Below are 55,154 nucleotides of genomic sequence, written 5' to 3' on the forward strand. Positions count from 1 at the left end.
TCGCGGCTGTTCCGCTCATGATCGTCCTCGCCTTCGCGCTCTCGTTCGTCCTGCTGCTGATCACCACGCTGCATGTCTATTGGGGCATAGGGGGCATCTGGCCGGGCAGGGACGCTGCCTCCTGCGCCCGCGCGGTGGTCGGCTTTCGCGGCGTCGACGAAATGCCGGCGCCCTTCGCCAGCTTCGCCGTCGCCGCCTGCCTCGGCCTGGCGACACTGTGGCCGCTGGCGCTCGAAGGCGTGTTTGCCACGCCCTTTCCCAAGGCCGGGCTTGCCGCGACAGCGCTGCTCATCGCGCTGGTCTTCCTGGGGCGCGGCATTGCCGGCTTCACGCCGTGGTGGCGTCGGCTGGCGCCCGAACAGCCTTTCGCGCGGCTCGATGTCAGCTATTATTCGCCGCTCTGCCTCGTTGTCGGGCTCGGCTTTGCAGTGCTAGCCATCATGGAGTTCCCTGGATGACACAAGCCAATGGTCCCCTTCGCGTCGGCATCGGCGGCCCTGTCGGCTCCGGCAAGACGACGCTCACCGAAAAGCTCTGCAAGGCGCTGCGCGACGAGTTTTCGATCGCCGTCGTCACCAACGACATCTACACCAAGGAAGACGCCATGATGCTGGCCCGGCTTCAGGCGCTGCCCGAGGATCGCATCATCGGCGTCGAGACCGGCGGCTGCCCGCACACCGCCATCCGCGAGGATGCCTCGATCAATCTGCAGGCGATCGCCGAGATGACCAGGAAATTCCCGGATCTCGACATCGTCTTCATCGAATCGGGCGGCGACAACCTCGCCGCCACGTTTTCCCCGGACCTCGCCGATCTGACGCTCTACGTCATCTCGGTCTGCCAGGGCGAAGAAATCCCGCGCAAGGGCGGCCCGGCGATCACCCGGTCGGATTTCCTGGTCATCAACAAGAGCGATCTCGCCCCCTATGTGAACGTCAATCTCGATGTCATGGAGCGCGACGCCGCCCGCATGCGCGGCAAGCGGCCGTTCGGATTTACCGATCTGTCGCGCGGCAAGGGCCTGCAGCAGGTGATCGATTTTGTCGTCGAGCATGGCGGGCTGCGCATCGACGCCGCCAGAAGCACTGCGGCGTAAGCCAAAGCGCTCGCCTGCACCAAACGAAACCGGTTGCGCGCATCGGCGGCGCACGGCATCCTTGCTTCTTTCACGGAGGTTTTCGATGAGCATCGCCCGCCTGCAGAAGGAAATGCTGACCAACCTGCCCTTCTACGAGGAACGCGTCGATCTGGCTTGCGCCTTCCGCTGGACGGCGCGGCTCAACATGCATGAAGCGGTGGCCAATCATTTCTCGCTGGCCGTCAACGATGACGGCTCGCAATTCCTGATGAATCCCAACCAGGTGCATTTCTCGCGCATCAAGGCGAGCGACCTGCTGCTGATCGACGCCAACGATCCCGATACGCTCTCCGGCCCGAATGCGCCCGACCTGACGGCGTGGGGGCTGCACGGCGCCATCCATCGCAATGTGCGCCATGCGCGCTGCGTCATGCATGTGCACTCGATCCACGCCACGGTGCTCGCTTCGCTCGCCGACTCGACGCTGCCGCCGATCGACCAGAACGCGGCGATCTTCTTCAACCGCCACGTCGTCGACAGCCATTATGGCGGGCTCGCCTTCGAGGAAGAAGGCGAACGCTGCTCGCAGCTGCTCACCGATCCGAAGGTCAAGGTGATGGTCATGGGCAACCATGGCGTGCTGGTCATCGGCGATACCGTCGCCGACACCTTCAACCGCATGTTCTATTTCGAACGCGCCGCCGAGACCTACATCAAGGCGCTGTGGACCGGCCGCCCGCTGCGGGTCCTGTCGAATGAAATCGCCGAGAAGGCAGCAGCGGAGCAGGAAGATTATCCCGGCCAGGCCGAGCGGCACCTGTCCGAATTGAAGGCGATCCTCGACGAGCAGGAGCCGGTTTACCGGAACTGAGAGCCTCCTTCTCCCCGTATAGTGACGGGGAGAAGGGCGCTCTGATCGCCGGTTTCCCCAATCTTAAAGCCCGAGTTCAGCCCGCAATTCGTCGGCGCTGTTGATGACGATCGCGCCGGGCGGCCCTGCCATGGGCGCTTCCGGCCAGAAGATCGTCCTGATCCCCGCCGCCAGCCCTGCCGTGGCGCCGGTCACGCTGTCCTCGACGGCCATGGCATCGGCTGGATCGACACCGGCCAGCCAAGCGGCGCGCAAAAAAGGTTCGGCGTGCGGCTTGCCTTCGCGCACGTCGTTGCGGCTGATCGTCTTCATGCCGGGATAGAAAAGACCGACCATGCGCAGATTGGCGTCGACGACCAGCCGGTCGGAATTGGACACCACCGCTTGCGCCACGCCAAGCGCGCGCAGCTCGTTGTAGATCTCGATGGCGCCGGGGCGCGGCTTCAGCGTCTCGGCCATCGGCAGATAGTGGTCGTATTTGCGCACGATCCAGTCGTCGAAGGCCAGGCCGAGGCTGAACTCGTCGCGCAGCATCTCGTAGACCGGCCATGCGGCGATGCCGAGCACGCGCTCATGCAGGTTGGCCGGCGCCGCGATGCCGACGCTGTGCAGCGCCGCTATCAGCGCCGCCTCGTGCAACGGCTCGCTGTCGACCAGCGTGCCGTCCATGTCCCAGAAAACCGCTTTCGGCGTCATGCAAGGCTCCTTTGCCCGAATCCCTTAAAGGGTTTGCCTCGGGAGATAAACCGCCGCGCCGGCTGCACCAACATTGTGGGATCTGCTTGGATATTACCACCCACTCGAAACACCGCAGGCACATCGGGAGCTTTACCTAGGCAATTGCTCTGGCAACAGGCAATTGCTTACAAGCGCATTCCCCGGTAGAACTAAATGCGCTCCCGCTCGGTGCTCGGGGGCAGGGAGGCAGCAAGTTGAATTCCCGGCAGGACAGCGGCAGCAACAGGCTGGACGACGCGGCGCGCGCCGGCTGGCTCTATTATGTCGCCGGCAACACGCAGGACCAGATCGCCTCGACGCTCGGCATCTCACGGCAGACGGCGCAGCGGCTGGTATCGCTGGCTGTCTCGGAAGGGCTGATCAAGGTGCGTGTCGACCACCCGATCGCCAATTGCCTCGACCTCGCGGCCCGGCTGAAATCGCGCTTCGCGCTCGATCTGGTCGAGGTGGTTCCAAGCGATCCCGCTTCCTCCTCCACCATTGGCGTCGCCGTGGCGGCGGCCGCCGAGATCGAGAAACGGCTGCGCTCGCCGACGCCGATCGTCATGGCGATCGGCACCGGCCGCACGCTGAAGGCGGCAATCGAGCAGCTGCCGCCGATGGAATGCCCGCAGCACAAGGTGGTGTCGCTGACCGGCAACATCTCGCCCGACGGTTCGGCCGCCTTCTACAACGTCATCTTCACCATGGCCGACAGGGTCAAGGCTCGCTCCTTCCCGATGCCGCTGCCGGTCATCGCCTCCTCGCCACAGGAGCGCGAGATGCTGCTCAGCCAGCCGATGATCCAACCGACGCTGGCGCTTGCCGCGGAAGCCGACGTCACCTTCGTCGGCATCGGCGATCTCGGCCCCAAGGCGCCGCTTTACGAGGACGGCTTCATTTCGGAGAGTGAATTGAAAGCGCTGCAAAAGGCCGGCGGCGTCGCCGAGATCGTCGGCTGGGTGTTCGATCGCGAAGGCCGGATGATCGAGGGCATCACCAATGACAGGGTGTCGTCGGCATCGTTGCCGTCGCGCGAAAAATCGCTGGTGATCGCGCTCGCCATGGGCGAGCGGAAGCTGCCGGGCATCCTCGCGGCTGTGAATCGGCGGCTGGTCAACGGCCTCATCACCGACGAGCGGACCGCCGCCGCCTTGCTGGCCGCCAGCTGATTTGCGATAAATCCAGCAGAGCTATTTGCGACGGCCGTAAGGATCGTTGCCGTCGAGAAAACCCACGTCGCGCTGCAGATGCGGCGGTAATTCCCTGATGTCGAGATAAGCCCGTTTCCTGGCTCCGTGCCGTGCCAATCCCCGCGCCAGCCGCAAAAACCAGCCTTGGCCCGGCGTCAGAAATAGCTTTTCCTGTACAATGGTCATGATCGTCAGCCTTTGTTATGTCTGGCGCATGACCCCGAAAATCGATATCGATTTTCGGAAAGGATCATGCGCAAAATCAAAAGGGCTACAGCGTCCTTTGCGCGTCCAAAAGGACGCGCGGCGCTGTAGACGAGAGTGATCGTCGACCTCAAATATCGGCCGGATCGGCCCTTGCTGCCAATCAAACGTCAATCACGACCCATAAGGAGGACTTATGCCTGAACTCAAGTCACGGCAGGTCTCCCAACTCCCTCCGCTTCAGGCGATCCGGGTGTTCGAGGCGGTGGCGCGGCATCTTTCCTTCACCAAGGCCGCCGGCGAGCTTGGCATGACGCAGGCGGCGGCGAGCTATCAGATCAAGCTTCTGGAAGAGCGCGTCGGGGCGCCTTTGTTCCTGCGCCGGCCAAGGCAGATCGTGCTGACCGAGGCGGGGCAGCGCCTGGCGCCTGCGGTCAGCGAGGCGTTCGCCTTGTTGGGTGGAGCCTATGCCGCGGCGCGCAGCGGCGCCGACGGCGTACTTTGTGTCTCGACGCTGCTGACCTTTGCCTCGAACTGGCTGGCGCAGCATCTCGGTTCGTTCCAGGTCGCGCATCCGTTGCTGGCGGTGCGTCTCGATACATCGAACCGCCTCGTCGACTTCGCCCGCGAGGACATCGACATCGCCATCCGTTCCGGCGGCGGAAACTGGCCGGGCGTGGAGGTGCACAAGCTTTTCAATGCGGACTTCACGCCGATGCTGAGCCCGAAACTCGCGGCAAGCATCGGCGGGGTGAAGGAGCCGGCCGATCTGTTGCGCCTGCCGATCCTCGACCCCGGCGACATCTGGTGGCGGGACTGGTTTATCGCCGCCGGCCTGCCGGTCGAGGAACTGGCCAAGCGCCCCGGCTCCAGCATGGGGGCGCAGGCCTATGAGGCCAACGCCGCGATCGCCGGGCAGGGCGTGGCGATCGTAACGGCCGCTCTTTTCAAGGCCGAGCTTGCCGATGGCCGCCTGATCCAGCCTTTCGATCTGGTCGGCGACGACGGCCACGCCTATTGGCTGGTCTATCCCCAGGCGCGGCGCAACGTGCCGAAGATCCGCGCTTTTCGCGAATGGATCCTGGCTGAGATTGCCGGCCAATAGTCGATAATCCACCCGGTCAAGCGGGCACCGACATCCGGCCTGTTCGCGCGCAAGAATCCTCCGGAGCAAGATCCGCACGAGGCTGCGTGCTGCGCTGCAGCAACGAATCCGGCTTGACATAAATCACGCGAGGTGAGTAATTGCTCACAGCCAAAGCAAATGCTCAGCTTGGTCCATGGGAGGAATTTTGATGAAACTTCGCACGCTCACCCTGGGTCTGTTGTCGGCCAGCACCCTCGCGTTCGCCGCGCATGCCGAATCCATCACCATCGCCACCGTCAACAATGGCGATATGGTCCGCATGCAGACGCTGACCGACGATTTCACCGCCAAGAACCCCGATATCCAGCTGCAGTGGGTCACGCTCGAGGAGAACGTGCTGCGCGAGCGCGTCACCACCGACATCGCCACCAAGGGCGGCCAGTACGACGTGATGACCATCGGCACTTACGAAGTTCCGATCTGGGCCAAGCAGAGCTGGCTGCTGCCGCTCGACAAGCTCGGCGACGACTATGACGTCAAGGACATCATCCCGGCCATTGCCGGTGGCCTGTCGGTCGATGGCACGCTTTATGCAGCACCGTTCTATGGCGAGAGCTCGTTCGTCATGTACCGCAAGGACCTGATGGAGAAGGCCGGGCTGACCATGCCCGACGCGCCGACCTGGGACTTCGTCAAGCAGGCCGCCGAGAAGATGACCGATCGCGCCAATGGCGTGAACGGCGTCTGCCTGCGCGGCAAGGCCGGCTGGGGCGAGAACATGGCCTTCCTGACCGCCATGTCAAATTCCTTCGGCGCACGCTGGTTCGATGAGAGCTGGAAGCCGCAGTTCGACCAGCCCGAGTGGAAGAACACGCTGCAGTTCTATGTCGACCTGATGAAGGCCAATGGCCCGGAGGGCGCATCTTCGAACGGCTTCAACGAAAACCTGGCGCTGTTCCAGCAGGGCAAGTGCGGCATGTGGATCGACGCCACCGTCGCCGCCTCCTTCGTCTCCGACCCGAAGAACTCAACTGTCGCCGACAAGGTCGGTTATGCGCTGGCGCCCGACAATGGCCTGGGCAAGCGCGGCAACTGGCTGTGGGCGTGGTCGCTGGCCATTCCCGCCGGCACGCAAAAGGCTGACGCCGCCCAAAAATTCGTATCCTGGGCAACCAGCAAGGCCTATCTCGAGCTCGTCGCATCGAAGGAAGGCTGGGCCAATGTTCCGCCGGGAACACGCACCTCGCTCTACGCCAACCCCGAATACCAGAAGGCGGCGCCGTTCGCCAAGATGACGCTGGACTCGATCAACGCCGCCGATCCGACGCATCCGACCGTCAAGCCGGTGCCCTATGTCGGTGTCCAGTTCGTCGCCATCCCCGAGTTCCAGGGCCTTGGCACCACCGTCGGCCAGCTGTTTTCGGCGGCACTCGCCGGCCAGACCAGCGTCGACGACGCTTTGAAGCAGGCCCAGGACGCCGCCACCGCGACGATGACCGAGGGCGGTTATATCCAGTAGGCTCCTCCCGGTGCCGAAAGCCGGTTGCCCATCTTAACCGGCAGGGGCCGCCCGAATCCCAGTTCGGGCGGCCACCTTCACAACACTGAAAAATTTGGCTGACCTTTGAAGGGTGACCGTCATGGCTACTCAGCAGACCCGTTCGCTTGCCCGCTTCATGATGGCGCCATCCGTGGTGCTGCTATTCGTCTGGATGATCGTGCCGCTGGCATTCACCCTGTGGTTCTCCTTCCAGCAGTACAATCCGCTCAACCCGATCCGCGACGGCTTCGTCGGCTTCTCGAATTACGCGCTTTTCTATTCCAATCCGGCATTCCTGCAGTCGATCCTCAACACGCTAATCCTCGTGGCCAGCGTGCTTTTGATCACGGTGATCGGCGGCATCCTGCTGGCGCTGCTGATCGATCAGCCGATGTGGGGACAGGGCATCGTCCGCATCCTCGTCATCTCGCCGTTCTTCGTCATGCCGCCGGTCGCCGCGCTGGTCTGGAAGAACATGATCATGCATCCGCAATACGGCGTCTTTGCCGACATTGCGCGCTTCTTCGGCGGGCAGCCGATCGACTGGTTTGGCCAATACCCGATGCTGGCGATCATCATCATCGTCGCCTGGCAATGGCTGCCGTTTGCGACATTGATCCTGTTGACGTCCCTGCAGTCACTCGACGGCGAGCAGAAGGAAGCCGCCGAGATGGACGGCGCCGGTTTTGTCAGCCGCTTCATCTATCTGACGCTGCCGCATATGTCGCGCGCCATCACCGTCGTCATCCTGATCCAGACGATCTTCCTTCTGTCGGTCTATGCCGAGATCCTCGTCACCACCAATGGCGGCCCGGGTTACGCCTCCACCAACCTGCCCTTCCTCGTCTACCAGAAGGCGTTGCTGGAGTTCAAAATCGGCCAGGCCTCCGCCGGCGGAATCATTGCCGTCATTTTAGCCAACATCGTCGCCTTCTTCGCCATGCGCGCGGTCGGCAAGAACCTGGACAGATAAGGGAGGAAACGATGGCACGTGCAGTCAGCACCCAGCACAAGACGATCGCGACCGCGGCCGCCTGGATCGTCGCCCTGCTGATCTTCTTCCCGATCCTCTACACGATCATCACCTCGTTCAAGTCGGAGCAGGAGGCCATCCAGGGCTTCAACCTGTTTCCGTCGGGAACCACCGAAAGCTACACCGCGGTCGAGGCGCAGAGCGGCTACTTCAAGTTCTTCCTCAACTCGGTGTTCCTGTCGGTCGGCTCGACCATCCTGGCCTTGCTCGTCGCCATACCAGCGGCCTGGTCGATGGCGTTCTCGCCGGGCAAGTGGACCAAGGACATCCTGATGTGGATGCTTTCCACCAAGATGATGCCGGCGGTTGCCGTGCTGTTCCCGATCTACCTGATCTTCCGCGATACCGGATTGCTCGACAGCCGCATCGGCCTGATGATCATGCTGATGCTGATCAATCTGCCGATCGTGGTGTGGATGCTCTACACCTATTTTCGCGAGATTCCCGGCGAGATCCTGGAAGCGGCGCGCATGGACGGCGCATCGCTCTGGAACGAGATCGTCTATGTGCTGACGCCGATGGCGGTGCCGGGCATTGCCTCGACGATGCTGCTCAACATCATCCTGGCATGGAACGAGGCGTTCTGGACGATCCGGCTGACCACCACCGAGGCCGCCCCGCTCACCGCCTTCATCAGTTCCTTCTCAAGCCCGCAAGGCCTGTTCTGGGCCAAGCTGTCGGCGGCCTCGACACTGGCGATCGCACCGATCCTGATCATGGGCTGGTTCAGCCAGAAGCAGCTGGTGCGCGGCCTGACCTTTGGCGCCGTGAAGTAACACCGCCGCAAGCGATGAACGACGGACAATAACCCCTCGGGGAGGAAACCATGGGAAACATCACGCTCAAGCACGTCTCCAAGTCGTTCGGGTCGACGGTCATCATTCCGGGCATCGACCTGGTCATCGAGAACGGCGAGTTCGTCGTCTTCGTCGGCCCGTCGGGCTGCGGCAAGTCCACGCTGCTGCGACTGATCGCCGGGCTGGAGGACACCACCGCCGGCACCATCAACATCGACGGCCGCGACGTCACCGGCGAGGCGCCGGCCAAGCGCAAGCTGGCCATGGTGTTCCAGTCCTATGCACTCTACCCGCACATGACGGTGGCCAAGAACATCGCCTTCCCGCTGAAGATGGCGGGCGAGGACCAGGCGACCATCGATCGGAAGGTCAAGGACGCGGCGCGCATCCTGAACCTCACCAACTATCTCGATCGCCGCCCCGGCCAGCTCTCCGGCGGTCAGCGCCAGCGCGTCGCCATCGGCCGCGCCATCGTACGCCAGCCATCGGCCTTCCTGTTCGACGAACCTTTGTCCAACCTCGACGCTGCGCTGCGCGGCACCATGCGGCTGGAAATCAGCGAACTGCATCATCAGCTCAAGACGACGATGATCTACGTCACCCACGACCAGGTCGAGGCGATGACCATGGCCGACAAGATCGTCGTGCTCAATGCAGGCAACATCGAACAGGTCGGCTCGCCGATGGAGCTCTACAAGACGCCGAAGAACCTGTTCGTCGCCGGCTTCATCGGTTCGCCCAGGATGAACCTGATCGAAGGCGCGCCGGCGGCCAAACATGGCGCCAAGACCGTCGGCATCCGTCCCGAGCATATGAACATCTCGACGACTTCAGGCGAATGGAAAGCCACGGTCGGTGTTGCCGAGCATCTCGGCTCCGACACGTTTCTGCACGTTCAAGCCGACAGTGTCGGGCCGCTGACGGTGCGCGCCGACGGCGAACTGGCCGCCCTTCACGGGGACACGATCTATCTGACGCCGGACCAGACCAAGCTGCACCGCTTCGGCGCCGACGGAAAGGCGATGATGCAATGAGGCTCAGGGGTAAATCGGCGCTGATCACCGGATCGGCGCGCGGCATCGGCAGGGCGTTCGCCGAAGCCTATGTTCGCGAGGGCGCCACCGTCGCCATCGGCGACATCAATCTCGAAGCTGCGGAAAAGGCCGCTTCGGAGATCGGCGCAAAAGCCTATGCGGTTAAGCTCGACGTCACCGACCTTGCTTCGATCGAGGCGGCGGTCAAAGCGGTCGAGACAAGGGCCGGCCGCCTGGACATTCTGATCAACAACGCCGCTCTGTTCGACCTGGCGCCGATCGTCGAGATCAGCAAGGCGAGCTACGACAGGCTATTTTCCGTCAATGTCGCCGGCACGCTGTTCATGCTGCAGGCAGCCGCCCGCTCGATGATCGCGGCTGGCCGGGGCGGCAAGATCATCAACATGGCGAGCCAGGCCGGCCGCCGCGGCGAGGCGCTGGTTGCCGTCTATTGCGCCACCAAGGCAGCCGTCATCTCGCTCACCCAGTCGGCCGGCCTCGACCTGATCAAGCACCGCATCAACGTCAACGCCATCGCGCCCGGCGTCGTCGACGGCGAGCACTGGGACCATGTCGATGCTCTGTTCGCCAAATACGAAAACCGGCCGAAGGGCGAAAAGAAGCGGCTGGTCGGCGAGGCCGTGCCCTATGGCCGCATGGGCACGGCGCAAGACCTCACCGGCATGGCGGTGTTCCTGGCCAGCGACGACGCCGAATACATCGTCGCCCAGACCTACAATGTCGATGGCGGCCAGTGGATGAGTTGAACTTTCCTTCTCCCTTGGGGGAGAAGGTGCCGAGTGAAACGAGGGTGGACGGGGGGTGTTCTGATGCAGCACTTCGTCCAGCACCCCTCAACCGTCTCGGCGCTGCGCGCCGATCCACCTTCTCCCACAAGGGGAGAAGGTCAGGCAGGCGCAGGCGCCGCAATGAGAAGGCGTTTGTTAAAATGACCGTAAAACTCTCATCGGCGGCACTGTCCCGCCTGCCGGAAAAAGTCGTCGGCCCGAAATACGATCGCGCCGCGCTCAGGGCCGGCATCGTGCATTTCGGCGTCGGCAATTTCCATCGCTCGCACCAGGCCGTCTATCTCGACGACCTGTTCAATGCGGGCGTCGGCCACGACTGGGCAATTGTCGGCGCCGGCGTTTTTGAGGGCGAAAAGGTCGGCCGCGGCAAGTTGCAGGAACAGGACTGGCTGAGCACCGTGGTCGAGCAGGATTCTGGCCACATGAGCGCCCGCGTCACCGGTGTCATGATCGACTTCCTGATGCCGGGCGACGCGGCCGCGATCATAGAGCGGCTTGCCGACCCGGCGATAAGGATTGTTTCGCTGACCATAACCGAGGGCGGCTATTTCATCGATCCGGCGTCGGGCGTGTTCAACCCGACCCATCCCGACATTGTCGCCGATGCCGAGTCGGGGGCGACGCCCAAAACCGTGTTCGGCATCATTCTTGCAGGGCTGATGCGCCGCCGCGACGACGGCATCGTGCCGTTCACGATCATGTCCTGCGACAACATTCCCCACAACGGCCATGTCACCGCCGATGGCGTCATCGGTCTCGCCCGTCTGATCGACGAGGATTTGGCGACCTGGGTGCGCGAGAAAGTCGCCTTTCCCAACGGCATGGTCGACCGCATCACGCCGGCCACCACCGACCGTGAGCGCGGCATTCTGTCGAGCGAGTTCGGGCTCGACGACAACTGGCCGGTGTTTTGCGAGCCGTTCAGGCAATGGGTGCTGGAGGACCATTTCACCGACGGCCGCCCGCCGCTGGAAAAGGTCGGCGTGCAGTTCGTCAGCGATGTCGCGCCCTACGAGCTGATGAAGATCCGCATCCTCAATGGCGGCCATGCGACCATCGCCTATCCCGCCGGGCTGATGGACATCCATTTCGTCCATGAGGCCATGCAGGAGCCGCTGGTGCGCGGCTTTCTCGACAGGCTGGAGCACGACGAGATCATCCCGACCGTGCCGCCGGTGCCGGACACCGTGCTGGAGGATTATTATCAGCTCATCGAGCACCGCTTCTCCAACCCGAAGATCGGCGACACCATTCGCAGGCTTTGCCTCGACGGCTCCAACCGGCAGCCGAAATTCATCATCCCGACCATCGCCGACCGGCTGAAGGCCGGCAAGGGCGTCGCCGGCCTGGCGCTGGAATCGGCGCTCTGGTGCCGCTATTGCTTCGGCACCACGGATTCAGGCGCGGTCATCGAGCCCAATGATCCAAGCTGGGACCGGCTGCAGACGACCGCCAGGGCGGCAAAGGCTGCGCCTGCCGCCTGGCTGGCCATGGAGGACATCTATGGCGAGGTCGGCCGCTCGACGCCGTTCGTTGAAGCCTTTGCCAAGGCGCTCGAGGCGCTCTGGGCCGATGGCGCACGTACGACGCTGACGCGCTACCTCGCCGGCAACCTCTAAGATCGGCTCAATGCATGTCCCCGCCGATGAGGGCCCTGCAATGACGCCTGACCTGGTCATTTTCGACTGCGACGGCGTGCTGGTCGACAGCGAGGGGCTGTCCGTTTCGGCGCTGCTTAGCATGATCACGCTTGCCGGCGGCAGTGTCAGCGAGGATGCCGCCTATGAGCATTTCCTCGGCAAAAGCATGAAAAGCGTTCGCGAAATCCTCGGTCGCGACTTCGGACTTGATATCACCAACCAGCACCTGAGCGAGATGCGCGTCGGGCTGATGCGCAAGTTTCGCGACGAGCTGAAGCCGATCCCCGGCATCGGCCAGGTTCTGCCGAAGCTTACCGTGCCATGCTGCGTTGCTTCCTCCGGCACGCTGAATCGCATCCGCTATGCGCTCGACGTCACCGGGCTGCTCGGGCTGCTCGAGCCGCATCTGTTCAGCGCCGCCATGGTGGCGCGGGGCAAGCCGGCGCCGGACCTTTTTCTCCACGCAGCCGCCAAAATGGGAGCGATCCCGCAGAATTGCGTCGTCGTCGAGGACAGCCCCGTCGGCGTCGCCGCGGCACGAGCGGCGGGAATGCGCGTCCTCGCCTTCACCGGCGGCTCGCATGCCGGCAATCCGGCACTGAAAGCGCGGCTTGCGTCGAGTGAGCCGGACTTTATATTCGCTGACATGCTGCAATTGCCCGATCTGATTGCAGGCCTGGGAGCGAGAGCAAGAACATCTTGACGAACAGTTTCGTTTGCGCGGTCGATGTCGGCACCGGGAGCGCCCGTGCGGGCATTCTCGACACCGGAGGCACCTTGCTCGGTCGCGCCGAGCATCCGATCGTCATGAACCGGCCGAAGGCCGATCATGCCGAGCACGATTCGCAGGATATCTGGTCGGCGGTCTGCATTGCGGTACGCGCCGCCCGCGAAAAAGCCGGCATGGCAGCGCAGGATATCGTCGGCATCTCCTTCGACGCCACCTGCTCGCTGGTGGTGCGCGGCAGGGATGGTGGCCAGCTCAGCGTCTCGGTGTCAGGCGAAAGGCGCTGGGACACCATCGTCTGGCTCGATCACCGCGCCATTGCCGAGGCCGATGAATGCACCGAAAGCGGCCATGCCGTGCTCGACTACATCGGCGGCGTCATGTCGCCGGAAATGGAGACGCCGAAGCTGATGTGGCTGAAGCGCAACCTGCCCGGAACATGGAACGAAGCCGGTTATCTATTCGACCTCGCCGACTTTCTCAGTTGGAAGGCAACCGGTTCGCTTGCCCGCTCGCAATGCACGCTAACCGCCAAATGGACCTATCTGGCGCATCAAGAGACCGGCTGGCGGCGCGACTTCTTCAAAGCCGTCGGGCTCGGCGATCTTTTCGAGCATGGCAATCTGCCTGACAAGGCCAGCCCGGTGGGCGCCGATATCGGCCGGCTGAGCGCGCAAGCCGCAGCCGAGCTTGGCCTGACCGAACAATGCCGGGTCGGCGCCGGCGTCATCGACGCCTATGCCGGCGCGCTCGGCGTGCTCGGCGGCTTCGCCGGCGACGAAACCAACATCGGCCGGCATCTGGCGCTGATCGCCGGCACTTCGAGCTGCGTCATGGCGATGTCCGCCGACCCGCAGCCCTTTGCCGGTGTCTGGGGCCCGTATTATGGCGCGGCGCTTCCCCGGCTTTGGCTGTCGGAAGGCGGACAGTCGGCCACCGGCGCGCTGCTCGATCACATCATCCGCTGGCACGGCGCCGGCGGCGAGCCGGACGCCGCCATGCACGCCAGGATTGCCCGGCGCGTTGTCGAGTTGCGTGCCATAGAGGGCGAAAATCTGGCCGGAAGGCTGCATGTGCTGCCGGATTTCCACGGCAACCGCTCGCCACTCGCCGACCCGCATGCCGTCGGCGTCATCAGCGGGCTGACGCTGGATTCCTCCTTCGACAGCCTGTGCAAGCTGTATTGGCGCACCGCCGTCAGCATTGCGCTGGGCGTGCGCCATGTGCTGGAAGCCCTGAACGAGAACGGCTATCTGATCGACACGCTGCATGTTACCGGCGGTCACACCAAGAACCCGCTGCTGATGGAGCTTTATGCCGACGCCACCGGCTGCACGGTGGTCGAGCCGCTGGCCGATGAGGCGGTGCTGCTCGGCACCGGCATGATCGCCGCCACCGCCGCCGGGCTTTTCCCCGATTTGAACGCCGCCTGCGTCGCCATGCAGCAAGGCGGCAAGACGCGAGAGCCCAATTCGGCGGCCGCCGGCCGGTTCGACCGCGACTACCGCGTGTTTTTGGAGATGCACCGGCAGCGGCAGGCGCTGGACGCGATCAGGTAGGCGCGGCGCGAACAACCTGCAATGCGTCTGCTATCTCTGGTTCCATCGCCGGATAATTGGCTCGCCAAGGTCGTGCTCGTAGCCGAGCACGCTTGTGCTGGCGGTATCCAGCACGAACAAGGCGCCATCTTGCGGCGGCAGGCCGAGCCAGCGCGCCGTCAGCACCCGCAGGAAATGCGAGCTTGAGAACACCAGGACATTGCCGTTGACGTCACGCAGCTCGTCGACGATCCGATCCGCCCTCGCGCCGACATCCTCTGCCGCCTCGCCATCAGGGCAGCCGTCGCGAAACAGACGCCAGCCGGGACGCTCGATGAGGATCTGCTTCGTGGTCAGTCCCTCGTAGGCGCCGTAATCCCATTCCGCCAGGTCGGCCTTCTTCACGCCGGCCGAACCGAAGCCGGCCAGCGTACAGGTCTTGAAGGCGCGCTGCGACGGGCTCGACCAGACAGCCTGGAACGAAAGGCCATGCAGCCGCTCGGTAAGCCCCCGAGCGGCCGCCTCGCCGGCAGGCGTCAGCGGTATGTCGGTCCGCCCGGTGTGCTTTCCGGAGGCGCTCCATTCCGTCTCGCCATGCCGGACCAGGTAGATTTCGGGAAACGCGCTCATCCGCATGCCTTTCGATGGATCTAATATGATGCTGCTCTTCAGGTCAGTCAGCTACGCAACCATAGCGGCTTCTTCGCTCTCTCCAAACAGGCGGGCCAAGCAGGCGGGCCAAACAGGCGGGAATGAGACTGTACGGCTTACTGGCTTAACTCTTCTCCGGAGTCAGCCTCTTGCCACAGCTGGCCATTTCGTAGACAAGCCGGGCTGTTAATGCGGAATCCGGGCCGATCACGGCCATTTTCCGCACTGAGACGCGGCTTCCGGTGTTTGCCGACGCGCCGCAAATCGGATAGGCGAAAAAATGTCTGCGATCGAAGCCGGCGCGCGCGCGCCGGAAAATCTTTGGCGTCGGGAAATCAAGGCGACGCTGGCGCTCGCCTGGCCGATGGTGCTCACCAATCTCGGCCAGACCGCGATGACCGCCACCGACGTCATGATGATGGGGCGGCTGGGTCCGGACACGCTGGCCAGCGGCGCGCTGGGCGCCAACCTCTATTTCATGCCGCTGATCTTCGGGCTCGGCCTGATGCTGGCGACCTCGCCGATGATCGCCACTGAGCTCGGCCGCCGTCGTCACTCCGTGCGCGATCTGCGCCGCACCGTGCGGCAGGGCCTGTGGCTGGCGATCCTTATCTCAGTCCCAATCTGGATATTTCTCTGGTACGGCGAGGCCGTGTTGCTGGCCATGGGTCAGGAACCGGCGCTGGCGCATCAGGCCGGCATCTATCTGCGCTGGCTCGAATGGGCGGTGCTGCCCTTCTACGGCTATATCGTCCTGCGCTCGTTTATCTCGGCGCTGGAGCGGCCGGGTTGGGCGCTGGTCATCGTCTTCGTTGCCGTCGCCTGCAATGTCTTCTTCAACTGGGTATTCATGTTCGGCAATCTCGGCGCCCCTTCGATGGGCATCACCGGCTCCGGCCTCGCCACCACGCTGTCCAGCACGCTGATGTTTGTCGGCATGGCGGCGGTGGTGATGCTTGAGCCGAAGTTCCGGCGTTATCAGCTGTTCGGGCGGTTCTGGCGGGCCGACTGGCCGCGCTTCAAGGGCCTGCTGCGGCTCGGCCTGCCGATCGCCGGCCTGCTTGCCTTCGAGGTGACGATCTTCAACGCGGCGGCCCTTCTCATGGGCCTGATCGACGCCGCCTCGCTCGCGGCGCATGCGATCGCCATCCAGATCGCCTCGATCAGCTTCATGGTGCCGCTCGGCCTCAACCAGGCGGCGACGGTGCGCGTCGGGCTCGCCCATGGCGCCGGCAATCCGGAAGGTGTTTCCCGCGCCGGCTGGACCGCCTTTGTCATCGGCGTCTCGTTCATGGCGCTGATGGGGCTGGTGATGATCCTGTGGCCGCAACTGCTGATCAGTGCCTTCATCGATCTCGGCGACCCGGCCAATGCCACTGTGATCGGGCTTGCCGTGTCGTTCCTGGCCTTTGCCGCGCTGTTCCAAATTTTCGACGGTGCACAGGCCGTGGCCGCCGGCATGCTGCGCGGCCTGCACGACACCCAGGTGCCGATGATCTATGCCGCGATCGGCTATTGGGGCATCGGCCTGCCGCTCGGCGTGCTGCTTGCCTTCCATTCCGGGCTCGACGGCGTCGGCATCTGGATCGGCCTGTCGTTGGGGCTGGCGGTGGTGGCGGCGCTGCTCCTGGCGCGCTGGCTGCGGCGCGACAAGATCGCGCCGCCGCTCTCCTTTGGGCATTGATGAAAGCGGCTTCGTGACGAAGCAGGACGGGGTCGTGACGTCTATGGATATTTCGTCTGATTGGCGCTCGCGGCCTGAGGGCTTAGATTGCTTTGCAACTCCTTTGGCAGTGGAAGACTTGAGCACCGCAGGTGCACCGCGCGGGCGAACAATTTTCGTTGCTTCTGCTGGTGCTCCTTGATGGCTGCTGCGAGCCCTAATCCGTACGGGCCAAGAAAGACGCCGGTTCCCCAGCCCGGCTGCTTTTTTTCGCGAGCGTCGTAGTCCGAACCCTCCATGCGGGCTTGCTGGCATTCCGGCGACGCCCATTTCCGGTCTTGCTTCGAAAGCGACGCTCCATAGTCGACCGGAGAGGTCGCGCACCCGGCTACTGTCGCGGCCAACGCGACCAACATTGCAATTCTCATCCCCAAGCCTTCCTAACGCATGTGGAGAGTACACAGAACTCTTCTTCCAACAAGGAGATAGCTCCGAAGAAGCGAAGAAGGTGTTCGAACGCCAAGCGCAGAGGCGGCTTGCTAGTTTGAAGTCGCCCGTCGTTCAAGCGAGCGTGCATATTGCGTCAGCGGGAAGCACATGACGAAGAAGATCAAGGCGACCAGCCCATAGACGGTGAACGGCTCGAAGGTCGCATTGTTGATCGCGTTGGATGTCCTGACCAGTTCCTCGAAACCGATGATCGAGGTCAGCGCGGTCGACTTGATCAGTTGCACCAGAAAACCGACGGTCGGGGCACGGGTGATCGAAAACGCTTGCGGCAGGATGATCAGCCTCAGTTCCTGCAGATAGTGAAGGCCGAGACTGGCGCCGGCGTCCCACTGGCCGCGCGGCAGCGCATCGACGCCGCCGCGCCAGATCTCGGCGAGATAGGCGCTGGCGAAGAAGGTCAGGCCAAGCGCTGCAGCGGTCCACGGCTCGATACGCAAGCCCAGCATCGGCAGGCCGAAGAACATCAGGAAGAGTTGCATGAGTAGCGGCGTTCCCTGGAAGAGCGCGATGTAGCCCGAAGCAACTCGCCGGCTCCATTTGTTCTTGGCGATCCTGAGAAACAGCACGACCATGCCAACCACGCCGCCGCCGACGAAAGCCGCCAGCGACAAAAGCACCGTCCAGCGCGCGGCGAGCAGAAGGTTGCGGACGATATCCCAGAAGGTAAATTCGATCATGACACGCCGGCTCCCAGAGCGCGGCGGCCGCCGCTGACCAGCAGCCGGCGCAGCCCCATCGACAGGACGAGATAGATCATCGTCACCACGAAATAGGTCTCGAAAGCACGGAAGGTGCGCGCCTGCAGCATGTCGGCCTCGTAGGTCAGTTCGCGCACCGCGATCTGCGACACCACGGCGGACTCCAGCATCATGATGATGATCTGGCTGGTCAGCGCCGGAAAGATCACCTTGAGCGCTTGCGGCAGCACGATCTTGACGAAGACCTGACGCAGCCTGAGCCCAAGCGCAAGGGCTGCTTCCGTCTGCCCGCGCGGCACCGCGTCGAGCCCGGCGCCGACGATCTCGATCGTGTAGGCCGCCATGTTGAGCGTCATTGCCAGCATGGCGGCCAGCAGCGGATCGAGCCTCACGCCGATGCTGGGCAACCCGAAGAAGATGAAGAACAGCTGCACAAGGAACGGCGTGTTCCTGATAATTTCGACATAGACGCCGATTGCCCGCTTGAGCAGCAAGGGGCCGTTTCGCCGCCCTGCTGCGCCGAGGATGCTGAGGAACGTTCCCGCCAGCGTGGTCACGGCGATCAAAAGGATCGTCATGGCCGCCCCGCGCGCGATCGCACCTGTCGCATCGGCAAGCCAGCCGAAGTCGAGGCTGTAGCCCATGATAGGTCCTTACCCCGGAGATCAATCCTTGAGGTTGTCGGGATTGAGCGGTGTTTTGAGCCAGGCTTTCGAGCTTTCGTCCAGCTTGCCGTCGGCCAGCATCTTGGCGACCGCGTCGTTGACCGCCTGCTTCAGGCGGTCCTCGTTCTTGTTGAGGCCGATATGTGAGGGCGAGGTGAGAAGCTGGAACTTCTGCTCCGGCTTCAGTGCCTCCTGGCGGGCGAGCACCTGGGCGCCGACATCGTTGCCGACGACCATCAGTTGGGTCTGACCCGAGATGAAGGCCTGGATGACGGAATTATAGTTGTCGAAACGGCGGATGTCGGCCGAGGCGGGTGCTGCCTCGGTCAGTGACGTATCTTCCAGCGTGCCGCGGTTGACGGCGATCGACTTGTCGGCGAGATCGTCCTTGCCTTCGACCTTGAGCGCGGCCGGGCCGATGACGGCGATATAATAGGGCGCGTAGGCGGAGGCGAAATCGATCACCTGCTCGCGCTCCTTGGAGTAGCCGACGCTCATCAGGATATCGACGCGCTTGTCGGTAAGATACGGGATGCGGTTCTGCCCGGTCACGCTGACCAAGTTGAGCTTGACCTTGAGCTGGTCGGCGATGAACTGCGCCACGTCGATGTCATAGCCCTTGATGCTCATATCGGCACTGGCCGAGGAGAAGGGCGGAAAGTCGGAGAAAATGCCGACATTGATCGCGCCGGCCTTAGTGATGTCGTCGAGCGCGTCGGCATTGGCGGCCTGGGTGGCGAGACCGAGGCCGGCGAGCAGCAGCACGCCGGCGATGGATGATTTCATGTGAAATGTCATTGTCGTTCCCCTGCTGGAAGCTTGTTTTGTTTGAATGCGGCCGCCGGCTCCAGCGCGGCGCTCGCCTTGGAAGTTTTTGCCTGATGCGTCAGGCTCGCTTGCCTGAGAGCGCCGGGCTGAACACCATCAGGCTGAGGATCTCGAACAGCACCTGCGCGCCGGCATGGGCCGTGTTGGTGGTTGCGTCGTATTGCGGCGCCACCTCGACGACGTCGCCGCCGACGATGTTGAGCCCTTTGAGGCCGCGCAAAAGTTCAAGCACTTCCCGCGTAGTGAGCCCGCCTACTTCCGGCGTGCCGGTGCCCGGCGCAAAGGCCGGGTCGATGCTGTCGATATCGAAGGACACATAGGTCGGGCCATCGCCAACGATCTGGCGCGCCTTCGCGATGATGGCGGGCATGCCGAGGCCGGTCACCTCTTCGGCATGCACGACGGTCATGCCGGATTCGTAGGTGAACTCCCACAGATACTCGGCCGAGCCGCGGATACCGATCTGGATTGTGCGCGACGGATCCAGCACCCCGTCCAGCACCGCGTTGCGGAACGGCCCGCCATGGTGGAACTTGGTCATGTCGAACAGGCCGCTGGTGTCGCAATGGGCGTCGATGTGGATCATGCCGACCGGCGCCTTTTTGCCGACAGCCTTCAGGATCGGGTGGCTGATCGAGTGATCGCCGCCGACCGAAAGCGGAATGACGCCGGCGTCGACGATCTGGTTCGTCCGGCGCTCGATGTCGTCATGGCTGGTCTCCAGCCGGTAGCGGCTCTGGAACGGCACGTCGCCGATGTCGGCCACCTTCAGTTCGTGTGTCGGCGCGCATTCCAGCACGTGGTTGTAGGGACCGATGCGCTCGATTGCGCGCAGCGCCCTTGGCCCGAAGCGGGCGCCCGGCCGGTTGGTCACGCCAAGGTCCATCGGCACGCCGATCATCGCCACCTGCAGATCGCCGAAATCAGGATTGTCGGCGGCGATTTCCCGGTAGGGAGCGGTGAGGAAGGTCGGAATGCCGGAATAGGGCGCCAGCCGTGTGCCGCTCTTGGAAAAGATCTTGTCGGCGACACGCCGGAATTTCGGGTCGAACATCTCGCCGCCATGGCTTTCGCCATATTTGCGGCGCAACGCTTCGAGCTTGCCGCTGTTATAACCCATGTCCGTCCTCCATGGCTGGTGCGGAGCGGCCATCAATGACGGTCGCAATCCTGCCGGCTGCCTGCGGATTTCACGTCTTGATGCTGTTCGATCCAAAGTGTCTTGCAGCTGCATTGAAAAATCAATTGATATTGTTAGGGCCTTTGCTGTGAGAAAATCTCACATTAATGTCGAGCACGATCTTATCCGAAAACGGGGTCCCACTTCTGGGGATCGTGCTCCTTTGAGGCTCCGATGGCCAAGCGTCTGCCTCCCCTGAATCCATTGCGGGCCTTCGAGGCGACGGCGCGCCATGCCTCGCTGACCAAGGCGGCGGCTGAGCTCAACGTCACCCACGGCGCCGTCAGCCATCAGATCAAGGCGCTCGAACAGTCGCTGGGCGTCAAGCTGTTCGAGCGCGCCGGTCAGCGGGTGAAGCTGACGCCGCACGGCGCCGAATTGCTGCCGGCGGTGTCGACCGCCTTCGACGGCATCGCCGCCGCCACGCAGCGCATGACAAGGCCGGCGAGCACCGGCGCCCTGTCGGTCTCCTGCGTGCCGGCACTGCTGCTGCTGTGGATGATCCCGCGGCTCGGCAGCTTCACCTCGCAGTATCCCGATATCAGGCTGACGCTGATCCCGTCGAATGATGCCAAGGACGTCCGCGCGCCGCATATCGATATCTGCGTGCATTATGGCGATGGCAGCTGGACCGATTGCTGGATGCGCAAATGGTCGGGTCTCGAACTGTTCCCGGTGGTCAGCCCGACGCTGATCAACAACCGTCCGATCCGCACCGTGCGCGACCTTGCCGATCACGTCTTCCTGCACGGCGACGACGGCCGCGAATGGCACACCTGGCTGGCTGCTGCCGATGCGCTGGATCTGGAGCGCGGCCGCCGCCACCATCTTGGCGACGCGCGCATGGCGAGCGAGGCGGCGGTCCACGGCCATGGCGTGGCGCTGGGCGATACGGTGACGGCAAGCGGACTGCTTGCCAGGGGACTGCTGGTCGCGCCGTTCAGCCTGTCGGTGCCGGCGGTCGACGATTTCTATGTCGTCTGCCGCAACGAGATGAGGTCGGCGCCGATCGTGCAGCTGTTCATCGACTGGCTGTTTGCCGAAAAGGAGCAGGCCGACGGCCGCGCCGATGCGCCGGTGGCGGGCCGCATCGGCATCCGTAGGAAGCGTCCGGCGCTGAGAGTGATCGGCGCCAAGACCGCGCCCTGAGGCTGCAGCAGCCGAAGCAGCGCGCTTGCCGCAGCGTTTTCTTTTTGTCGGACCAGCCCGCAAAGCGGGAGGCGCATTCAAAAATTCAATGCTAAGAGGCATTTGGAGCAATTCCAGGAAAAGTGCGCAGCGGTTTTCCGTCCGGAAATTGCGCTAAATGAAAAGCTAGAGCGAGCGGTGAAGGCGGCATCGAGACATGACCAAGACCGATATTGCGCGGCGCGTCTACAACCACACCTGGAAGCTCGACCCGATTGTCCGCAGCCTGCTCGACACCGATTTCTACAAGCTGCTGATGCTGCAGATGATCTGGGGCATGTATCCCAAGATCGACACCACCTTCTCGCTGATCAACCGCACCACCTCGGTTCGCCTTGCCGAGGAGATCGACGAAGCAGAACTGCGCGATCAGCTCGACCATGCCCGCACCTTGCGCTTCTCCAAGAAAGAGATGATCTGGCTTGGCGGCAACACCTTCTATGGCCGCAAGCAGATTTTTGAACCGGAATTCCTCGCCTGGCTCGAGAATTTCCAGTTGCCGGAATACGAGCTTTCCAAGCGCGATGGCCAGTACGAGCTCACGTTCAGCGGTCCGTGGATGTACACGACGCTGTGGGAGATCCCGGCGCTGGCCATTATCAATGAACTTCGATCTCGCGCCGCCATGCGGGCGTTCGGGCCCTTTGCGCTCGACGTGCTCTATGCTCGCGCCAAGGCCAAGATGTGGGCCAAGACCGAGCGGCTGAAAGCGCTGCCCGACATCCGCATTTCGGATTTCGGCACCCGCCGCCGCCATTCCTTCCTGTGGCAGCGCTGGTGCGTCGAAGCGCTCAAGGAAGGCATCGGCGAGGCGTTCACCGGCACCTCCAACGTGCTTTTGGCCATGGACAACGACCTCGAGGCGCTCGGCACCAACGCGCATGAACTGCCGATGGTGTTCGCCGCGCTCGCCAATTCGGAAAGGGAAATGAAGCAGTCGCCCTACAAGGTGCTGCAGGACTGGCAGCGCTACTATGGCGGCAATCTGCTGATCGTGCTGCCGGACACGTTTGGCACCGCGGCGTTCCTGCGTGACGCGCCGGACTGGATCGCCGACTGGACCGGTTTTCGCCCCGACAGCGCGCCGCCGATCGAAGGCGGCGAGAAGATCCTTTCCTGGTGGCGCGGAAAGGGCAAGGACCCCGGGCAGAAGCTGCTGATTTTCTCCGACGGGCTCGAGGTCGAGACCATCGAGGAAACCTACCGCCATTTCCACGGCAAGGTGCGCATGTCCTTCGGCTGGGGCACCAACCTGACCAATGATTTCGAGGGCTGCGCGCCGACCGATACCAACCGGCTCGACGCCATCTCACTGGTCTGCAAGGTCACCGAAGCCAATGGCCGCCCGGCGGTCAAGCTCTCCGACAATCCCGCCAAAGCCACCGGCGACGAAAAAGAGATCGAGCGCTATTTGCGCATATTTGGCGAGAAAGACCGCGTGGAGCAGCTGGTCAAGGTGTGAGGGGTGAGGGAACTCTTGGATAATTCGAGTTCCTTCGCGCCCCCCTCTGTCCTGCCGGACATCTCCCCCACGAGGGGGGAGATTGGCCGTCATCTACACCTTCGCCAATCTCCAACGTCGCATGGAAGGCGCCGTCCGAGCGAACTGCCGATCTCCCCCCAAGTGGGGGAGATGTCAAGTTTTGGCAAAGAGAGCAGGACAGAGGGGGGCGCCGTAGAGCGCTGTCATTCAGCCGCCAAAGCCATTTGCTTTCTTGGTTCTGTCGCTTCGTTGGCCCTCCTGTTCCCCACCCCAGCCTTCGCCCATGCCTCCGATCGCGGCCACGTCCTGCTTCTGCCCACCGGCTACTACGTCGCCGGCGGCGCGTTCGCGGTCGCAGCCAGTTTTCTTGTCCTGGCGCTGCTGCCCTCAGACTTTCCTGCCCGCTTCTGGCGGCGGCGCCTGCCGCTGTTCGCATTCGGCGACGGCGCGCGGGCGGTCGTCAGCTTGATATCCTTTGCCGGCTTTGTAGTTCTGGTTGCGGCCGGCCTGTTCGGCAGCCGTGATCCGCTCTCCAACCCGCTGCCGCTGGCGATCTGGACGCTGCTCTGGGTTGGCCTGGTTTTGCTGCAGGGGCTGTTCGGCAATCTCTGGTCATGGCTCAACCCGTGGTACGGGCCCTGGCGTGTCATTTCCCGCCTGTTCGGCAATCGCAAGATCGTCAATCGCAAGACATGGCGATCGCCTGCGTGGCTCGGCTGCTGGCCGGCTTTCGCGCTGTTCTTCGCCTTCGCCTGGTTCGAGTTGATCGACCCGGCGCCCGACGACCCGGCGCGGCTCGCCTGGGCCGCCGGCCTTTATTGGCTGCTGAGTTTTGCCGCCATGCTGGTGTTCGGCTACCGCGACTGGACCCGGCGCGGTGAGTTCCTGACCGTCTTCCTCGCCATGGTTGCGCGCTTCGCCCTGCTTGAGCGCGACGAAGGCAAGCGCAATGAAGGCGGGCGCAATGAAGTCGAGCGCAAGGAAGGCGGTCGGCTCAGTCTGTGCTGGCCGGGCGCCAAGCTCGGCGATGCCGCGCCGCTGTCGCTCAGCGGCATCGCTTTCCTGCTGCTGGCGCTGTCGTCGGTGTCGTTCGACGGTCTGTCCAAAACCTTCTTCTGGCTCGGCCTGTTCGGCATCAATCCGCTGGAATTTCCGGGCCGCACGGCGGTGATCGGCGTCGGCAGCTTCGGGCTCGTGCTGACGTTCGTCCTGCTTGCAGCCGCGTTGATCCTTGCCATTGTCCTTGGCCAGCATCTTGCCGGCAGCCCGCATTCCCTCAGTCAGGCCGCAGGGCTGCTGGTCTGGTCGATCGTGCCGATCGCGCTCGCCTATCATGTTGCGCACTATCTGACGGCGCTGCTCGTCGACGGCCAATATGCGCTGGCTGCGCTTTCCGACCCGTTCACGCTGGGCTGGAACCTGTTCGGCACCGCCGACATGCCGATCGAAGCCGGCGTCGCTGCCGGCGCCGGCTCGGCATGGTGGCTGTGGAATTTCCAGGCCGGCGTCATCATCATTGGCCACATGCTCGCCGTGCTCGTCGCGCATGGCCTCGCCTGGCGATTGCATTCGCGTCCCGCGGGCGCCGCGCTCAGCCAGTTTCCGCTCACCGTGCTGATGATCGCCTATACGGTCTTCGGCCTGTGGTTGCTTGCCACGCCTTCGGTCGGGTGAGACAAAACCCGGCTTCGATGACGTCGATCAGTCCCCGGGGGAAAGCTCGCTTGCCACGTCAGGGCTTTGATGATTTAGTTTGTACACATGCAATTTCGGCGCTCTCACCAAGAGTGGCCCGTCTCGCTACAGCCATTGGTCAAAACTCAAAAACAAGGGGAACTGCCGTGACTGACAAGAATGGGTTTTTAGATCTCTCCAAAACCGGTCTCACCCGCCGCACCGCGCTCAAGGGGTTGGCCGCGGGCGCCGGACTTGCCGTCGCGCCTGGGTTCGTGCGCTACAGCCAGGCGCAAAGCTCGGCGCCGATAAAGATCGGCTTCCAGTCCCACCGCACCGGCATCGGCGCCGCCTATGGCCGCTGGTACGAGCGGACCACCGCAGCCGCGGTCAAGGCGATCAACGAAGCCGGCGGCATCAACGGCCGGCCGGTCGAGGTGATCATCGAGGATGACGGCACCGATCCCGGCCGCGGCGCCGAAGTGGTCGGTAAGTTCGCCACCCAGCACAAGACCGACATCGTCTACGGCACGCTGTTTTCGCATGTCGTCATCGGCTCGGCGCCGGCAGCCGGCGAGGCCAAGATGCCCTATTTTGTCGTCAGCGAAGGCCACCACGTCGCCTCGACCAAGCTCAACCGCTACGTCTTCCAGCCCGGCATCACCGACGTGAAGAGCCAGATCCAGGCGATGGCGCCGTGGATCGCGGCGAATGCCGGCAAGAAGGTGACGCAGATTTTCCCCGATTTCGCCTTCGGCTACGACCATCGCGACTACCTGCCGCCGGCGCTGAAGGCGCAGGGCGCCGAGGTCATCGCCCAGATCGCCATCCCGCCGACGGAATCGTCCTTCACCAAATACTTTCCGCAGATCCCGGCCGAAACCGAGGTGATCTACCACGTCATGGTCGGCCCGGCGGTACTCACCTTCGTCAAGGAACTCGGCGAATTCTACGGCTCCAGCCGGCCGCAGCTGTTCGGCTTCATCGATTCGCTCGAAGCCACCGACATCAACAGCCCCGGCCTCGAATTCCTCGACGGCAGCCATTTCTGGGAAGGCTCGCCGCGCTATGCGCAGCCCGATGATTCCGGCGCGCAGAAGGCCTATCGCGCCGCCGTCGGCATCGACGACAATGGCGCCGCCGTCGACGATCCCAAGGACGTCTCCACCGCCGCCCACATGTTCGGCTGCTGGGAAACGCTCTATGTCGTCAAGAAGGCGATGGAGGATGCCGGCTACAAGGGCCCGGAAGACCGCGCCAAGCTGGTCGAGGCGACCGAGGCCCTGACCGAGTTCGCCGAAGGCCCCGAGCATCCGCAGGGGCCGAAGACCTTCAACGGCAAGATCCACCAGTGTTTTGGCATCCAGAACATCTCCAAGGTCGAAGGCGGCCGGCTGAACGTCGTCCACAAGACCAAGATCGAGGACGGCCTCTACGAGCCGGAAGGGGATTACACGACGCAGCCGCTGTGAGCTTGCACCCCGCCAGCGTATAGCCGATGCACTTCGGACCCCACCTCCTCCTCGCCGCCCTCGAAGGCCTCGTCACCGCCGCCGTGCTGGCGCTGACGGCGCTTGGGCTGTCGCTGGTGTTCGGCGTCATGCGCGTCGTCAATGTCGCCCATGGCGAGTTCTTCATGCTCGGCGCGGTGCTTGCCTGGGCGATCTCCACGGCGATATCAGGCCATCCGGCGCTCGGCTTCCTCGCAGCCCTGGTGCTGGCGCCGCTGATCGTCGGCCTGATCGCGCTCGTCTCCGAACGGCTGGTGCTGCGCCGGCTGAATTACAATCCGGAAGCCACCATCGTCGCCACCATCGGCATGCTCTACATCATCCAGCAACTGGCGCTGACCTTTTATGGTCCGGAGGCACGGCCGGTGGAGCCGCCCTTCAGCTACCGCATCCTTTTGCCGTGGTTCGGCTACTCCGGCTACAAGCTGTCGATCATCGCCGCATCCGCGCTTCTGCTGGTGGCGACCTGGTTCGTGCTGACGCGTACGCGAATCGGCCTCGTCATGCGCGCCACGCAATATGACAGCGAAACGGCGCAGGCCTTTGGCATTCCGGTCGACCGCGTCTATGCCGGCGTCTTCGCGCTCGGCGCCATGCTGGCGGCGGTGGCCGCGGTGCTGATCGTGCCGATCAGCCAGGCGCATTACCTGATGGGACAGGACCCGCTGCTGCTGTCCTTCATCGTCGTCATCATCGGCGGCCTCGGCTCGCTGCGCGGAACCGTGGTCGCCGCCGTGCTCATCGGCCTGTCGGACGGCATCATCTCGGTGTTCTTCTCGCCGACGCTGGCCAAGATCATCGCCACGCTGCTGGTGGCCATGGTGCTGGTGTTCCGGCCGCAAGGCCTGTTCGGGACGGCATCGCGATGAAGGAGGCTTCACCGTCAAAGGCCTATGCGTTGCATCTGGGCGTCATCGTCCTGCTGTTCGCCCTAAGCTTCGTCCTGCCGGAATATCACCACGGGCTGCTCGCCCGCATCATGGTGCTGGCGGTTTTCGCCATGGGCTACAACCTGCTGTTCGGCTATGTCGGGTTGCTCAGCCTCGGCCACGCCATGTTCTTTTCGGCTGGGCTCTATGGCGCAGGCCTTGCCGTCATCCACCTCGGCTGGAGTGTGCCGGCCGCCTTCGCCGCCGGCCTTGCCTGCGGCGCGCTTCTCGCGCTGGTGATCGGGCTGCTGGCGCTGCGCACTTCCGGTGTCGCCTTCATGATCGTCACCATGATGTTCGCGCAGGTGTTCTATCTCATAATCCTCTATCTCGCGGCCTGGACCGGCGGCGATCAGGGCTTGGTGGTGCCGCAGTCGGCGCGTGTGCTTGTTTTGGGCGACACCTCGCTCGGCCTCACCAATCCGACCGTGCGCTACATGAGCGCGCTGGTCCTGTTCTCGATCGTGCTGCTGGTGACGCTCGGCATAGTCCGCTCCAGGTATGGCCGTGTGCTGGTCGCCATCCGCGAAAACGAGGAGCGGACCAAAATGCTTGGCTACGACATTTTTTCCAACAAGCTTGCCGCGGTCGTCATCTCCGGCACCATCTGCGCGGCTTCGGGCGCCGCCTACGCGCTGCTGTTCGGGTACGTCGGCTCGACCTTCGCCTCGGTGCAATATTCCATTCTGCCGCTGCTCTGGGTGCTGCTCGGCGGTGCTGCGACCACGCTCGGTCCGCTGATCGGCACGCTGTTCATGTACTATGTCGTCGACATCACCAGCGGCTACACCTCGGCCTATCTGCTCATAGTCGGCATTGCCCTCATCGCGCTGGTGCTGTTCTTTCCCAAGGGCGTTCTCGGCACCATCCGCCAGCGCTGGCTCGGATGGCTGCCATGATGCCGCTGCTGACGACCAAAGGCCTGTATCGCAATTTCGGCGGCCTGCGCGCCGTCGATGGTGTCGATTTCGCCCTCATGCCGGGCGAGATCCGCGCCGTCATCGGCCCCAACGGCGCCGGCAAGACCACCTTCGTCAGCCTGATCAGCGGCCGCATCCAGCCATCGTCGGGCATGATCGTCTTCGACGGCGCCGACATCACCAACCTGCCGGCCTACGCCAGGGTTCGCCTCGGCATCGCCTACACCTTCCAGATCACCAGCGTCTTTGCCAACCTCACCGCCTACGACAACGTTGCGCTGCCTGTGCAGCGCACGCTGACCGACGGCCGCTCGAAAGGTGCCGTGCATGTCGGCGTCATGGCGGCGCTCGAGCGCACTGGCCTTGCCGACCGCGCCCACATGCCGGCCGGGCAATTGTCCTATGGCCATCAGCGCCTGCTCGAAGTGGCGATGGGGCTGGCGCTGAAGCCGCGCCTGCTGATCCTCGACGAGCCGACGCAGGGGCTGGCCGACAGCGAGATCGACAATTTCATCGGGCTGGTGCGCGAGATCGCAAAAAGCGCCACCGTGCTTCTGATCGAACACAACATGCCGGTGGTCATGCAGCTTGCCGACCGCATCACGGTCTTCAACGCCGGCAAGATCCTGGCCGAAGGCACGCCCGAGCAGGTCCGCGCCAATACGCAAGTGCAGGACGCCTATCTGGGGACGACCGCATGACGCAAACGCAGGCTGAAGCACTGATCGTCTCCGGGCTCGATTGCTTCTACGGCGAGGTCCAGGTGCTCTACGGCCTCGACCTCGTGCTGAACAAGGGCGAGGTGCTTTGCTTGTTCGGCCGCAACGGCGCCGGCAAGACGACGACGCTGAAGGCGATCATGGGCCTCGTTCCGTCACGCGCCGGCTCGATCAGGCTCGACGGCAGGGAATTGACCGGCCTGCCGGCGCACGACGTGCCGAAGGCCGGCGTCGCCTATGTGCCGCAGGGCCGGCGGCTGTTCGCTGAGATGACGGTGGCCGAAAACATCGAGATTGGCCTGATGGCCCGCGGCAAGGGCAAGGCGACGCGCGAAAACGTGCTCGAGCTCTTCCCGCTGCTGCGCCAGCGGCTGAGACAACGCTCCGGCACGCTGTCGGGCGGCGAGCAGCAGATGCTGGCCATGGCGCGGGCCCTGTGCCTCGAACCGCAGGTGCTTCTGCTCGACGAGCCGACCGAAGGGCTGATGCCGTCGATGATCGCAAAAATTCGCGAGACAGTAGCGAAGCTGCGCGACCTTGGCGTCTCGACGATCCTGGTCGAGCAGCGCGTCGATGCCGTGCTGTCCGTCGCCGACCGGGTCTCGTTCATCGAAAACGGCCGCAACCGCGAGACCGTCGATGTCGAGGAGCTCCGCGCCGATCCGTCGGCGGTCCGCCGCTATGTCGGCGTCGGCTGATCAGCGAAAGAACAGGAAACCCGCGATCAAAAATATCGGGACCAGCACCGCGCCCGACCATGCCATGTAGCCAAAGAAGCCCGGCATTTTCACGCCGCGATGCCTGGCAATGGCGTAAACCATGAAATTCGGTGCATTGCCGATGTAGGTGTTGGCGCCCATGAACACCGCGCCGGCCGAGATCGCCGCCAGCGTCGAGGCGAAGGTGGTCATCAGATGCTGCGGATCGCCGCCGGCGAGCTCGAAGAACACCAGATAGGTCGGCGCATTGTCGAGGAAGGAAGATAGCGCTCCGGTCATCCAGAAATACGCCAGGTCGTTGGGCTCACCGGTGGGCGAGCTGACAAGCGAGACCAGCGGCGCCAGCGCGCCATCGGCACCGGCCCTGAGAATGGCGATGACCGGCACGATGCAGATGAAGATGCCGGCGAACAGTTTCGCCACCTCTGATATCGGCTCCCAGTGGAAGTTGTTCGCCTGCCGGTGGCTTTTCTGCGAGACGCCGAGCGAAAGGAACGCAAGCGCCAGGATGATGGCGTCGCGCACAAGGTTCTGCAATTCAAGGCTCACGCCCTGGACCGAGAAAGCCACGCCCGGCTTCCAGGTCGCGGAAAGCAGGATCGCGCCGATCACCCCGGCCAGCAGCGGGAGGTTGGCCAGGCCTCGGATGCGCACCTTCGTGTCCGGTGTCGGATCCTTGATCTTCGGTGCGCCGGCCTCGCGGTGATGCAGGATGATGTCCATGGCAAGGAAGACGGCCAGCACCAGGCCGCCGACGAACAGTGTCTCCTGATAGAGATTGGCAGCGGTCCAGAAGAAATCGACGCCGCGCAGGAAGCCGACGAACAGCGGCGGATCACCGAGCGGCGTCAGCGAGCCGCCGATGTTGGACACCAGGAAAATGAAGAAGATGACGACATGGGCGTTGAACGACCGGTTGTCGTTGGCGCGCAGGATCGGCCTGATCAGGATCATCGAGGCGCCGGTCGTGCCGATGACCGAGGCGAGCATCGCCCCGATCAGCAGCAGTCCGGCATTCACCAGCGGCGTGCCGTGGATGTTGCCAGCGACGAGGATGCCGCCCGAAATGGTGAACAGCGCAAACAGAAGAATGATGAACGACATGTATTCGGTGAGCAGCGCATGCAGCACCGCCTCTGCAGCCGAAGCCATGCCGAACGCCAGCGCCAGCGGCACGACCGCAAGCGCCGCCCAGAACAAGGTGATCTTGCCGTAGTGATGCTCCCAGACATGGTGGAAGAGCAATGGCCCGGTGGCGATCGACAGAAGCAGGCCGGCAAAGGGCAGCGCCCACCACAGCGACATTGTTTCGCCCGGCAGTTCGTGGACCTCGGCTGCAAGCACTGTTCCCGGAAACAGGGTTGCGACTGCCACCACAGCGCCCGCCGTCAAAGCCGCCGCAAACCGCATAATGCCCCCTCTGGAATTGTGTCGAATGCGATTGGTGATGTTCAAGCCAGCGTCACGCCGGCATCGCGCATTCGGTTCAGCATCGTCTCGAGTGAGCCATTGAGATCGATGCCGCGGCAGGCGTCGAGCCGCACTGTCGTGTGAAAGCCGTGCTTGACCGCGTCGAGCGCCGAGAAGGCGACGCAATAATCGGTCGCCAGGCCGACCAGGGTCAGCGTGTCGATGCCGCGCTCCTTGAGATAGCCGGCAAGGCCGGTCGGCGTCGCATGGTCGTTCTCGAAGAAAGCCGAATAGCTGTCGATCTCCGGACGGAAACCCTTGCGGATCACCAGTTCGGCCCTGGTCCAGGCAAGACCCGAATGGAAATCCGAACCCAGGCTGCCCTGGATGCAGTGGTCGGGCCACAGCGTCTGCGGGCCGTACGGCATTTCAATCGTTTCGAACGGCTGCTTGCCGGGATGACTGGAGGCAAAGCTCGAATGGCCGGCGGGATGCCAGTCCTGCGTCAGCACGACATGTTCGGTCCGCCGGATCAGGTCGTTGACCAGCGGCACGATCTCGTCGCCGCCGGTAACCGCCAGCGCGCCGCCCGGGCAGAAATCGTTCTGCAGGTCGATGATGACAAGCGCTTCGTCGGCCATGCAGCCTCCCTCTTGTTGTCGCGGAGGCATGACCCGAACCGAAAATCGCCGGTGTTCGATCCTGCCGAAATTGCCGCTGGCGCGACCGATGCAGAAACTTGACCAGATGGCCGGCTGCGTCAACTCCAACGGCGTAACAAATGTGCGTGCCGTCGCGCCGATGCTGACGCTGGCGCCAAAACGCGCCAAAACTCCGGCTTTGACAAATCCTGCCGGCTTGATATCATTTGCATACGAATGAATTTGACCGGTTTCGGATGCCGGAAGCATCCGTCTGGAACCCTTTTCTGGGAAGGCCCATTTTTGGGAAGGCCATTGTTTCTGGGAAGGCAAGGCGTGATCCGTTACGCGAAACCCACCACGGTCGACGAGGCGCTCGCTTTGCTTGGCGAGGCTCGGTGGCGCATCCTTGCCGGCGGCACCGATTTCTATCCGGCACAAGGAGCCAAGCCTTTCCGCGACAATGTCCTCGACGTCAACGGTCTGGCGACCCTGCGCGGCATTGCTGAGACCGGCAGCCATTGGCTCATCGGCGCGCGCACGACCTGGACCGATCTTGTCCGTCATCCGCTGCCGACGGCTTTCGATGCGCTGAAGCAGGCGGCGCGGGAAGTCGGCTCCGTCCAGATCCAGAACGTCGCCTCCATCGCCGGCAACCTCTGCAACGCCTCGCCGGCGGCCGACGGCGTGCCGGCGCTGCTGGTTCTCGACGCCGAGGTCGAGCTGCGCTCGCTGGCGACGGTCCGCCATCTGCCGCTGGAAAAATTCATCCTGGGGAACCGCCGCACGGAACTGCAGCCGGGCGAAATGGTCACCGCCATCCGCGTGCCGAAAGAAGCGGCCACCGGCACGTCGGCTTTCGAAAAACTCGGCGGGCGCCGCTATCTCGTCATTTCCATAGCCATGGCGGCGGCCCGCTTGACCATTGAGGATGGCATCGTCGCCAACGCCGCCGTCGCCGTCGGCTCCTGTTCGGCGGTCGCCAGGCGTCTTGCAAGTGTCGAAGCAGCTTTGCGCGGCGTCCCGGTCGACGGATCTCTCGTCGCTGCGATCCAGTCCGCACCGATGGACGAGCTTTCGCCGATCGACGACGTGCGCGGCAGCGCCGAATACCGGCTGGACGCCGCGCGCGAGATTGTCGCCCGCGCCGTTCTCGGTGCCGCGGGTCACGCGTCGGTCGGGAAGGTAGCGGCGGCATGAGCCAAGCTCAACCTGGCATGACCAAAACTCAGCCTGGCATGAGCGGAGCTCAGCCTGGCATGAGCATGGAGCGTGCCGACATCGCCTTCGAGGTCAACGGCGCCGCCGTTTCTGTCTGCGTGCCGCCGGTTCGCCGTCTCTCTTCGGTGCTGCGTGACGAATTGCGCCTGACCGGCACCAAGGTCGGCTGCGACGCCGGCGATTGCGGCGCCTGCACGGTGCTTGTCGACGGCGAACCCGTCTGCGCCTGCCTCATGTCTGCGGCTTCTGCCGCTGGCTCCGTGGTGACCACGGTCGAGGGTCTCGCCAACCGCAGATTGTCGGCGCTGCAGGCCTCGTTCCTCGACCATGGCGCGGCGCAATGCGGCATCTGCACACCCGGCCTGCTCATCGCGGCGACAGCGCTTCTGGACAGCAACCCCAATCCAACCGAGGCCGAAACCCAGGATGCCCTGGGCGGCGTCCTCTGCCGCTGCACCGGCTATCGCAAGATCGTCGCTGCGGTGATGGATGCTGGACGGTTCGCGAGCGAATTTTCGACCGACGGCGCTGCCCCTCATCCGCCTGCCGGCACCTTCTCCCCGTATAATGACGGGGAGAAAGGACAAGTTTGTGCGCTGGCGACCCCTTCTCTCGATCTTGACCGCAGAATGCCAATCTCAGGCCACGCCGTCGGCTCCTCTCCAATTCGCCTCGACGGCCTGCCGAAAGTCACCGGCGGCGAAAGATTCGGCGGCGATTCCTTCCCGGCCGAAGCGCTGGCGGTGCTGGTGGTTCGCTCGCCGCATTATCACGCCCGCTTCGCCTTCGGCGATCTCGACGCCTGGGTGAAAGTCCATCCCGGCATCGTCGGCGTCTTCACCGCTGCCGACATTCCGGGAAAGAACTGCTTCGGCGTCATTGCGCCTTTCGCCGACCAGCCGGCGCTGGCCGAGGATTTTTCGCGCTTTCGCGGCGAGGCGGTGGCGCTGGTTGCCGGCGAGCGCGAGGCCATCCTCGATCTCGACCTTGCGGATTTTCCTGTTCGTTGGGCCGAGTTGCCGCATGTCCTGCAGCCATGCGAGGCGCAGGCCGGCGGCGTGCAGCTGATCCACGAGAACCGGCCGGCAAACCTGCTCACATCAGGCTTTGTCGAGCGCGGTGACCCCGAAGCCGCCCTTGCCGGCGCTGCGTTCACTGTTTCCGGCGCCATCGACACGTCCTATGTCGAGCACGCCTATATCGAGCCGGAAGCCGGCTATGCCTATATGGACGGCGACACGCTGGTCGTCGTCGCCTGCACGCAGGCGCCCTATATGGACCGCGACGACGTGGCAAAAGTGCTTGGCCTTGCCGTCGACAAGGTGCGGATCGTGCCGACCGCCACCGGCGGCGGCTTCGGCTCCAAGCTCGACGTTTCGTTGCAGCCGCTGATCGGTCTGGTGGCGATGAAGACCGGGCGGCCGGCGGCACTCGCCTATACCCGTCATGAATCGATGATCTCGACCACCAAGCGTCATCCCGCCGAGATGAAGGCGACCATCGGCGCCGATGCCGATGGCCGCGTCACCGGCATGGTCTTCGCCGGCGATTTCAACACCGGCGCCTATGCGAGTTGGGGACCGACCGTCGCCAACCGCGTGCCGGTGCACGCCTCCGGTCCCTATGCGACGCCGAACTATCGGGCCGAAGGCCGCGCCATCCACACGAATGGCCCGATCTCCGGCGCCTTCCGCGGTTTCGGCGTGCCGCAGGCGACGATCATGCAGGAGACGCTCTATGACGAGCTGGCCGAAAAGCTTGGCCTGGACCGGCTCGATTTTCGGGTGAAAAACTGTCTTCGTAACGGCTCCGAAACGGTTACCGGACAGAGGCTGGAATCGGGCGTCGGCATCGCCGAGTGCCTCGAAGCGCTGCGCCCGCATTGGAGGCGTGCGCTTGTCGATGCCGATACATTCAACAGTGCCAACGAAACCCGGAAACGCGGCGTCGGCGTCGCCTCCTGCTGGTATGGCTGCGGCAACACCTCGCTGCCCAATCCGTCGACCATCAGGGTCGGCATCTCGGCTGAAGGCGATGTCGTCCTGCATCAGGGCGCGGTCGATATCGGGCAAGGTTCGAACACGGTCATTGCGCAGATCTGCGCCGACGCGCTCGGCCTGCCGCTCGAAAAATTCCGCTTGAAAAGCGCCGACACGGCGATCACGCCGGACGCCGGCAAGACGTCGGCCTCGCGCCAGACCTTCGTGACCGGCAAGGCCGCCGAAAAAGCCGGCCGTGCTTTGCGCGAGACCATGCTGCGCTTTGCCAATGTGTCGGAGAGAGCGGCGATCGCTCTGGATGGCGCAAGCCTGGTCATCCGCGAAGGCGAAGCGACACGGCATATCGATTTGTCCACGCTGAAGGCCGATGCCGACGGCTTGGTCTTTCGCGCCGAGGAAAGCTATGACCCGCCGACCCTGCCGCTCGACGCCAGGGGCCAGGGCAAGCCTTATGCCGTCTATGGCTACGGCGCGCAGATCGCCGAACTGGAGGTCGACCTCAAGCTCGGCACGGTGAAGCTGATCAAGATCACCGCAGCGCATGATGTCGGCAAGGCGGTCAATCCTCTGCTCGCCGAAGGCCAGATCGAGGGCGGCATCGCGCAAGGCATCGGCATGGCGCTGATGGAGGAATACATCCCCGGCCGCACCGAGAATCTGCACGACTACCTGATCCCGACGATCGGCGACGTGCCGCCGATCGAGACCATCCTGATCGAAGTTCCGGATCCGGAAGGACCGTTTGGCGCCAAGGGCCTGGGCGAGCATGTGCTGATCCCGACGGCACCGGCGATCCTCAACGCCATCCGCCATGCCACCGGTGTCCTGGTCAGCAAAATTCCGGCGACGCCGAGCCGCACCCGCGCCGCGATCCGCGACAAGGAGGCACGCCGATGAGCGAGCTTGCCGAACGTTTCGAGACGCATGATCCCGGCGAGAAGCAGGTGGCGGAAAAGATCCGCTGCGATGCCTGCCCGGTCATGTGCTACATAGCAGACGGCCGCACCGGCGCCTGCGACCGCTACGGCAATGTCGGCGGCAGGATCGTGCGGATGGATCCGCTGACCATCCTCGACCACGCGACCGAGGCCGGCGGCGCGGTCGTGCCGTTTGTCGCCGAGGGCGAAGAATGGGACGGCGAGCTGGTCAACACCGGCCGCCGCTTCGTCACCGCGATCGGCGCCGGCACCACCTATCCCGACTACAAGCCGGCGCCTTTCATCGTCAGCCAGGAGGTCGAAGGCGTCGATCTCGTCACCGTCGTCACCGAGGGCATCTTCTCCTACTGCGGCCTCAAGGTGAAGATCGACACCGACCGTCATATCGGCCCCGAAACGGCGATTGTGCGCGCCGGAGGCGAGGCGATCGGCCATGTCACGACAGGCGAATATGGCTCGCAGATGCTGTCGCTGGGCGGCGTGCATCATCTGACCGGCGGCTCGAAAGCCGAAGGCCGCGCCACCTGCGATGCGCTGCTCAATCTATGCAATCGCAAGCCGGTCGAACTCACCATCGACGGCGGCGCTGTGGTCGTCGTCGAAGCCGGCAAGCCGCCGGTCATCGACGGCAAGCTCGAGCAGCGGATGCGCGTCGGCTGCGGCTCGGCCACCATCGGCATGTTCGCCACCCAGTGGCGCGGCCTGGTCGACGAGGTGGTGGTGGTCGACGATCACATCACCGGCGTCGTCTCCGAGCATCAGGCAGGCAAGGTGCTCGGCTGGCAGGACACGGGCATAAAAATCATCGGCCGCCGTTCGACGCCGGGTCGCTATTTCAAGGTGTCGGAGCCCGGCCTCGGCTGGGGCGGCACCAGCATTTCCAACCCGCTGTCGATCCTTGGCGAATGGAATGCGAAGAAGGGCGCGCGTCCCGGCCTGTCGCTGCTGATGGTCTCGACCACCGGCGAGCAGTTCGCCTATTACGAGCTCGACGACGCCTTGAAGCCGATGCAGAAACCGTTCCCCGAGCGACTGCAGAAATCCGTCGGCCTGATCGAGGACAATTGCGAGCCGGCGCTGTGCACCGTGCTGTTCGTCGGCGGCGCCGGCGGCTCGCTGCGCGCCGGCGTCACCGAGAACCCGGTCAATCTGACCCGCTCGGTGCAGGGCCTGACGACGTATGTGACGGTCGGCGGCGCGCCGGTCTATGTCTGGCCGGGCGGCGGCATCACGCTGATGGTCGACGTCACCCGCGTGCCGGAAGGCGCCTTCGGCTATGTGCCGACGCCGGCACTGGTGGCGCCGATCGAGTTCACCCTGCGCCGCGACGATTATATCAGGCTCGGCGGCTACGAAGCCGAGATCCGCAGCGTTGACGACATTCTCGCCAAAGGCGGCGAGTATCTCAACCCGCGCCGCGGCACGTCTGCGCCAGCCAGCAATCCATGGCCGCCGCTGGCGCAGCTCCGGCGCACAGCGGCAGACGGGGCAAAGTGATGAACGGCCCGCAGGCGCATTGGCTTGAGGACGGCAGGCGGCTGCATCTCAATCATGGCCCGATCGACCTGATCGTCGAGGCATTTGGCGATGCGGACGAACGCCGCGCCGCCTATAGCCAGGCGGTGGCGCGGTTTCAAACAATCCTGCCAGAACTCGTCGACGAACTGCCAGAACTACGCCGGCCGGCCTCGTCGCGACCCCGGGCTTTCGCTGGCCCTACGGCGCGACGTATGGAAGCGGCGGTTGTTCCGCTGGCGAAACAATTCATCACGCCGATGGCTGCGGTCGCCGGTTCGGTAGCCGACGAAATGCTTGCTACGCTGCTGGCCGGCCGCCGGCTCGATCGCGCCTATGTCAACAATGGTGGCGACAGCGCGATCCATCTCGGCAATGGCCGGTCCATGACGCTTGCCATTGCCGGGACGGGCCATGGACTGGCAGACCGGATCGCGATCCGTGCCGAAGACGGGATTCGCGGCATCGCGACCAGCGGCTGGCGCGGCCGTTCCTTTTCGCTCGGGATCGCCGACGCTGTTACCGTGCTGGCGCGGACCGGTGCTGAAGCCGATGCAGCCGCCACCCTGATCGCCAACGCCGTCGACCTGCCCGGTCATCGCGCCATCGAGCGCATGCCGGCACGCGATCTGGCGCCCGACAGCGACCTTGGCGATCGCCTGGTCACCCAGGGCGTCGGCGCGCTTTCATCAGGCGAAATCGCCGTCGCGCTGGACTGGGGGCTCGCCGTCGCCGAGGAGTTTCGGCGAAACGGCCTGATTGCCGCTTCAGCCTTGTTCCTTGCCGGTCAGGCACGGATCGCCGGCCCCATGGCGCTCGTTGCGCCCAACGAGAAATCAAGGAAGGAAATTGCCCATGCCTGAGTTTGCGATCCGCAAGATTGCGGTGCTGACCGAGGAGATATTTCATGAGGGCGGGCCGGTGGCGAAGGTGCCGCGCCGCCGCGCCGCCGCAATGGCGGTAGTGAACAACCCATTCGCCGGCCGCTACGTGGAAGATCTGCAGAGCGCCATGGACGATCTGAAGCCGCTCGGCCTGCTGCTCTCCGACAAGCTCATCACCGCATTGGGTGGCGACGTGAAACAGATCGACGGCTACGGCAAGGGCGCCATCGTCGGTATCGCCGGCGAGCTGGAGCATGGCGCGCTGTGGCATGTGCCTGGCGGCTATGCCATGCGCGAGCGGCTCGGCGACGCCAAGGCGATCGTGCCATCGGCAAAGAAGGTCGGCGCCTTCGGCTCGCGGCTCGACGTGCCGCTCGGCCATATCAACGCCGCCTATGTGCGCAGCCATTTCGACGCCATGGAGGTCGGCATCAGCGACGGCCCTCGTCCCGACGAGATCCTGTTCTGCCTCGCCATGACCTGCGGCCCGCGCGTGCACGACCGCATGGGCGGCCTCGCGGCAAAGGACATCAAGGCGTGGGACGGACTGCGGTGAGCGCCGAAGACATCAAGCTCAAGCTGGTCGAGGCCGAGGAGCCTGACGAGAACGATTACCGCCTGCAGGAGCAGGTCGGCTTCATCCTGCGCAAGGCTCACCAGCGCCATGTCTCGATCTTCGCCGCGCACATCGCCGACCTGACGCCGCCGCAATTCGCCGCCCTGGCCAAGTTGCACGATGTCGGCGAGACCTCGCAGAACCAGCTTGGCAGCCTGATCGCCATGGACGCGGCGACGGTGAAAGGTGTCATCGACCGGCTCAAGGCGCGCGGCCTGGTCGAGCTTTCCAAGCATGAGGTCGACAAAAGGCGCCTGCTGGTCAATCTGACTGCTGAAGGCCGCAAGGCTGTCGAGCGGCTGATCCCGATCGCCCGCGACATCACGCAGGAAACGCTGGCGCCGCTTTCGGCCAAGGAGGCCGCCATTTTCATGAGGCTTTTGGCCAAGCTGGCGTGAGCGCGGCCTTGGTCAGCCTAGGCCGTAAGAGTCCGCATTTTCGGATACCTGGCCTAGTCAGCTTGTTCGGTCTGCGCTGCCCCTCATTGCCCTGCCGGGCATTTCTCCCCGTATAGTGACGGGAAGCCGCCACCGATGGTTTCGCCAATCGCCAGCGTTGAAAAAAGGGTGCAGCGTTTCCGGTCAGTCCCCTTCTCCCCGTCACTATACGGGGAGAAGGTGCCGGCAGGCGGATGAGGGGCAGCGCTATGCCGCGTCCCTCAAGCGCCCTCACCGGCGACACGCCTCAGAGCCCGTGCTCCTTCAGGATCTGGGCGGCATTTTCCTTGGTGATCTTCTGCGTCGGCAGCGTGATGGTCTTTTCGACCTTCTCGCCGTTCAGGAACTTGATCGCCTGCCGCAGCCCTTCGGCGCCCGGCGTCACATAGGTGAACGTCGCCGTCAGCTCACCATTGGCAACAAGCTGCACGCCTTCATTGGGCAGGCCGTCGATGCCGATGAACTTGATGTCCTTCTCGCGGCCGACGTCCTTGGCGGCAAGATAGGCGCCGTAGGCCATCGGGTCGTTATGACCATAGACGAGGTCGATCTTCTCGTTGTTGCGCAGCGCCGTGGCCATGATGTTGTAGGCCTGGTCCTGCTTCCAGTCGCCCGACTGCTGGTCGAGCAAATATTTTATGCCCGGCTCCTTGTCAGTGAATTCATGGAAGCCGTCATGGCGGTCATGTGCCGGCTGGGTACCCATTCCGCCCCAGATCTCGACGACATTGCCTGATGCCTTGCCCTTGCCGCCGAGCAATTCGACGGCGTATTCACCGGCAGCCCGGCCGATCAGCTTGTTGTCGCCGCCGACGAACTGCGTGTAGTCCTTGGTCTCGACGTTGCGGTCGAGCACGAAGACCGGGATCTTGGCGTCGATCGCTTGCTGCACGACACCGGTCAACCCCGCGGATTCCTTCGGTGACACCAGCAGCGCGTCGACTTCCTGGCGGATCAGGTTCTCGACATCGGCGACCTGCTTTTCCGTCTTGTCCTCGCCGTCGGTGACGATCAGCTCGACTTCCGGATGCTTGGCGGCCTCGGCCAGGATGTCCTTGTTGAACTGGGCGCGCCACGGCTCGACGGTCGTCACCTGCGAGAAGCCGATCTTCCACTTCTTGTCCTGTGCGTAGGCGTTGCCGCTGGCCAAAAGCGCGGTCGTGGTCAGCAGTGCCGCGGTGACAGCGGCAAGCTTCAGCAATTCACGTCGTTTCATTTCTTGTTTCCTCCAAGATTTAAAGACGGGGTCTCTTTTGACGGCCGCTTTGCTGCGGTCGTTTCCTTGTGCGCCGCTTTTCCGCCAGGCAGGCGCAGATAGTAGAGAAGATCAACGGCATTGCGCTCCTGGACGAGCACGGTGCCGATGATGATCATCCCCTTCAGCACGAGCTGAAGGTTCGAATTGATGTTGTGCAATTGCAGGATGTTCGAGAGCAGTCCGAAGATCAGCACGCCGCAGAATGTGCCGATGAGGCTGCCGCGACCGCCCATCAGGCTGCCGCGACCGCCCATCAGGCTGGTGCCGCCGATGACCACGGCAGCGATGGCATCGAGCTCCAGCCCGGCGCCGGCATCCGGCTTGCCTTGCCTGTATTGCGCGACATAGAGCACCGCCGCCACGCCGGCCAGCAACCCGGATACGGCGTAGGTGGCGATCTTGACGCGGCCGGCGGCGATGCCGGACAGCCGCGCCGCCTCTTCGTTGCCGCCGATGGCGTAGACATAGCGGCCGAACGGCGTGAAGCGCAGCACCGCGCCGTAGATCAGGATCGCTCCGAGGAAGAACAGGCCCGGCATCGGGATCACGCCGAACACCAGCGAGCGCAGCATTTCGAAATCGGCGGTGGCGTTCGACCCGGTGTAGACCGGCAGCACCGCATTGTTCTGGCCGGCGGTCAGCCGGGCGATGCCGAGCGCCGTCACCATCATCGCCAGCGTGACGATGAAAGGCTGCAGCCGCCCGGCAACGATGATGAAGCCGTTGAGCGCGCCGAACAGCAAGCCGACGCAAGGCGCCACCAGCAACACGCCGAGCACGCCGAATTTCGAGCCGACCTGCGGCAGCAGGAACCACAGCACCAGACTGCAGAGGATCACCCCGACAATGCCGGGCGTGACCAGCCCACGAACGCTATCCAGCCTGATGGCGTGGGTGGCCTGCGGGCCGGCGCGCGATTTTTCGATGTTCAGGAAGATGAAGCGGGTGACCAGAATGCCGAGGCAAAGGGCGACAACGGCAACTGTCGGCACCCCCAGCACCACCGCCGGCGTGACGCCCGGAACCGTCAGCAGCATGGCGCAGACCACGGTGCAGATCGCCATCAGCGAGCCGACGGAAAGATCGATGCCGCCGGTGATGATCACCGCCGTCATGCCGGTGGCGATCAGGCCGGTGGTCGACACCTGGCGCAGCACATCGAGCAGATTGCCGTAGGACAGGAAGATGTTGTTGCCCTTGGAACTGATCGGCGAGCCCAGCACGCCGATCAGGAAGATGGCGATCAGGCCCCAATAGAGCTTCGTCCGGGACAGGATGTTCAAGATGCTCATGCTGCGGGTCTCGTCATGGTCCGGCGCGGCGCCGCGAGCCGCATGATGGCCTCCTCACTGGCTTGCGCGCGGGAAAGGATCCCCGTCTGGCGACCATCGGCCATGACCAGGATGCGATCGGAAAGATGCAGCAGCTCCGGCAATTCCGAGCTGATGACGGCGATGGCGAGGCCGTCTCGCGCCAGCTTGAAGATCAGGTCGTAGATCTCCCGCTTGGCGCCGACATCGATGCCGCGTGTCGGCTCGTCCAGCAGCAGCACCCGCGGCCGCGTTGCCAGCCACTTGCCGATGACGACCTTCTGCTGGTTGCCGCCGGACAGTGTGCCGGCCGGCTGCTCGATGGTCCCGCAGCGAATACCGAGCGCCTTGACCGCGTGCCGCGCCAAGCCTTGCTCGGCGGCCCGCGAGCGAAGGCCGAACCGCGCCAGCGCGCCGACCAGCGGCAGCGCGACATTGTCGGTAATCGACGCCTGAAGATGCAGGCCTTGCGTCTTGCGGTCCTCGGTCACCAGGGCGATGCCGAGGCGGCGTGCATCGCGCCGCGAACGGATTTCCACCGGCTCGCCGTCGAGCCGGATTTCGCCGCCGGCACGGCCGCTGCTGGAACCGAAGATGGTCTCCAGGATTTCGGTGCGTCCCGAGCCCAGCAGCCCGCCTATCCCCAGAATTTCGCCTTCGGCAAGATCGAAGGCGACGCCGTCGAGCGCGGTGCGCCAGGCGTGGCGGTCTGGTTTCGACAGCCATAGGCCGCTTACCGAGAGGACGATCTTGCCGCTGGGACCACGCTCTTCCTGGGAAGAGGCAAGCAGGTTGCGCCCGACCATCGCCGAAATGATGGTGTCTTCGTCGAGCTTTGCCATCGCCTCGGTCAGCACGCGGCGTCCATCGCGAAACACGGTGACCCGCCTGGCCAGATGCATGACCTCGTCGATGCGGTGCGAGATGTAGACGATCGCCACCCCGTTGTCGGCGAGCTGGCGGATGATCCGAAACAGCCTTTGGCATTCGGCCGGCGAAAGTGCGGAAGTCGGCTCGTCCATGATCAGGATGCGCGCCGACATCGACAGTGCCTTGGCGATCTCGACCAGCTGCTGCTCGCCGACACGCAGGCTGCCGACCCGCGCCTCCGGGTTGAGCTCGATGCCGAGCCTCTGCAGCAGGGCGCCGGCGGCATGGCTGCTTGCCTTGCGGTCGACGATAAGTCCGGCGATCAGCTTCTCGCGCCCCAGGAAGATATTGTCGGCAACGCTGAGCTCGGGGACCCGCAGCCTGAAGATGGGCACGACCCGCACCATCGGGCTGACCGTTCCCCACATCACCAATCCGTTCTTCACCGATGTCGTTTCGGTCATCCAGCAGGCATTCGACCGCGCCGGCTATGCGGTCATGCTGTGCTGCACGGACGAGGACCTGAACACGCAGGACGACCAGATCAGACTGCTGCTCGACAGAATGGTCGACGGACTGATTGTTGCGCGCGTCGGCGACGGCGCGATCCTGAAGAGAATTGTCGACGACGCCAACGTGCCGGTGGTGCTGCTCGACCGCGTTTGCGAAGGCGTCGATACCGACTCCGTCGTTCTCGACAACCAGCGCGCGGTGTTCGACGCCATCACCCATCTGATCGATCTCGGCCACCGGCGGATCGGCTACATCTCCGGATCGTTCGACATCTCGCCAATGCATGACCGCATGACGGGATATCGCGAGGCGCTCCAGGCTGCCGGCCTGCCGGTCGAGAGCGAGCTTGTCCGCTTCGGCAATTTCCATGAAGTCGACGGCTACAACGCGACGATGCAGCTGCTTTCGCTGCACGACCGCCCGAGCGCGGTCTTCTCGGCCAACAACCCGATGGTGATCGGCACCATGAAGGCGATCCGCGATATCGGGCTGTCCTGCCCCGAGGACATTTCGGTTGCCTGCTTCGACGATTTTCCGTGGTCGGACGTGTTCCAGCCGCAACTGACCACGGTCGCACAACCGGTCAAGGCGATCGGTGAGCAGGCGGCCAATCTGCTGCTCGACCGCCTAGCCGGAAACAGGGACGCGCCGCCGCGCAAGCTGACGCTCAAGGGACGCCTGATGATCCGCAATTCATGCCGGCCCCTTGGCGCGCCGCTGGGGGCGATCGCACAAAGCGTCAGCGCCTAACGCGCCTTCGCAGCCTCGCAAAAAAGTCAGGCCGCTTCCGACAGCGATTTGTGGACGTTGGCCAGGATCTCGAAGGATCGCACCCGCGCTGCGTGGTCGAAAATCTGCGCGGTGACCATCAGCTCGTCGGCGCCGGTGCGCTGCACGAACGCTTCGATGCCTTGCCTGACCGTTTCCGGGCCGCCGACGACGGCGCAGGACAGCGCCTGGTCGAGCATGGTTTTGGCCATCGGGTCGAGGTCGCGCTCATATCCGTCGACCGGCGGCGGCAAGCGGCCGGGCCGGCCTGTGCGCAGATTGACGAAGGCCTGCTGCAGCGAGGTGAACAACAGCCGCGCTTCGGCGTCGGAGGGTGCAGCGAACACGTTGAGGCCGAGCATGACATAGGGCTTGTCGAGCTGTTTCGACGCCTGGAAGCGCGAGCGATAGATCTCCAGTGCGTGGTCGAGTTCGGCCGGCGCGAAATGCGAGGCGAAGGCGTAGGGCAGGCCGAGCATGGCTGCGAGCTGCGCACCATAGAGGCTCGAGCCCAGAATCCAGATCGGCACCTGCTCGCCCTCGCCGGGCACGGCGCGGATACGCTGACCGTCTTCGGCCGGCTGGAAATAGCCCATCAGTTCGACGACATCCTGCGGGAAACTGTCGGCGCCGGCGTCGAGGTTGCGGCGCAGCGCACGCGCCGTGCCCATGTCGGTGCCCGGCGCCCGGCCGAGGCCGAGGTCGATGCGGCCTGGATGCAACGCGTTAAGTGTGCCGAACTGCTCGGCAATGACCAGCGGCGAATGGTTGGGCAGCATGATGCCGCCGGCTCCGACGCGTATCGTTGTGGTGCCGCCGGCGACATGGGCAATGACGACGGAGGTGGCGGCGCTGGCGATGCCCGGCATATTGTGATGCTCGGCCAGCCAATAGCGCCTGTACCCCAGCCGCTCGGCATGGCGGGCGAGATCGAGCGAATTGGTGAGCGATTGCGAAGCGTTGCTGCCTTCGACGATCGGCGACAGGTCGAGAACCGAAAGTGCGGTCATGGGCGGGGATCCTGTGGACGGGAGGGATGTAGGAACCGACCGCGACGGCCGCAAATTCAAAAAATTGAACTGACGCCCATGAGTCCACTCAAGCAAAAAGGGACGCTCTGGAATTTAGTATCCACGGCTGCCTGCCGCAGCTTATCCCGCTTCTCGGATCATGCGCCCGCAGCCGTGTCGGTTTCTGAAATCTCTTCGTCCTCAACCGCCGTATGTTGCGCCGCCAGGAAATTGCCGACATGGCTGAGCTCGTCGAAATGATCGCAGAACACCTTGATGACGACCAGCAGCGGCACCGCCATCAGCGCGCCGACGAAACCCCACAGCCAGGACCAGAAGGCAATGGCGATGAGGATCGCCACGGCGTTGATCTCTAGGCGCCGGCCAACCACCGTCGGCGTCACGAATTGGCCCTCGACGGTATCGCACAACAGCACGAAGGCCGGCGCCAGCAGCGCGTAGGAGATGCTGTCGAAGCTGATCAGCGCGATGATCGTGACAAGCGTGATTGTAATCAGCGCCCCGATATAGGGCAGGAAATTGAGCAGAGCCGCTGCTGCGCCCCAGACCTGCGGGTTGGGCATGCCGAGTGCCCATAGGCCGAGTCCGATGACCACGCCCAGGCATGTATTGATGATGGCGACGGTAAGCAGATAGTGCGAGATTTCACGTTCGACGTCATAGACGACGCGCAGTGCCCGCTTCTTTTCGCTGAGACTGGGGAAGGATTCGACGATCTTCTCATAGAACATCGTGCCGGACGCGAGCAGGAACAGCGACAGGACGAAGACGATGATGAGGCTGGTGCCCGCCGACAGCAAATTGCCGGCGGCTTGCGAGAGGATGCCCGATTGCGCCATGGCTACCCTCTGGACGCCCGGCCCTTGGGAGGTCTGCGTCAGTCCCTCTATCTGCCGCGAAATGTCCATGATCCTTTCGAAAGGACGCCGCAGTTGCGCGAGACGTTCGGTCAGCTGCTGGCCAATCACCGAGGTGTTGTTGATGAGGTCGATGACCGGGCCGCTAAGCAGATAGCCGGCCACGGCAAGGATGCTGACCGACAGCACCACCAGCAGTGTCGCCGATATCACATCGGGCATGCCGTGTTTGCGCAGGAAGCGGACGATCGGCGTCAGCGTCAGCGCCAGCAGGAAAGCCAGGATGACCGGCATGAAGAAGGCGCGGGCGAAGGAGAGCGCGTAGATCGCCATAAGGAAGAAGATGCCGACTAGCAGCGAACGTATCAGGTGCATGTCCGCACGCGCCTCGACGCGCGGATCGGGGCTCTCGGCAGCACCCGAAGCGGCGGGTTCGGCTTTCATTCTGGCCCTCGGCGGCACACTGCGATTGGTGTACGCTGTTGGCGGAAACGCCTTTGCGGCTTCAAGGTTCCGCTGGAGCGACGTGCGTCCACTTGGACGCTCAAAGTACGCTCTAACGCTTTGAATTTACCATCGGCCCCGAAAATCGATTCCGATTTGCGGCCGATGCGCTTAGCCGGCGCTGACGATGACCTTGGCCCTACGATCTAGCCGGCGAATCAAACGGCCGGCGCGGCCGCAGCAGGGATCGCCTTCGCCGTCTCCTTGCGCACGATCGGTGCCACCTTGGTGCCGTAGAGTTCGATCGCCTTCATGATCTTGGCGTGCGCCATGGTGCCGATCGCCATTTGCAGCAGGAAGCGGTCGTTGCCGAATATCCTGTGCTGGGCAACGATCTTTTCGGCCACCTGTTCGGGGTTGCCGACGAACAGCGCGCCGTTCGGGCCGCGCGACTGGTCGAAATGTGCTCTCGACGTCGGACCCCAGCCGCGCTCGCGACCGATGCGGTTCATCACCTCGGCCTGCGGCCCATAAAAATCGTCGGCCGCCTGGTCGGTGGTCGCGGCAATGAAGCCGTGCACGTTGAGGCTGGTGGCCAGATCAGCCGGATCGTCGCCGGCCCGTTTGGCCGCTTCCCTGTAAATATCGAACAGCGGCGCGAACCGCGCCGGCTCGCCGCCGATGATGGCCAGCGCCAGCGGCAGGCCGAGCGCACCGGCCCGCGCGGCGGATTGCGGCGTGCCGCCGATCGCGATCCAGATCGGCAATCTGTCCTGGAACGGGCGGGGGTAGACGCCGCGATCGTTGATCGGAGCGCGCAGCCTGCCCGACCAGCTCACCTTGACATGATCGCGGACGGCAAGCAGCAGATCGAGCTTTTCGGCAAAGAGCTCGTCATAGTCCTCAAGATTGTAGCCGAACAGCGGAAAGGATTCGATGAACGAGCCGCGCCCAGCCATGATCTCAGCCCGGCCGCTGGATAGAAGGTCGAGCGTTGCAAACTGCTGGAAGACACGGACCGGATCGTCGGAGGATAGCACAGTGACCGCGCTGGTCAGCTTTATGCGCCGGGTGCGTTCGGCGGCTGCGGCCAGGGCTACGATCGGCGCTGAAGCCGCATAATCGGGACGGTGATGCTCGCCCAACCCAAACACGTCGAGGCCGACCTGGTCGGCCAGCTCGATCTCCTCGATCAGGTTGCGCAGCCGCTCATGCGCACCGATGGCGCCTGGGCCTGATTCCGGGCTGACGTCGGCGAAGGTGTAGAGACCGAGTTCCATCATCTGTCATCCTGGTGGTTTGTTCTGGTGTTTTGTTTTCGCGCTACAGGTAGCGACCAGTCCGCCGCGCCGCCAGAGGGTCGCATGGTGAACAGTGCATGTCCGTTTCAGCCGAATTCAGCCGAAAAGGCGTCTCCCGGCTGCAACAGCTCAGAATTTCATGGCTGGCATACCGTTTTGGCGCTTGAACTCTGGGTTTTCACGCGTATGTAAGCCTCGCAAATTGACTCCAGGGAAGTGGACTTGGCTATCTATAGGGAAAAAGACGTTTTCGAGCGGCGCAATGCCGCAAACGAGGCAAAGAAGGCGCTTCTCGAGCGCTTCAAGGCAAAGCCGGCAGCGGACGATCCAGCGGTGCTGGCACGACAGGCCGAACGCAAGGCGATCCTCGAAGCCCGTGCGATACGCGAGGCCGAAAAGGCCAGGCTGAAGCAGGAGAAGCTGGCGCGCGAAGCGGCCGAAAAGGCCGAGCGCGAAGCTGCTGCCGAAGCGGCGCGTATCGCTGCTGAAGAAGCGGCGCAGGCGGAAGCGAAGATCCGGGAAGCCGAAGAGAACGAGCGCATCGCTCGTTTGCTTGCCGACGAGGCTGAGCGCAAAGCCAAGCGCGACGCGCGCTATGCGGCGCGCAAGCAGCGCACCGGCAGGACGCCTCCGGGCTTTTCCGCTCGCTAGCGCTCCTACAGCGCGATTTCACCAATCAAAATTCAGGGCCGCCTTGCAGCGGCCCTGAAGGCGTTTGTGCTGCGGCCTTGCTGCAAACCTAGGTCGCGAGTTTCAATCCTATGATGCCGCAGACGATGAGTGCGATGCAGGCCAGCCTGATCGCGGTCGCAGGCTCACCGAGCAGCCAGATGCCAAGCAGCGCCGTGCCGACGGTGCCGATGCCGGTCCACACCGCGTAAGCCGTGCCGACCGGCAGGGTCTTCAGCGCCAGTCCGAGCAAGGCGAGACTGACGACCATCGAGGCAACCGTCAGGATGGTCGGAAGCGGCTTCGAAAAGCCATCAGTGTATTTGAGGCCAATAGCCCAGCCGATCTCGAACAGGCCAGCGAAGAAGAGAAGAATCCACGACATCGGAACGCTCCATTGGATTGCGGGTCGTCCCGGTCTTTTCGGAAAGCGCGAAGTCGTCTTCGCCGCATTGATTTAGAAATGCCCAATCAACAGCAGCGCCGACAACACTTCAGGACCAGTCGCTGAATGTCGATGGTCCTGAAATGCCGTCGGTCATGACTGCGCCGAAACGCCGAGGCTTACTTGTCCTTGAGTTTGGTCGCCTTGACGGGCGGCGCTTTCAGGGTCGGGGCAGCGGCAGGTTTCTTCGCGTCCTTCTTCGGCTTGCGGGCTTCTTTGCCCGCCTTCATCGCACCTTTAGCCATGATTCGTTTCCTCCAATTGTGGCAAGCGAAATGAACCAAGAGAAACGCCCGACCGCAAGAGGCATAATCTGGCGCCGGCGCCAGCCGTCGGCTGTCAATCGTTTCTAATTCGCTCGTAAACCACGCTGGTCCGTGCGATGATCTTTTTGCACTGCAGCAACGGCCCGTGCCTTCGCCGGGTGGTGATCCGGCAGGACGGTCAGGACGACAATGCGAATTCATATCGGCTGCGAGATGAGCTTCGACTTTCCGCAGGAAACGCCGCTGATCGCGATGCTCAACGTCCACTATTCCCGCGCGTCCGATCTCGAGCGGCCGGATTTCCTGACTTCGAACCCACCGGTGCCGATCGAGAGCTACCGCGACAGTTTCGGCAATTGGTGCAATCGTCTTGTCGCCCCGCCCGGTCGCTTCACCTTCGGCACGGACGCCGTGATCCGCGATCCCGGAACCTTCGAGACCGGCGATCTGGTGGCATGGCAGCACGAGGTGCGCGACCTGCCGTCGGAGACATTGCTGTTCCTGCTGCCGAGCCGCTATTGCGAGAGCGACGTGCTGGCGAGCGAGGCGTGGCGGCTGTTCGGCCACTCACCGCTCGGTATTCCACGCGTGCAGGCGGTCTGCGATTTCGTCCACAACCACATCATCTTCAACTACGGCAACGCGCGGCCGACGCGCACGGCGACAGAGGCCTATCGAGAGCAAAGCGGCGTTTGCCGCGACTTTGCCCATCTCGCCGTCGCCTTCTGCCGCGCCTTGAACATCCCGACGCGCTATTGCACCGGCTACATCAGCGACATCGGCCTGCCGAAGCCTTGGTCGGACATGGACTTCGCCGCCTGGATGGAGGTCTACCTCGGCGGTCGCTGGCATGCCTTCGATCCGCGCAACAATGCGCCGCGCATCGGCCGCATCCTGATCGCCTCCGGCCGCGACGCAGCCGATGTGCCGCTGACCCATATTTTCGGGCCGGGCACGCTGGCCGGTTTCAAGGTCTGGACGGAAGAAGTCATCGAACAGGCGTCGACGCAGCAGCCTTGAACCAGCGGATGGTTTGCCGCGTTGTGAATGCCTGTGTGGAGCTTCGGCGGCTGCGCCGTTAAGCTCCAACACGTCGAGGCGCGGCTGAAGGGAGGAACGAAGATGAAAATCGACGGCGGGTGCCATTGCGGCGCCATTACCTACGAGGCGGAGGTCGATCCGGACAACACCAGTATTTGTCACTGCATCGATTGTCAGCAGCTGACCGGAACAGCGTTTCGGGTGACCGTGCCGGCGCCGGAGGAGCGCTACCGGATCACCAAGGGCACGCCGAAGATCTACATCAAGACCGCAGCGAGCGGCGCCAGGCGCGCCCAGGCCTTTTGCGGCGAGTGCGGTACGCACCTCTATGCCACGTCGGTTGGCGACGGGCCGAAAGTCTATGGCATCAGGGTCGGCACGGCGCGGCAGCGCGAACAACTGATCCCGAGAAAGCAGATCTGGCACCGCTCGGCGCTGCATTGGCTGCCGGAGTTCGAAGGCACAATGATCGTCGAGGAGCAGTAGCCTCTCAGTCGTCGCCTTCGACCACCCTTAGCCTCAATTGGCCGGTCTTGGAGTCGGCGACGCGCGCTCCCGCTTCGGTCTTCGCGTTGGCCGCCGATCCGGCGTCGCCTTCCGCCGGCTGCGCGCCGAACTCCAGCGCCTCGATCTTCTGGCCGCGCTTGGTCACCTTCGACGTCGAGACGAGAATATCGTCGATATCCTTGGCCGACTGGCCGAAATGGCTCTGCAGCTTGCGCACCCGCTCGTCAAGGCGCGAGACATCCTCCATCAGCCGGATGACTTCGCCCTGGATCAAATGCGCCTGCTCGCGCATGCGGGCGTCCTTGAGAATCGCCTGGATGACCTGAATCGACAGCATCAGCAGCGACGGCGAGACGATGACGATGCGAGCGCGGTGCGCCTTGTGGACAATCCCCTCGAAATTCTCGTGGATCTCGGCGAATACCGATTCCGACGGCACGAACATGAAGGCGGTGTCCTGCGTCTCGCCCTGGATCAGGTATTTGTCGGAAATATCGCGGACATGCACCTCGATATCACGCCGAAACGCTTGTGCGGCGACCTTCTGCAAATCGACGCCTTCGGCGGCACGGATGGCATTCCAGGCTTCCAGCGGAAACTTGGCGTCGATGGCGAGTGCAGGCGCGCCGTTCGGCATCTTCACCAGGCAGTCGGGCCGGCTGCCGTTCGACAGGGTCGCCTGGAATTCATAGGCGCCGTGCGGCAGGCCGTCGGCGACGATCGCCTCCATGCGCGACTGGCCGAAGGCGCCGCGCGTCTGTTTGTTGGAGAGGATTGCCTGAAGTTGCACGACCTGGCTGGCGAGCGACTGGATGTTGCCTTGCGCTGTATCGATGACCGCCAGCCGCTCCTGCAGTTTGGCGAGGCTTTCATGCGTCGATTTCGTCTGCTCGGTCATGGTCTGGCCGAGACGGCCGGTCATCGCGTCGAGACGCTGGCCGATCGACTGCGTGAGTTCGGCCTGCCGCGCCCCGAACACTTCGGCGATGGCGCCCATGCGGCCCTGCATCTCGGCCTGGCTTGCCAGGATGCCGGCCATCCGCGCCTCGGCGTCGCGGGTGTGGTCGGCGGCTTCCGCGGCAGCCACCGCACGCGCCTTGGCCGAGCGCCAGAGCGCGACGACGAGCGCCACGAACAGGGCCAGGAACAGGACCGCGCCGAATGCCAGCACGTGGCCGAGCGTGATCGTGGTGGCGCCGAGCCGGGCGATCGGTTCGGACAGGATGGTGGTCAGGTCGTTCATATCGGACAGCATAGATGATTCGGCCTGACGACACAGATCAAAACGTGAACGCCGCTGCAAATGCCCCGGTTGACGCTTTTCGTGCGAGGTCTTAGGTGAGACGCCATGTCGATCAAGCCGCTCATCATCCTTCCCGATCCCGTCCTGCGCCAGGTTTCGAAACCGGTCGAGCGCGTCGACGGCGCCTTGCGCAAACTGGCCGACGATATGCTGGACACGATGTATGATGCGCCGGGCATTGGTCTGGCGGCGATCCAGATCGGCGAACCGCTGCGCATGCTGGTGATCGACCTCGCCAAGGAAGACGAGCCGCCGGTGCCGCATGTCTTCATCAATCCCGAGATTCTTGAGAGCGCCGATCAGCGCTCGGTCTACGAGGAGGGGTGCCTGTCGATCCCGGATTACTATGCCGAGGTCGAGCGCCCTGCCGCCGTGCGGGTGAAATATCTCGATCGCGACGGCAAGCTGCAGGAGATCGAGGCCGAAGGGCTGATGGCGACTTGCCTGCAGCACGAAATCGACCATCTCAACGGCGTTCTGTTCATCGACCACATCTCGAAGCTGAAGCGCGACATGGTGGTGAAGAAGTTCAAGAAGCTCGCCAGGGACAAACCATCAGGCAGCAAGGCGCCGGGCAAGTTAGTGGGATAGGGCGATACTCGCGCAGTTTGATGCTGAACCTTTCGAAGATGTTGGCGGGACAGCGCCCCTCTACCCTGTTCCAGATCAGGAAATGGAGACGCCGATGAGCGACATGCTGATCAGAAATATTCCCGAACCCTTGAAGCGGGAAATCGAGCAGGCGGCGCGTAAGAGCGCCCAGAGCCTGTCGGGCAAGGCGATAGCTCTTCTGCGCGAAGGCATGGTCGCCGAAAGGCAAGCCAGGCTGGAGCCGGGTCTTTCGGCATGGGACGCTATTCGCGCGACTTTCGCTGCTGAAAACGCAATGGCGATGAATTCGCCAAGATCATGAACGAAATCGAAGCAGAAAGGAAACGCGACTTCGGTCGCCGACCCGCAAAGTTCGCGACTTCGACTGAGCCGACTTAACGGCCAGACGAAGACCGGACCCGGAACAAAATGCCCTTGCGCGTCATCTTCATGGGTACGCCCGAATTCTCGGTGCCGACGCTGCGGGCGATCGCGGATGCCGGACATGAGATTGGAGCCGTCTACACTCAGCCGCCGCGCGCCGCCGGTCGCCGGGGGCTGGAACTGACGCCGTCGCCGGTGCAGCGCGAGGCCGAGCGGCTGGGCCTCGAGGTGCGGACGCCGGTGTCGCTGAAGAACGAGACCGAGCAGCAGGCGTTCCGCGCCTTGCGGGCCGATGTCGCCGTCGTCGTCGCCTATGGATTGCTGTTGCCCAAACCCATTCTCGAGGCGCCGCGGCTCGGCTGCGTCAATGGTCACGCGTCGCTGTTGCCACGCTGGCGCGGCGCCGCCCCTATCCAGCGCGCCATCATGGCCGGCGATACCGAGACAGGCATGATGGTGATGCGGATGGAAGAAGGCCTGGACACCGGCCCGGTGGCGATGGCCGAAAAATGCGCCATCGGCCCCAATATGACGGCCGGCGAACTGCATGATCGGCTGATGCACATTGGCGCCGCGCTGATGGCGGAAGCGCTGGCTCGTCTGGAACGGGATGCCCTGACTTTTGCCGCACAGGCGACGGAGGGGGTGACCTATGCCAAAAAGATCGATAAAGCGGAGACGCGCGTGGACTGGACGCGGCCTGCTGGCGAAGTCCACGATCATATTCGCGGCCTGTCGCCCTTTCCCGGCGCATGGTGCGAGATCGAAATTGGCGGCCGCCTGGAGCGGCTGAAACTGCTTCGCTCGACGCTTTCGCAAGGCGCCGGCGAGCCGGGAGGAATTCTCGACGACCGGCTGACGGTCGCCTGCGGGTCAGGCGCGATCAGGTTGGTCGAAGTTCAACGTGCGGGCGGAAGGCCCATTGCCGCGCAGGAGTTTCTGCGCGGGGCCAAGCTCGAAAAAGGAACGAAATTCTCATGAGCATGATGTCGATACGCGCGGCAACGCCGCGGGACCGCGAGGCGATCCGCCTGGTCGAGGAACACGCATTTGGCCAGCAGGCGGAGGCCGGCCTGGTCGACGCGCTGGTCAGCGGCGGCGATGCCGTCGTCGAACTGGTGGCGGAAGAAGATGGACAGGTGGTCGGCCATATTCTGTTTTCGCGGCTTTACGTGCAGAACGGCGGCAAGAGCTTTCCGGCGGTGGCGCTGGCGCCTCTTGCGGTCGAGCCGTCATTCCATGGCACCGGCATCGGCGGTGCGCTGGTCCGCGAGGCGCATATCCGCCTGAAGGATGCCGGCGAGGTGCTGGCGGTGGTGCTTGGCGATCCCGCATATTATGGCCGCTTCGGCTACAGTCACGCGCGCGCCGAAAAATTCGAAAGCGAGTTCCAGGGCGAAGCGCTGCAGGCGCTGGTCTGGGGCGAAGCGCCTGAGACCGGCAAGCTGGTCTACGCTTCGGCTTTCGGCACCGCGCTCGCCGCCTAACCTCATCCTTCTTAGGAATGCCGCGTTTTCGCCTCGACATCGAATATGACGGCAGCCTCTATGCCGGCTGGCAGCGCCAGGCAGACCAGCCTTCGGTGCAGCAGGCGATCGAACAGGCGATCGAGAAATTCTGCGGCGAACAGGTCTCGCTGCGCGGCGCCGGCCGCACCGATGCCGGCGTCCATGCGACCGGTCAGGTGGCGCATGTCGATCTCGTCAGGGCGTGGCCTGATGACAAGGTTCGCGATGCCGTCAACGCCCACCTGCAAACGGCCAAGGCGCGCATCGCCATCCTCAAGGCGGCTGTGGTGCCGGATAGCTTCGATGCGCGTTTCTCGGCGATCGGCCGCCACTATCTCTACCGCATCGTCAACCGGCGCGCGCCGGCGGCGCTCGACAAGGGCAAGATCTGGTGGGTGCCGAAGCGGCTCGACGCCGAGGCCATGCACGAAGCGGCAAAGGTGCTGCTGGGGCGGCATGATTTCACCACGTTCCGCTCGACCCAGTGCCAGGCCGACAACCCGGTCCGGACGCTCGACCGGCTGGATGTCAGTCGGCTGGGTGACATGATCGAAGTGCGAGCCTCGGCGCGCTCGTTCCTGCACAATCAGGTGCGCTCGATGGTCGGCTCGCTGAAGCGCGTCGGCGAAGGCGGCTGGACAATTGCCGATCTGAAGGCGGCGCTCGACGCGCGCGACCGTGCAGCCTGTGGCCAGGTGGCGCCGCCCGATGGGCTTTTTCTCGTTGGGGTAGATTATCCGAAGGCGTCCGGATGACGCGGCTAGATGTGCCGATCAGTCAGCGTCACTAGGCTAGGTCGTCCTGCCAATCGGCCCAGCCG

The 55,154-nt window shown here is 63.8% G+C and carries 58 protein-coding genes (1 of these 58 running past the window's edge); 39 read left to right on the plus strand and 19 right to left on the minus strand.

Features of this window, described 5'->3' with window-relative positions; all coding sequences use genetic code 11:
* From AC0L2M_RS10530 to AC0L2M_RS10545, 4 genes are all read left to right on the plus strand, one after another.
* Positions 1–21: the 3' portion of an urease accessory protein UreF gene (locus tag AC0L2M_RS10530; RefSeq protein WP_473525370.1), read on the plus strand. The gene continues 651 nt to the left of window position 1, outside the view; only the last 21 of its 672 coding nucleotides appear in the window; its start codon lies beyond the left edge, outside the window; the stop codon is at positions 19–21.
* Positions 18–458, plus strand: coding sequence for a DUF3995 domain-containing protein (locus tag AC0L2M_RS10535; RefSeq protein ID WP_287139353.1), 441 nt, complete (start codon positions 18–20; stop codon positions 456–458). The genes AC0L2M_RS10530 and AC0L2M_RS10535 overlap by 4 nt, the downstream gene beginning before the upstream one ends.
* Entirely contained in the window at positions 455–1,096 is a 642-nt protein-coding gene (gene ureG / locus AC0L2M_RS10540; protein WP_023801515.1) for an urease accessory protein UreG, read from the plus strand. Before AC0L2M_RS10535 ends, ureG begins: the two co-directional genes overlap by 4 nt.
* 85 nt (positions 1,097–1,181) lie before the next feature.
* Complete coding sequence (locus AC0L2M_RS10545) at positions 1,182–1,949, plus strand: class II aldolase and adducin N-terminal domain-containing protein (RefSeq protein ID WP_473534792.1); 768 nt, start codon at positions 1,182–1,184, stop codon at positions 1,947–1,949.
* A gap of 63 nt (positions 1,950–2,012) precedes the next feature.
* Here the strand turns inward: AC0L2M_RS10545 and AC0L2M_RS10550 are convergent, their stop codons facing one another.
* Positions 2,013–2,645, minus strand: coding sequence for an HAD family hydrolase (locus AC0L2M_RS10550; RefSeq protein WP_473525371.1), 633 nt, complete (start codon positions 2,643–2,645; stop codon positions 2,013–2,015).
* Between the two features lie 236 nt (positions 2,646–2,881).
* Between AC0L2M_RS10550 and AC0L2M_RS10555 the strand changes: the two genes are divergently transcribed.
* The gene (locus tag AC0L2M_RS10555; RefSeq protein ID WP_023801517.1) at positions 2,882–3,838 is read left to right on the plus strand and encodes a sugar-binding transcriptional regulator; all 957 of its coding nucleotides are present in this window, start codon (positions 2,882–2,884) and stop codon (positions 3,836–3,838) included.
* 21 nt (positions 3,839–3,859) lie between these two features.
* Here the strand turns inward: AC0L2M_RS10555 and AC0L2M_RS10560 are convergent, their stop codons facing one another.
* The gene (locus AC0L2M_RS10560) at positions 3,860–4,045 is read right to left on the minus strand and encodes a hypothetical protein (protein WP_473525372.1); all 186 of its coding nucleotides are present in this window, start codon (positions 4,043–4,045) and stop codon (positions 3,860–3,862) included.
* Positions 4,046–4,259: 214 nt separating this feature from the next.
* Between AC0L2M_RS10560 and gcvA (AC0L2M_RS10565) the strand changes: the two genes are divergently transcribed.
* The 9 genes from gcvA (AC0L2M_RS10565) to AC0L2M_RS10605 all read left to right on the plus strand — a co-directional run bounded on the left by gcvA (AC0L2M_RS10565) (position 4,260) and on the right by AC0L2M_RS10605 (position 14,289).
* Positions 4,260–5,168, plus strand: coding sequence for a transcriptional regulator GcvA (gcvA, locus tag AC0L2M_RS10565; protein WP_473534793.1), 909 nt, complete (start codon positions 4,260–4,262; stop codon positions 5,166–5,168).
* A gap of 190 nt (positions 5,169–5,358) precedes the next feature.
* On the plus strand, positions 5,359–6,669 hold the full coding sequence (locus tag AC0L2M_RS10570) for an ABC transporter substrate-binding protein (RefSeq protein WP_473525374.1): 1,311 nt from the start codon (positions 5,359–5,361) through the stop codon (positions 6,667–6,669).
* A gap of 121 nt (positions 6,670–6,790) precedes the next feature.
* Complete coding sequence (locus AC0L2M_RS10575) at positions 6,791–7,663, plus strand: carbohydrate ABC transporter permease (RefSeq protein WP_023801520.1); 873 nt, start codon at positions 6,791–6,793, stop codon at positions 7,661–7,663.
* Positions 7,664–7,674: 11 nt separating this feature from the next.
* Positions 7,675–8,499, plus strand: a complete 825-nt coding sequence (locus tag AC0L2M_RS10580) for a carbohydrate ABC transporter permease (protein WP_023801521.1) — start codon at positions 7,675–7,677, stop codon at positions 8,497–8,499.
* Between the two features lie 50 nt (positions 8,500–8,549).
* The gene (locus AC0L2M_RS10585) at positions 8,550–9,554 is read left to right on the plus strand and encodes an ABC transporter ATP-binding protein (protein WP_473534794.1); all 1,005 of its coding nucleotides are present in this window, start codon (positions 8,550–8,552) and stop codon (positions 9,552–9,554) included.
* Entirely contained in the window at positions 9,551–10,321 is a 771-nt protein-coding gene (locus tag AC0L2M_RS10590) for an L-iditol 2-dehydrogenase (protein ID WP_473534795.1), read from the plus strand. Before AC0L2M_RS10585 ends, AC0L2M_RS10590 begins: the two co-directional genes overlap by 4 nt.
* A gap of 182 nt (positions 10,322–10,503) precedes the next feature.
* Complete coding sequence (locus AC0L2M_RS10595; RefSeq protein WP_473534796.1) at positions 10,504–11,982, plus strand: mannitol dehydrogenase family protein; 1,479 nt, start codon at positions 10,504–10,506, stop codon at positions 11,980–11,982.
* A gap of 40 nt (positions 11,983–12,022) precedes the next feature.
* Positions 12,023–12,706: an HAD family hydrolase gene (locus tag AC0L2M_RS10600; protein ID WP_128170120.1), complete on the plus strand. Its 684-nt coding sequence runs from the start codon at positions 12,023–12,025 to the stop codon at positions 12,704–12,706.
* Entirely contained in the window at positions 12,703–14,289 is a 1,587-nt protein-coding gene (locus AC0L2M_RS10605) for an FGGY-family carbohydrate kinase (protein ID WP_287258857.1), read from the plus strand. The genes AC0L2M_RS10600 and AC0L2M_RS10605 overlap by 4 nt, the downstream gene beginning before the upstream one ends.
* Positions 14,290–14,319: 30 nt before the next feature.
* Here the strand turns inward: AC0L2M_RS10605 and AC0L2M_RS10610 are convergent, their stop codons facing one another.
* Positions 14,320–14,898, minus strand: coding sequence for a histidine phosphatase family protein (locus tag AC0L2M_RS10610; RefSeq protein ID WP_287258855.1), 579 nt, complete (start codon positions 14,896–14,898; stop codon positions 14,320–14,322).
* A 301-nt stretch (positions 14,899–15,199) separates the two neighbouring features.
* Here AC0L2M_RS10610 and AC0L2M_RS10615 point away from each other — a divergent pair, with 301 nt between their 5' ends.
* Positions 15,200–16,603, plus strand: a complete 1,404-nt coding sequence (locus tag AC0L2M_RS10615) for an MATE family efflux transporter (RefSeq protein WP_128170123.1) — start codon at positions 15,200–15,202, stop codon at positions 16,601–16,603.
* A gap of 41 nt (positions 16,604–16,644) precedes the next feature.
* On the opposite strand, the gene AC0L2M_RS10620 is transcribed toward AC0L2M_RS10615, so the two are convergent.
* The 5 genes from AC0L2M_RS10620 to speB all read right to left on the minus strand — a co-directional run bounded on the left by AC0L2M_RS10620 (position 16,645) and on the right by speB (position 20,403).
* The gene (locus AC0L2M_RS10620; protein WP_473534797.1) at positions 16,645–17,010 is read right to left on the minus strand and encodes a hypothetical protein; all 366 of its coding nucleotides are present in this window, start codon (positions 17,008–17,010) and stop codon (positions 16,645–16,647) included.
* Between the two features lie 111 nt (positions 17,011–17,121).
* Entirely contained in the window at positions 17,122–17,769 is a 648-nt protein-coding gene (locus AC0L2M_RS10625; protein WP_287065849.1) for an amino acid ABC transporter permease, read from the minus strand.
* Positions 17,766–18,434: an amino acid ABC transporter permease gene (locus AC0L2M_RS10630; protein ID WP_473534798.1), complete on the minus strand. Its 669-nt coding sequence runs from the start codon at positions 18,432–18,434 to the stop codon at positions 17,766–17,768. Before AC0L2M_RS10630 ends, AC0L2M_RS10625 begins: the two co-directional genes overlap by 4 nt.
* A gap of 21 nt (positions 18,435–18,455) precedes the next feature.
* The gene (locus AC0L2M_RS10635; protein WP_473534799.1) at positions 18,456–19,253 is read right to left on the minus strand and encodes a transporter substrate-binding domain-containing protein; all 798 of its coding nucleotides are present in this window, start codon (positions 19,251–19,253) and stop codon (positions 18,456–18,458) included.
* Positions 19,254–19,341: 88 nt separating this feature from the next.
* Positions 19,342–20,403, minus strand: coding sequence for an agmatinase (gene speB, locus AC0L2M_RS10640; protein WP_473534800.1), 1,062 nt, complete (start codon positions 20,401–20,403; stop codon positions 19,342–19,344).
* Between the two features lie 234 nt (positions 20,404–20,637).
* On the opposite strand from speB, the gene gcvA (AC0L2M_RS10645) reads away from it, so the two are divergent.
* From gcvA (AC0L2M_RS10645) to AC0L2M_RS10680, 8 genes are all read left to right on the plus strand, one after another.
* On the plus strand, positions 20,638–21,612 hold the full coding sequence (gene gcvA / locus AC0L2M_RS10645; RefSeq protein ID WP_091596313.1) for a transcriptional regulator GcvA: 975 nt from the start codon (positions 20,638–20,640) through the stop codon (positions 21,610–21,612).
* Between the two features lie 196 nt (positions 21,613–21,808).
* Positions 21,809–23,113: a nicotinate phosphoribosyltransferase gene (gene pncB / locus AC0L2M_RS10650; protein ID WP_473534801.1), complete on the plus strand. Its 1,305-nt coding sequence runs from the start codon at positions 21,809–21,811 to the stop codon at positions 23,111–23,113.
* 171 nt (positions 23,114–23,284) lie between these two features.
* A complete protein-coding gene (locus tag AC0L2M_RS10655) occupies positions 23,285–24,808 on the plus strand; it encodes a hypothetical protein (protein WP_473534802.1) in 1,524 nt (507 codons plus the stop codon).
* Positions 24,809–24,975: 167 nt separating this feature from the next.
* On the plus strand, positions 24,976–26,280 hold the full coding sequence (locus AC0L2M_RS10660; RefSeq protein WP_473534803.1) for an ABC transporter substrate-binding protein: 1,305 nt from the start codon (positions 24,976–24,978) through the stop codon (positions 26,278–26,280).
* Positions 26,281–26,306: 26 nt separating this feature from the next.
* Entirely contained in the window at positions 26,307–27,188 is an 882-nt protein-coding gene (locus AC0L2M_RS10665) for a branched-chain amino acid ABC transporter permease (protein WP_473534804.1), read from the plus strand.
* Positions 27,185–28,147, plus strand: coding sequence for a branched-chain amino acid ABC transporter permease (locus tag AC0L2M_RS10670; protein ID WP_473534805.1), 963 nt, complete (start codon positions 27,185–27,187; stop codon positions 28,145–28,147). Before AC0L2M_RS10665 ends, AC0L2M_RS10670 begins: the two co-directional genes overlap by 4 nt.
* Positions 28,144–28,869 carry an ABC transporter ATP-binding protein gene (locus AC0L2M_RS10675; protein ID WP_473534806.1) on the plus strand — a complete coding sequence of 242 codons (726 nt, stop codon included), beginning with the start codon at positions 28,144–28,146 and terminating at the stop codon, positions 28,867–28,869. Before AC0L2M_RS10670 ends, AC0L2M_RS10675 begins: the two co-directional genes overlap by 4 nt.
* A complete protein-coding gene (locus AC0L2M_RS10680; RefSeq protein ID WP_473534807.1) occupies positions 28,866–29,585 on the plus strand; it encodes an ABC transporter ATP-binding protein in 720 nt (239 codons plus the stop codon). The genes AC0L2M_RS10675 and AC0L2M_RS10680 overlap by 4 nt, the downstream gene beginning before the upstream one ends.
* On the opposite strand, the gene AC0L2M_RS10685 is transcribed toward AC0L2M_RS10680, so the two are convergent.
* Both AC0L2M_RS10685 and pncA read right to left on the minus strand, forming a co-directional pair.
* Entirely contained in the window at positions 29,586–31,016 is a 1,431-nt protein-coding gene (locus AC0L2M_RS10685; protein ID WP_473534808.1) for a sodium:proton antiporter, read from the minus strand.
* 41 nt (positions 31,017–31,057) lie between these two features.
* Positions 31,058–31,657 (minus strand): bifunctional nicotinamidase/pyrazinamidase, encoded by a 600-nt coding sequence (gene pncA / locus AC0L2M_RS10690; RefSeq protein WP_473534809.1) that lies wholly within the window; start codon positions 31,655–31,657, stop codon positions 31,058–31,060.
* Positions 31,658–31,685: 28 nt separating this feature from the next.
* On the opposite strand from pncA, the gene AC0L2M_RS10695 reads away from it, so the two are divergent.
* From AC0L2M_RS10695 to AC0L2M_RS10725, 7 genes are all read left to right on the plus strand, one after another.
* Positions 31,686–31,898 (plus strand): hypothetical protein, encoded by a 213-nt coding sequence (locus AC0L2M_RS10695; protein WP_473534810.1) that lies wholly within the window; start codon positions 31,686–31,688, stop codon positions 31,896–31,898.
* 95 nt (positions 31,899–31,993) lie between these two features.
* Positions 31,994–32,857 carry an FAD binding domain-containing protein gene (locus tag AC0L2M_RS10700; RefSeq protein ID WP_473534811.1) on the plus strand — a complete coding sequence of 288 codons (864 nt, stop codon included), beginning with the start codon at positions 31,994–31,996 and terminating at the stop codon, positions 32,855–32,857.
* Positions 32,858–32,916: 59 nt separating this feature from the next.
* Positions 32,917–35,775 (plus strand): molybdopterin-dependent oxidoreductase, encoded by a 2,859-nt coding sequence (locus AC0L2M_RS10705; protein WP_473534812.1) that lies wholly within the window; start codon positions 32,917–32,919, stop codon positions 35,773–35,775.
* Positions 35,772–37,313 carry a 6-hydroxynicotinate reductase gene (locus AC0L2M_RS10710; RefSeq protein ID WP_473534813.1) on the plus strand — a complete coding sequence of 514 codons (1,542 nt, stop codon included), beginning with the start codon at positions 35,772–35,774 and terminating at the stop codon, positions 37,311–37,313. Before AC0L2M_RS10705 ends, AC0L2M_RS10710 begins: the two co-directional genes overlap by 4 nt.
* A complete protein-coding gene (locus tag AC0L2M_RS10715; RefSeq protein ID WP_473534814.1) occupies positions 37,313–38,194 on the plus strand; it encodes a UPF0280 family protein in 882 nt (293 codons plus the stop codon). Before AC0L2M_RS10710 ends, AC0L2M_RS10715 begins: the two co-directional genes overlap by 1 nt.
* A complete protein-coding gene (locus AC0L2M_RS10720; protein ID WP_287213473.1) occupies positions 38,187–38,771 on the plus strand; it encodes an amino acid synthesis family protein in 585 nt (194 codons plus the stop codon). The genes AC0L2M_RS10715 and AC0L2M_RS10720 overlap by 8 nt, the downstream gene beginning before the upstream one ends.
* Positions 38,768–39,229 (plus strand): MarR family winged helix-turn-helix transcriptional regulator, encoded by a 462-nt coding sequence (locus AC0L2M_RS10725; protein WP_473534815.1) that lies wholly within the window; start codon positions 38,768–38,770, stop codon positions 39,227–39,229. Before AC0L2M_RS10720 ends, AC0L2M_RS10725 begins: the two co-directional genes overlap by 4 nt.
* 286 nt (positions 39,230–39,515) lie before the next feature.
* Here AC0L2M_RS10725 and AC0L2M_RS10730 read toward each other — a convergent pair whose 3' ends face one another.
* Genes AC0L2M_RS10730 through AC0L2M_RS10740 form a run of 3 tightly spaced genes read right to left on the minus strand, consistent with a single transcriptional unit; the run spans position 39,516 to position 43,101 of the window.
* Entirely contained in the window at positions 39,516–40,484 is a 969-nt protein-coding gene (locus AC0L2M_RS10730; protein WP_473534816.1) for a substrate-binding domain-containing protein, read from the minus strand.
* Positions 40,481–41,818: an ABC transporter permease gene (locus tag AC0L2M_RS10735; RefSeq protein WP_473534817.1), complete on the minus strand. Its 1,338-nt coding sequence runs from the start codon at positions 41,816–41,818 to the stop codon at positions 40,481–40,483. The genes AC0L2M_RS10730 and AC0L2M_RS10735 overlap by 4 nt, the downstream gene beginning before the upstream one ends.
* On the minus strand, positions 41,815–43,101 hold the full coding sequence (locus AC0L2M_RS10740; RefSeq protein WP_473534818.1) for a sugar ABC transporter ATP-binding protein: 1,287 nt from the start codon (positions 43,099–43,101) through the stop codon (positions 41,815–41,817). Before AC0L2M_RS10740 ends, AC0L2M_RS10735 begins: the two co-directional genes overlap by 4 nt.
* On the opposite strand from AC0L2M_RS10740, the gene AC0L2M_RS10745 reads away from it, so the two are divergent.
* The gene (locus AC0L2M_RS10745) at positions 42,995–43,969 is read left to right on the plus strand and encodes a LacI family DNA-binding transcriptional regulator (protein ID WP_473534858.1); all 975 of its coding nucleotides are present in this window, start codon (positions 42,995–42,997) and stop codon (positions 43,967–43,969) included. The two genes, AC0L2M_RS10740 and AC0L2M_RS10745, sit on opposite strands and share 107 nt — an antisense overlap.
* A 26-nt stretch (positions 43,970–43,995) precedes the next feature.
* On the opposite strand, the gene AC0L2M_RS10750 is transcribed toward AC0L2M_RS10745, so the two are convergent.
* The 3 genes from AC0L2M_RS10750 to AC0L2M_RS10760 all read right to left on the minus strand — a co-directional run bounded on the left by AC0L2M_RS10750 (position 43,996) and on the right by AC0L2M_RS10760 (position 47,599).
* Complete coding sequence (locus AC0L2M_RS10750) at positions 43,996–44,997, minus strand: LLM class flavin-dependent oxidoreductase (protein ID WP_473534819.1); 1,002 nt, start codon at positions 44,995–44,997, stop codon at positions 43,996–43,998.
* 158 nt (positions 44,998–45,155) lie between these two features.
* Positions 45,156–46,319: an AI-2E family transporter gene (locus AC0L2M_RS10755; protein ID WP_473523015.1), complete on the minus strand. Its 1,164-nt coding sequence runs from the start codon at positions 46,317–46,319 to the stop codon at positions 45,156–45,158.
* Between the two features lie 218 nt (positions 46,320–46,537).
* Positions 46,538–47,599 carry an LLM class flavin-dependent oxidoreductase gene (locus AC0L2M_RS10760; protein WP_473534859.1) on the minus strand — a complete coding sequence of 354 codons (1,062 nt, stop codon included), beginning with the start codon at positions 47,597–47,599 and terminating at the stop codon, positions 46,538–46,540.
* A gap of 243 nt (positions 47,600–47,842) precedes the next feature.
* Here AC0L2M_RS10760 and AC0L2M_RS10765 point away from each other — a divergent pair, with 243 nt between their 5' ends.
* The gene (locus AC0L2M_RS10765) at positions 47,843–48,271 is read left to right on the plus strand and encodes a DUF6481 family protein (RefSeq protein WP_023801556.1); all 429 of its coding nucleotides are present in this window, start codon (positions 47,843–47,845) and stop codon (positions 48,269–48,271) included.
* 88 nt (positions 48,272–48,359) lie between these two features.
* Here the strand turns inward: AC0L2M_RS10765 and sugE are convergent, their stop codons facing one another.
* Together sugE and AC0L2M_RS10775 are read right to left on the minus strand one after the other, a co-directional pair.
* The gene (gene sugE, locus AC0L2M_RS10770) at positions 48,360–48,674 is read right to left on the minus strand and encodes a quaternary ammonium compound efflux SMR transporter SugE (protein ID WP_027152144.1); all 315 of its coding nucleotides are present in this window, start codon (positions 48,672–48,674) and stop codon (positions 48,360–48,362) included.
* Positions 48,675–48,853: 179 nt separating this feature from the next.
* Positions 48,854–48,979 carry a hypothetical protein gene (locus tag AC0L2M_RS10775; RefSeq protein WP_023801558.1) on the minus strand — a complete coding sequence of 42 codons (126 nt, stop codon included), beginning with the start codon at positions 48,977–48,979 and terminating at the stop codon, positions 48,854–48,856.
* A gap of 210 nt (positions 48,980–49,189) precedes the next feature.
* On the opposite strand from AC0L2M_RS10775, the gene AC0L2M_RS10780 reads away from it, so the two are divergent.
* Together AC0L2M_RS10780 and AC0L2M_RS10785 are read left to right on the plus strand one after the other, a co-directional pair.
* A complete protein-coding gene (locus tag AC0L2M_RS10780) occupies positions 49,190–50,020 on the plus strand; it encodes a transglutaminase-like domain-containing protein (RefSeq protein WP_473534820.1) in 831 nt (276 codons plus the stop codon).
* Positions 50,021–50,122: 102 nt separating this feature from the next.
* Entirely contained in the window at positions 50,123–50,527 is a 405-nt protein-coding gene (locus tag AC0L2M_RS10785; RefSeq protein WP_027152142.1) for a GFA family protein, read from the plus strand.
* Positions 50,528–50,531: 4 nt separating this feature from the next.
* On the opposite strand, the gene AC0L2M_RS10790 is transcribed toward AC0L2M_RS10785, so the two are convergent.
* On the minus strand, positions 50,532–51,791 hold the full coding sequence (locus AC0L2M_RS10790) for a DNA recombination protein RmuC (RefSeq protein ID WP_473534860.1): 1,260 nt from the start codon (positions 51,789–51,791) through the stop codon (positions 50,532–50,534).
* Between the two features lie 105 nt (positions 51,792–51,896).
* On the opposite strand from AC0L2M_RS10790, the gene def reads away from it, so the two are divergent.
* The 5 genes from def (at position 51,897) to truA (ending at position 55,089) form a co-directional block, all read left to right on the plus strand.
* Positions 51,897–52,442 (plus strand): peptide deformylase, encoded by a 546-nt coding sequence (gene def, locus AC0L2M_RS10795; protein WP_287310221.1) that lies wholly within the window; start codon positions 51,897–51,899, stop codon positions 52,440–52,442.
* Positions 52,443–52,536: 94 nt separating this feature from the next.
* Complete coding sequence (locus AC0L2M_RS10800) at positions 52,537–52,764, plus strand: plasmid stabilization protein (RefSeq protein ID WP_473534821.1); 228 nt, start codon at positions 52,537–52,539, stop codon at positions 52,762–52,764.
* Positions 52,765–52,871: 107 nt separating this feature from the next.
* Positions 52,872–53,807 carry a methionyl-tRNA formyltransferase gene (gene fmt / locus AC0L2M_RS10805; protein ID WP_473534822.1) on the plus strand — a complete coding sequence of 312 codons (936 nt, stop codon included), beginning with the start codon at positions 52,872–52,874 and terminating at the stop codon, positions 53,805–53,807.
* Positions 53,804–54,313, plus strand: a complete 510-nt coding sequence (locus tag AC0L2M_RS10810) for a GNAT family N-acetyltransferase (RefSeq protein WP_128184972.1) — start codon at positions 53,804–53,806, stop codon at positions 54,311–54,313. Before fmt ends, AC0L2M_RS10810 begins: the two co-directional genes overlap by 4 nt.
* A gap of 17 nt (positions 54,314–54,330) precedes the next feature.
* Complete coding sequence (truA, locus tag AC0L2M_RS10815) at positions 54,331–55,089, plus strand: tRNA pseudouridine(38-40) synthase TruA (protein ID WP_128175759.1); 759 nt, start codon at positions 54,331–54,333, stop codon at positions 55,087–55,089.
* Positions 55,090–55,154: the final 65 nt, after the last annotated feature.

This window comes from Mesorhizobium sp. WSM4806 (assembly GCF_055811635.1).

Coding starts and splice junctions, on each gene's coding strand:
- AC0L2M_RS10715 (WP_473534814.1), top strand. CDS start 37,313: ATGAACGGCCCGCAGGCGCATTGGCTTGAGGACGGCAGGCGGCTGCAT.
- gcvA (WP_473534793.1), top strand. CDS start 4,260: ATGCCTGAACTCAAGTCACGGCAGGTCTCCCAACTCCCTCCGCTTCAG.
- AC0L2M_RS10695 (WP_473534810.1), top strand. CDS start 31,686: ATGACCCGAACCGAAAATCGCCGGTGTTCGATCCTGCCGAAATTGCCG.
- speB (WP_473534800.1), bottom strand. CDS start 20,403: ATGGGTTATAACAGCGGCAAGCTCGAAGCGTTGCGCCGCAAATATGGC.
- pncB (WP_473534801.1), top strand. CDS start 21,809: ATGACCAAGACCGATATTGCGCGGCGCGTCTACAACCACACCTGGAAG.
- AC0L2M_RS10720 (WP_287213473.1), top strand. CDS start 38,187: ATGCCTGAGTTTGCGATCCGCAAGATTGCGGTGCTGACCGAGGAGATA.
- AC0L2M_RS10680 (WP_473534807.1), top strand. CDS start 28,866: ATGACGCAAACGCAGGCTGAAGCACTGATCGTCTCCGGGCTCGATTGC.
- gcvA (WP_091596313.1), top strand. CDS start 20,638: ATGGCCAAGCGTCTGCCTCCCCTGAATCCATTGCGGGCCTTCGAGGCG.
- AC0L2M_RS10780 (WP_473534820.1), top strand. CDS start 49,190: ATGCGAATTCATATCGGCTGCGAGATGAGCTTCGACTTTCCGCAGGAA.
- AC0L2M_RS10760 (WP_473534859.1), bottom strand. CDS start 47,599: ATGGAACTCGGTCTCTACACCTTCGCCGACGTCAGCCCGGAATCAGGC.
- AC0L2M_RS10685 (WP_473534808.1), bottom strand. CDS start 31,016: ATGCGGTTTGCGGCGGCTTTGACGGCGGGCGCTGTGGTGGCAGTCGCA.
- AC0L2M_RS10810 (WP_128184972.1), top strand. CDS start 53,804: ATGAGCATGATGTCGATACGCGCGGCAACGCCGCGGGACCGCGAGGCG.
- AC0L2M_RS10735 (WP_473534817.1), bottom strand. CDS start 41,818: ATGAGCATCTTGAACATCCTGTCCCGGACGAAGCTCTATTGGGGCCTG.
- ureG (WP_023801515.1), top strand. CDS start 455: ATGACACAAGCCAATGGTCCCCTTCGCGTCGGCATCGGCGGCCCTGTC.
- def (WP_287310221.1), top strand. CDS start 51,897: ATGTCGATCAAGCCGCTCATCATCCTTCCCGATCCCGTCCTGCGCCAG.
- AC0L2M_RS10600 (WP_128170120.1), top strand. CDS start 12,023: ATGACGCCTGACCTGGTCATTTTCGACTGCGACGGCGTGCTGGTCGAC.
- AC0L2M_RS10670 (WP_473534805.1), top strand. CDS start 27,185: ATGAAGGAGGCTTCACCGTCAAAGGCCTATGCGTTGCATCTGGGCGTC.
- AC0L2M_RS10790 (WP_473534860.1), bottom strand. CDS start 51,791: ATGAACGACCTGACCACCATCCTGTCCGAACCGATCGCCCGGCTCGGC.
- AC0L2M_RS10710 (WP_473534813.1), top strand. CDS start 35,772: ATGAGCGAGCTTGCCGAACGTTTCGAGACGCATGATCCCGGCGAGAAG.
- sugE (WP_027152144.1), bottom strand. CDS start 48,674: ATGTCGTGGATTCTTCTCTTCTTCGCTGGCCTGTTCGAGATCGGCTGG.
- AC0L2M_RS10775 (WP_023801558.1), bottom strand. CDS start 48,979: ATGGCTAAAGGTGCGATGAAGGCGGGCAAAGAAGCCCGCAAGCCGAAG.
- AC0L2M_RS10590 (WP_473534795.1), top strand. CDS start 9,551: ATGAGGCTCAGGGGTAAATCGGCGCTGATCACCGGATCGGCGCGCGGC.
- AC0L2M_RS10620 (WP_473534797.1), bottom strand. CDS start 17,010: ATGAGAATTGCAATGTTGGTCGCGTTGGCCGCGACAGTAGCCGGGTGC.
- AC0L2M_RS10785 (WP_027152142.1), top strand. CDS start 50,123: ATGAAAATCGACGGCGGGTGCCATTGCGGCGCCATTACCTACGAGGCG.
- truA (WP_128175759.1), top strand. CDS start 54,331: ATGCCGCGTTTTCGCCTCGACATCGAATATGACGGCAGCCTCTATGCC.
- AC0L2M_RS10755 (WP_473523015.1), bottom strand. CDS start 46,319: ATGAAAGCCGAACCCGCCGCTTCGGGTGCTGCCGAGAGCCCCGATCCG.
- AC0L2M_RS10665 (WP_473534804.1), top strand. CDS start 26,307: ATGCACTTCGGACCCCACCTCCTCCTCGCCGCCCTCGAAGGCCTCGTC.
- AC0L2M_RS10730 (WP_473534816.1), bottom strand. CDS start 40,484: ATGAAACGACGTGAATTGCTGAAGCTTGCCGCTGTCACCGCGGCACTG.
- AC0L2M_RS10560 (WP_473525372.1), bottom strand. CDS start 4,045: ATGACCATTGTACAGGAAAAGCTATTTCTGACGCCGGGCCAAGGCTGG.
- AC0L2M_RS10545 (WP_473534792.1), top strand. CDS start 1,182: ATGAGCATCGCCCGCCTGCAGAAGGAAATGCTGACCAACCTGCCCTTC.
- AC0L2M_RS10580 (WP_023801521.1), top strand. CDS start 7,675: ATGGCACGTGCAGTCAGCACCCAGCACAAGACGATCGCGACCGCGGCC.
- pncA (WP_473534809.1), bottom strand. CDS start 31,657: ATGGCCGACGAAGCGCTTGTCATCATCGACCTGCAGAACGATTTCTGC.
- fmt (WP_473534822.1), top strand. CDS start 52,872: ATGCCCTTGCGCGTCATCTTCATGGGTACGCCCGAATTCTCGGTGCCG.
- AC0L2M_RS10635 (WP_473534799.1), bottom strand. CDS start 19,253: ATGACATTTCACATGAAATCATCCATCGCCGGCGTGCTGCTGCTCGCC.
- AC0L2M_RS10750 (WP_473534819.1), bottom strand. CDS start 44,997: ATGACCGCACTTTCGGTTCTCGACCTGTCGCCGATCGTCGAAGGCAGC.
- AC0L2M_RS10625 (WP_287065849.1), bottom strand. CDS start 17,769: ATGATCGAATTTACCTTCTGGGATATCGTCCGCAACCTTCTGCTCGCC.
- AC0L2M_RS10655 (WP_473534802.1), top strand. CDS start 23,285: ATGTCAAGTTTTGGCAAAGAGAGCAGGACAGAGGGGGGCGCCGTAGAG.
- AC0L2M_RS10675 (WP_473534806.1), top strand. CDS start 28,144: ATGATGCCGCTGCTGACGACCAAAGGCCTGTATCGCAATTTCGGCGGC.
- AC0L2M_RS10575 (WP_023801520.1), top strand. CDS start 6,791: ATGGCTACTCAGCAGACCCGTTCGCTTGCCCGCTTCATGATGGCGCCA.
- AC0L2M_RS10705 (WP_473534812.1), top strand. CDS start 32,917: ATGAGCATGGAGCGTGCCGACATCGCCTTCGAGGTCAACGGCGCCGCC.
- AC0L2M_RS10630 (WP_473534798.1), bottom strand. CDS start 18,434: ATGGGCTACAGCCTCGACTTCGGCTGGCTTGCCGATGCGACAGGTGCG.
- AC0L2M_RS10610 (WP_287258855.1), bottom strand. CDS start 14,898: ATGAGCGCGTTTCCCGAAATCTACCTGGTCCGGCATGGCGAGACGGAA.
- AC0L2M_RS10550 (WP_473525371.1), bottom strand. CDS start 2,645: ATGACGCCGAAAGCGGTTTTCTGGGACATGGACGGCACGCTGGTCGAC.
- AC0L2M_RS10585 (WP_473534794.1), top strand. CDS start 8,550: ATGGGAAACATCACGCTCAAGCACGTCTCCAAGTCGTTCGGGTCGACG.
- AC0L2M_RS10570 (WP_473525374.1), top strand. CDS start 5,359: ATGAAACTTCGCACGCTCACCCTGGGTCTGTTGTCGGCCAGCACCCTC.
- AC0L2M_RS10535 (WP_287139353.1), top strand. CDS start 18: ATGATCGTCCTCGCCTTCGCGCTCTCGTTCGTCCTGCTGCTGATCACC.
- AC0L2M_RS10800 (WP_473534821.1), top strand. CDS start 52,537: ATGAGCGACATGCTGATCAGAAATATTCCCGAACCCTTGAAGCGGGAA.
- AC0L2M_RS10615 (WP_128170123.1), top strand. CDS start 15,200: ATGTCTGCGATCGAAGCCGGCGCGCGCGCGCCGGAAAATCTTTGGCGT.
- AC0L2M_RS10595 (WP_473534796.1), top strand. CDS start 10,504: ATGACCGTAAAACTCTCATCGGCGGCACTGTCCCGCCTGCCGGAAAAA.